Origin of the sequence: Roseovarius tolerans (assembly GCF_900109855.1) — a bacterium.
Taxonomy (GTDB): domain Bacteria; phylum Pseudomonadota; class Alphaproteobacteria; order Rhodobacterales; family Rhodobacteraceae; genus Roseovarius; species Roseovarius tolerans.
In genome coordinates this window covers 1-55107 of sequence record NZ_FOBO01000005.1, presented here as the reverse complement: position 1 = coordinate 55107, position 55107 = coordinate 1, and the positions used below count along the sequence as shown (strand labels likewise).

General features: G+C 64.5%; 57 protein-coding genes. 26 read left to right on the top strand and 31 right to left on the bottom strand.

The features are described from left to right. Positions 1–65 precede the first annotated feature (65 nt). Together BMX04_RS06295 and BMX04_RS06290 are read right to left on the bottom strand one after the other, a co-directional pair. The gene (locus tag BMX04_RS06295) at positions 66–557 is read right to left on the bottom strand and encodes a pyridoxamine 5'-phosphate oxidase family protein (RefSeq protein WP_074785486.1); all 492 of its coding nucleotides are present in this window, start codon (positions 555–557) and stop codon (positions 66–68) included. After that, the gene (locus BMX04_RS06290; RefSeq protein ID WP_050663227.1) at positions 557–757 is read right to left on the bottom strand and encodes a CsbD family protein; all 201 of its coding nucleotides are present in this window, start codon (positions 755–757) and stop codon (positions 557–559) included. The genes BMX04_RS06295 and BMX04_RS06290 overlap by 1 nt, the downstream gene beginning before the upstream one ends. 109 nt (positions 758–866) lie before the next feature. Here BMX04_RS06290 and BMX04_RS06285 point away from each other — a divergent pair, with 109 nt between their 5' ends. Beyond that, complete coding sequence (locus BMX04_RS06285; RefSeq protein ID WP_074785485.1) at positions 867–1955, top strand: AI-2E family transporter; 1089 nt, start codon at positions 867–869, stop codon at positions 1953–1955. Positions 1956–1959: 4 nt separating this feature from the next. Here BMX04_RS06285 and BMX04_RS06280 read toward each other — a convergent pair whose 3' ends face one another. From BMX04_RS06280 to BMX04_RS06270, 3 genes are all read right to left on the bottom strand, one after another. Next, entirely contained in the window at positions 1960–3552 is a 1593-nt protein-coding gene (locus BMX04_RS06280; RefSeq protein WP_083398106.1) for a phospholipase D family protein, read from the bottom strand. Positions 3553–3811: 259 nt separating this feature from the next. Then, positions 3812–4813 (bottom strand): YihY/virulence factor BrkB family protein, encoded by a 1002-nt coding sequence (locus tag BMX04_RS06275; RefSeq protein ID WP_074785484.1) that lies wholly within the window; start codon positions 4811–4813, stop codon positions 3812–3814. A gap of 9 nt (positions 4814–4822) precedes the next feature. Continuing rightward, entirely contained in the window at positions 4823–5002 is a 180-nt protein-coding gene (locus BMX04_RS06270; RefSeq protein WP_050663196.1) for a PLDc N-terminal domain-containing protein, read from the bottom strand. A gap of 238 nt (positions 5003–5240) precedes the next feature. Here BMX04_RS06270 and BMX04_RS06265 point away from each other — a divergent pair, with 238 nt between their 5' ends. Beyond that, the gene (locus BMX04_RS06265; protein WP_074785483.1) at positions 5241–6344 is read left to right on the top strand and encodes a PRC-barrel domain-containing protein; all 1104 of its coding nucleotides are present in this window, start codon (positions 5241–5243) and stop codon (positions 6342–6344) included. An 88-nt stretch (positions 6345–6432) separates the two neighbouring features. On the opposite strand, the gene BMX04_RS06260 is transcribed toward BMX04_RS06265, so the two are convergent. The 5 genes from BMX04_RS06260 to BMX04_RS06240 all read right to left on the bottom strand — a co-directional run bounded on the left by BMX04_RS06260 (position 6433) and on the right by BMX04_RS06240 (position 10505). Continuing rightward, positions 6433–7197 carry a TIGR02186 family protein gene (locus tag BMX04_RS06260; protein ID WP_050663194.1) on the bottom strand — a complete coding sequence of 255 codons (765 nt, stop codon included), beginning with the start codon at positions 7195–7197 and terminating at the stop codon, positions 6433–6435. Beyond that, positions 7197–8111: a sulfite exporter TauE/SafE family protein gene (locus BMX04_RS06255; RefSeq protein WP_074785482.1), complete on the bottom strand. Its 915-nt coding sequence runs from the start codon at positions 8109–8111 to the stop codon at positions 7197–7199. Before BMX04_RS06255 ends, BMX04_RS06260 begins: the two co-directional genes overlap by 1 nt. 153 nt (positions 8112–8264) lie before the next feature. After that, positions 8265–9581, bottom strand: coding sequence for an MATE family efflux transporter (locus BMX04_RS06250; RefSeq protein WP_074785481.1), 1317 nt, complete (start codon positions 9579–9581; stop codon positions 8265–8267). Beyond that, positions 9574–10083 carry a PaaI family thioesterase gene (locus BMX04_RS06245; protein ID WP_074785480.1) on the bottom strand — a complete coding sequence of 170 codons (510 nt, stop codon included), beginning with the start codon at positions 10081–10083 and terminating at the stop codon, positions 9574–9576. The genes BMX04_RS06250 and BMX04_RS06245 overlap by 8 nt, the downstream gene beginning before the upstream one ends. Beyond that, positions 10083–10505 (bottom strand): PaaI family thioesterase, encoded by a 423-nt coding sequence (locus BMX04_RS06240; protein ID WP_050663190.1) that lies wholly within the window; start codon positions 10503–10505, stop codon positions 10083–10085. Before BMX04_RS06240 ends, BMX04_RS06245 begins: the two co-directional genes overlap by 1 nt. A gap of 117 nt (positions 10506–10622) precedes the next feature. On the opposite strand from BMX04_RS06240, the gene BMX04_RS06235 reads away from it, so the two are divergent. From BMX04_RS06235 to BMX04_RS06200, 8 genes are all read left to right on the top strand, one after another. Next, a complete protein-coding gene (locus BMX04_RS06235; RefSeq protein WP_074785479.1) occupies positions 10623–10991 on the top strand; it encodes a MerR family transcriptional regulator in 369 nt (122 codons plus the stop codon). A gap of 173 nt (positions 10992–11164) precedes the next feature. After that, entirely contained in the window at positions 11165–11566 is a 402-nt protein-coding gene (locus BMX04_RS06230) for a MerR family transcriptional regulator (RefSeq protein ID WP_050663189.1), read from the top strand. A gap of 36 nt (positions 11567–11602) precedes the next feature. Continuing rightward, the gene (locus tag BMX04_RS06225) at positions 11603–13381 is read left to right on the top strand and encodes an acyl-CoA dehydrogenase C-terminal domain-containing protein (RefSeq protein ID WP_074785478.1); all 1779 of its coding nucleotides are present in this window, start codon (positions 11603–11605) and stop codon (positions 13379–13381) included. A 43-nt stretch (positions 13382–13424) separates the two neighbouring features. Next, positions 13425–13637 (top strand): hypothetical protein, encoded by a 213-nt coding sequence (locus BMX04_RS06220; RefSeq protein WP_050663187.1) that lies wholly within the window; start codon positions 13425–13427, stop codon positions 13635–13637. A 25-nt stretch (positions 13638–13662) separates the two neighbouring features. Then, positions 13663–14796: an acyl-CoA dehydrogenase family protein gene (locus BMX04_RS06215; protein WP_074785477.1), complete on the top strand. Its 1134-nt coding sequence runs from the start codon at positions 13663–13665 to the stop codon at positions 14794–14796. A 268-nt stretch (positions 14797–15064) separates the two neighbouring features. Further along, complete coding sequence (locus tag BMX04_RS06210; protein ID WP_074785476.1) at positions 15065–15700, top strand: glutathione S-transferase family protein; 636 nt, start codon at positions 15065–15067, stop codon at positions 15698–15700. 14 nt (positions 15701–15714) lie between these two features. Next, complete coding sequence (locus BMX04_RS06205; RefSeq protein WP_074785475.1) at positions 15715–16926, top strand: acetyl-CoA C-acetyltransferase; 1212 nt, start codon at positions 15715–15717, stop codon at positions 16924–16926. A 15-nt stretch (positions 16927–16941) separates the two neighbouring features. After that, entirely contained in the window at positions 16942–19137 is a 2196-nt protein-coding gene (locus BMX04_RS06200; protein WP_074785474.1) for a 3-hydroxyacyl-CoA dehydrogenase NAD-binding domain-containing protein, read from the top strand. A 100-nt stretch (positions 19138–19237) separates the two neighbouring features. On the opposite strand, the gene BMX04_RS06195 is transcribed toward BMX04_RS06200, so the two are convergent. Continuing rightward, positions 19238–19888, bottom strand: coding sequence for a carbonic anhydrase (locus BMX04_RS06195; RefSeq protein ID WP_074785473.1), 651 nt, complete (start codon positions 19886–19888; stop codon positions 19238–19240). A gap of 164 nt (positions 19889–20052) precedes the next feature. Here BMX04_RS06195 and BMX04_RS06190 point away from each other — a divergent pair, with 164 nt between their 5' ends. The 5 genes from BMX04_RS06190 (at position 20053) to BMX04_RS06170 (ending at position 25213) form a co-directional block, all read left to right on the top strand. Further along, entirely contained in the window at positions 20053–20433 is a 381-nt protein-coding gene (locus BMX04_RS06190; RefSeq protein ID WP_074785472.1) for a hypothetical protein, read from the top strand. An 80-nt stretch (positions 20434–20513) separates the two neighbouring features. Further along, a complete protein-coding gene (locus tag BMX04_RS06185; protein ID WP_074785471.1) occupies positions 20514–21893 on the top strand; it encodes a leucyl aminopeptidase family protein in 1380 nt (459 codons plus the stop codon). Next, positions 21890–22639, top strand: a complete 750-nt coding sequence (locus BMX04_RS06180) for a C40 family peptidase (RefSeq protein WP_074785470.1) — start codon at positions 21890–21892, stop codon at positions 22637–22639. Before BMX04_RS06185 ends, BMX04_RS06180 begins: the two co-directional genes overlap by 4 nt. After that, positions 22636–23604 carry an agmatinase gene (speB, locus tag BMX04_RS06175; RefSeq protein WP_074785469.1) on the top strand — a complete coding sequence of 323 codons (969 nt, stop codon included), beginning with the start codon at positions 22636–22638 and terminating at the stop codon, positions 23602–23604. Before BMX04_RS06180 ends, speB begins: the two co-directional genes overlap by 4 nt. Before the next feature lie 394 nt (positions 23605–23998). Next, on the top strand, positions 23999–25213 hold the full coding sequence (locus tag BMX04_RS06170; protein WP_139194509.1) for an autotransporter outer membrane beta-barrel domain-containing protein: 1215 nt from the start codon (positions 23999–24001) through the stop codon (positions 25211–25213). Positions 25214–25276: 63 nt separating this feature from the next. Here BMX04_RS06170 and BMX04_RS06165 read toward each other — a convergent pair whose 3' ends face one another. After that, the gene (locus BMX04_RS06165; protein ID WP_074785467.1) at positions 25277–25564 is read right to left on the bottom strand and encodes an accessory factor UbiK family protein; all 288 of its coding nucleotides are present in this window, start codon (positions 25562–25564) and stop codon (positions 25277–25279) included. A 100-nt stretch (positions 25565–25664) separates the two neighbouring features. Here BMX04_RS06165 and lgt point away from each other — a divergent pair, with 100 nt between their 5' ends. Genes lgt through pgeF form a run of 3 tightly spaced genes read left to right on the top strand, consistent with a single transcriptional unit; the run spans position 25665 to position 28365 of the window. After that, positions 25665–26555 (top strand): prolipoprotein diacylglyceryl transferase, encoded by an 891-nt coding sequence (gene lgt / locus BMX04_RS06160; protein ID WP_074785466.1) that lies wholly within the window; start codon positions 25665–25667, stop codon positions 26553–26555. Next, positions 26552–27613: a class I SAM-dependent methyltransferase gene (locus tag BMX04_RS06155; RefSeq protein WP_074785465.1), complete on the top strand. Its 1062-nt coding sequence runs from the start codon at positions 26552–26554 to the stop codon at positions 27611–27613. The genes lgt and BMX04_RS06155 overlap by 4 nt, the downstream gene beginning before the upstream one ends. Next, on the top strand, positions 27610–28365 hold the full coding sequence (gene pgeF, locus BMX04_RS06150; RefSeq protein ID WP_074785464.1) for a peptidoglycan editing factor PgeF: 756 nt from the start codon (positions 27610–27612) through the stop codon (positions 28363–28365). Before BMX04_RS06155 ends, pgeF begins: the two co-directional genes overlap by 4 nt. A gap of 39 nt (positions 28366–28404) precedes the next feature. Here the strand turns inward: pgeF and lpdA are convergent, their stop codons facing one another. From lpdA to mdh, 9 genes are all read right to left on the bottom strand, one after another. Then, positions 28405–29793, bottom strand: coding sequence for a dihydrolipoyl dehydrogenase (gene lpdA / locus BMX04_RS06145; protein ID WP_074785463.1), 1389 nt, complete (start codon positions 29791–29793; stop codon positions 28405–28407). 135 nt (positions 29794–29928) lie between these two features. Continuing rightward, entirely contained in the window at positions 29929–30324 is a 396-nt protein-coding gene (locus BMX04_RS06140) for an MAPEG family protein (protein WP_074785462.1), read from the bottom strand. After that, positions 30321–30554, bottom strand: a complete 234-nt coding sequence (locus BMX04_RS06135; protein WP_050663161.1) for a hypothetical protein — start codon at positions 30552–30554, stop codon at positions 30321–30323. The genes BMX04_RS06140 and BMX04_RS06135 overlap by 4 nt, the downstream gene beginning before the upstream one ends. Beyond that, complete coding sequence (locus BMX04_RS06130) at positions 30551–30757, bottom strand: hypothetical protein (protein WP_074785461.1); 207 nt, start codon at positions 30755–30757, stop codon at positions 30551–30553. The genes BMX04_RS06135 and BMX04_RS06130 overlap by 4 nt, the downstream gene beginning before the upstream one ends. An 82-nt stretch (positions 30758–30839) precedes the next feature. Next, a complete protein-coding gene (gene odhB, locus BMX04_RS06125; protein WP_074785460.1) occupies positions 30840–32384 on the bottom strand; it encodes a 2-oxoglutarate dehydrogenase complex dihydrolipoyllysine-residue succinyltransferase in 1545 nt (514 codons plus the stop codon). A gap of 3 nt (positions 32385–32387) precedes the next feature. Then, positions 32388–35348 carry a 2-oxoglutarate dehydrogenase E1 component gene (locus tag BMX04_RS06120; protein WP_074785459.1) on the bottom strand — a complete coding sequence of 987 codons (2961 nt, stop codon included), beginning with the start codon at positions 35346–35348 and terminating at the stop codon, positions 32388–32390. Between the two features lie 190 nt (positions 35349–35538). Continuing rightward, positions 35539–36420: a succinate--CoA ligase subunit alpha gene (sucD, locus tag BMX04_RS06115; protein WP_050663157.1), complete on the bottom strand. Its 882-nt coding sequence runs from the start codon at positions 36418–36420 to the stop codon at positions 35539–35541. Positions 36421–36479: 59 nt separating this feature from the next. Next, entirely contained in the window at positions 36480–37673 is a 1194-nt protein-coding gene (sucC, locus tag BMX04_RS06110) for an ADP-forming succinate--CoA ligase subunit beta (protein WP_074785458.1), read from the bottom strand. A gap of 223 nt (positions 37674–37896) precedes the next feature. Next, positions 37897–38859, bottom strand: coding sequence for a malate dehydrogenase (gene mdh / locus BMX04_RS06105; protein WP_074785457.1), 963 nt, complete (start codon positions 38857–38859; stop codon positions 37897–37899). A 156-nt stretch (positions 38860–39015) separates the two neighbouring features. Here mdh and BMX04_RS06100 point away from each other — a divergent pair, with 156 nt between their 5' ends. Continuing rightward, entirely contained in the window at positions 39016–39759 is a 744-nt protein-coding gene (locus BMX04_RS06100) for a sulfite exporter TauE/SafE family protein (RefSeq protein ID WP_074785456.1), read from the top strand. Positions 39760–39764: 5 nt separating this feature from the next. On the opposite strand, the gene BMX04_RS06095 is transcribed toward BMX04_RS06100, so the two are convergent. Next, positions 39765–40070 carry a hypothetical protein gene (locus BMX04_RS06095; RefSeq protein ID WP_074785455.1) on the bottom strand — a complete coding sequence of 102 codons (306 nt, stop codon included), beginning with the start codon at positions 40068–40070 and terminating at the stop codon, positions 39765–39767. Positions 40071–40277: 207 nt separating this feature from the next. Between BMX04_RS06095 and BMX04_RS06090 the strand changes: the two genes are divergently transcribed. The 4 genes from BMX04_RS06090 to BMX04_RS06075 are packed head-to-tail and all read left to right on the top strand — an operon-like array spanning position 40278 to position 42929. Next, positions 40278–41138, top strand: a complete 861-nt coding sequence (locus BMX04_RS06090) for an HpcH/HpaI aldolase/citrate lyase family protein (protein ID WP_050663150.1) — start codon at positions 40278–40280, stop codon at positions 41136–41138. A gap of 6 nt (positions 41139–41144) precedes the next feature. Next, positions 41145–41690, top strand: a complete 546-nt coding sequence (locus BMX04_RS06085; RefSeq protein ID WP_050663149.1) for an NnrU family protein — start codon at positions 41145–41147, stop codon at positions 41688–41690. A gap of 4 nt (positions 41691–41694) precedes the next feature. After that, positions 41695–41898, top strand: a complete 204-nt coding sequence (locus tag BMX04_RS06080) for a DUF1737 domain-containing protein (RefSeq protein ID WP_050663148.1) — start codon at positions 41695–41697, stop codon at positions 41896–41898. Between the two features lie 2 nt (positions 41899–41900). Next, complete coding sequence (locus BMX04_RS06075) at positions 41901–42929, top strand: MaoC family dehydratase (RefSeq protein ID WP_074785454.1); 1029 nt, start codon at positions 41901–41903, stop codon at positions 42927–42929. Positions 42930–43058: 129 nt separating this feature from the next. On the opposite strand, the gene BMX04_RS06070 is transcribed toward BMX04_RS06075, so the two are convergent. From BMX04_RS06070 to BMX04_RS06060, 3 genes are read right to left on the bottom strand one after another with little or no spacing between them, the layout of a single operon-like run. After that, positions 43059–43799 carry a lysophospholipid acyltransferase family protein gene (locus BMX04_RS06070; RefSeq protein ID WP_139194508.1) on the bottom strand — a complete coding sequence of 247 codons (741 nt, stop codon included), beginning with the start codon at positions 43797–43799 and terminating at the stop codon, positions 43059–43061. Continuing rightward, positions 43796–44701 carry a cell division protein FtsX gene (locus BMX04_RS06065; protein WP_074785452.1) on the bottom strand — a complete coding sequence of 302 codons (906 nt, stop codon included), beginning with the start codon at positions 44699–44701 and terminating at the stop codon, positions 43796–43798. The genes BMX04_RS06070 and BMX04_RS06065 overlap by 4 nt, the downstream gene beginning before the upstream one ends. Continuing rightward, positions 44698–45375 (bottom strand): cell division ATP-binding protein FtsE, encoded by a 678-nt coding sequence (locus BMX04_RS06060; RefSeq protein WP_074785618.1) that lies wholly within the window; start codon positions 45373–45375, stop codon positions 44698–44700. The genes BMX04_RS06065 and BMX04_RS06060 overlap by 4 nt, the downstream gene beginning before the upstream one ends. Positions 45376–45547: 172 nt before the next feature. Between BMX04_RS06060 and BMX04_RS06055 the strand changes: the two genes are divergently transcribed. After that, positions 45548–46510 (top strand): zinc-ribbon domain-containing protein, encoded by a 963-nt coding sequence (locus BMX04_RS06055; RefSeq protein ID WP_074785617.1) that lies wholly within the window; start codon positions 45548–45550, stop codon positions 46508–46510. A gap of 464 nt (positions 46511–46974) precedes the next feature. Then, positions 46975–47913 carry an ABC transporter substrate-binding protein gene (locus BMX04_RS06050; RefSeq protein ID WP_074785451.1) on the top strand — a complete coding sequence of 313 codons (939 nt, stop codon included), beginning with the start codon at positions 46975–46977 and terminating at the stop codon, positions 47911–47913. A 357-nt stretch (positions 47914–48270) separates the two neighbouring features. Here BMX04_RS06050 and BMX04_RS06045 read toward each other — a convergent pair whose 3' ends face one another. Genes BMX04_RS06045 through argH form a run of 5 tightly spaced genes read right to left on the bottom strand, consistent with a single transcriptional unit; the run spans position 48271 to position 54117 of the window. Then, positions 48271–50889: a TIGR02302 family protein gene (locus BMX04_RS06045; RefSeq protein ID WP_074785450.1), complete on the bottom strand. Its 2619-nt coding sequence runs from the start codon at positions 50887–50889 to the stop codon at positions 48271–48273. 37 nt (positions 50890–50926) lie between these two features. After that, a complete protein-coding gene (lysA, locus tag BMX04_RS06040; RefSeq protein WP_074785449.1) occupies positions 50927–52192 on the bottom strand; it encodes a diaminopimelate decarboxylase in 1266 nt (421 codons plus the stop codon). A 49-nt stretch (positions 52193–52241) separates the two neighbouring features. Beyond that, positions 52242–52550, bottom strand: a complete 309-nt coding sequence (locus BMX04_RS06035; RefSeq protein WP_074785448.1) for a DUF2834 domain-containing protein — start codon at positions 52548–52550, stop codon at positions 52242–52244. Beyond that, positions 52547–52729, bottom strand: coding sequence for an argininosuccinate lyase (locus BMX04_RS06030; protein WP_074785447.1), 183 nt, complete (start codon positions 52727–52729; stop codon positions 52547–52549). The genes BMX04_RS06035 and BMX04_RS06030 overlap by 4 nt, the downstream gene beginning before the upstream one ends. Then, entirely contained in the window at positions 52726–54117 is a 1392-nt protein-coding gene (gene argH / locus BMX04_RS06025) for an argininosuccinate lyase (RefSeq protein WP_074785446.1), read from the bottom strand. The genes BMX04_RS06030 and argH overlap by 4 nt, the downstream gene beginning before the upstream one ends. Before the next feature lie 24 nt (positions 54118–54141). Between argH and BMX04_RS06020 the strand changes: the two genes are divergently transcribed. Further along, positions 54142–54708 carry a TlpA family protein disulfide reductase gene (locus tag BMX04_RS06020; RefSeq protein WP_074785445.1) on the top strand — a complete coding sequence of 189 codons (567 nt, stop codon included), beginning with the start codon at positions 54142–54144 and terminating at the stop codon, positions 54706–54708. Positions 54709–54779: 71 nt separating this feature from the next. Here the strand turns inward: BMX04_RS06020 and BMX04_RS06015 are convergent. Then, positions 54780–55107: transposase (locus BMX04_RS06015; RefSeq protein WP_139194507.1), on the bottom strand; the 328-nt coding region annotated here is incomplete at its 5' end.

The window sequence follows — 55107 nt, the reverse complement described above, 5'->3', positions numbered from 1 at the left end:
GACAGCCAAACGCCCGAGCGGGCGAATGGTTCCGTCATGGTCGTGCGCTCAGCGCGTGAAACCTCTCAGGGCAGGGTCACCACGTCATGCGTGCCAAGATCGGGCCGAGACTTGGCCCCGAAGGCCGCGCGGGCGATTTCAGCGGCGAATTGCGTGCCGCTTGCCTCAACCGTCCAGATTTCCGCCTCTTCCGGCGTCAACTCCAGCAGCACGGCGCTCGAATCTTCCGGCCCACCCTCGAAGAAGGCGGAGGCAAAGACACTCCAAAGCTCGTTGAGCTTGTCGCGATCACGGCTCACCGTGATGGGGCCGCTGAGGCAGGCGTAAAAGCGTTCATCCGGGCTCTGGATCGTGAAATAGGCGCGACCGCTCTCGGCCCCGGTCTGCGCCAGCTGATTGTCCGAGGCACACAGAAACCAGACCGTGTTGCGCGCCGCATCGGCATGGGGGGTCATCGGCCGCATGTGCAGCCCTGCCCCCTCGATGCCCATCATGCCGGCGGTTTGATCGTCCAGCCGTTTCCAGAGGTCTTGCTTGAGGTCGGTTTGATCGGTCATCACGACACTCTCCGGCACCAGTCGTCAATCTCTTCTTCGGCCTCCTTCTTGGTGCGGCCGTATTTCTCCTGAATGAGGCCCACGAGCTTTTCGCGCTCGCCCGCGACGCGCTCCAGGTCCTGATCGCTCAATTTTGCCCATTCGACGCGGGCATTGCCCTTGAGTTTGTTCCATTTGCCTTGGATTTGTTCCCAGTTCATGACGCACTCCTTTCGGTTGCGATGGTCTGTCGGGGCAACGCGGCCAAGCGGCGCTTTGTTCCGCGCAAAAAGGCAGGGAACATTCCCGCGCGGCGCGCGTTGGCTTTGCATGCTCAGTCCTCATTCCACTGGTGATCCGATCGTGCGGGTGGCCGTCATCGTGATCGCAGTGACGCTCGGCTTCGGGACGTTGAAACTCGGTGCCGACATTTTCGCGCCCATGGTTCTGGGGGTCGTGACCGGCGTCATCCTCGCACCGATGACGGATGTCTTCGAGCGGTGGGGGCTGCCTGCCGGGCTGGCCTCGGCGATCATGCTTGTCCTCGGGGTCTCCGTGATCGCCGTGATGGGGATACTGGTGGAGCCGCTGATCTGGCGCGTTGTCGAGCATCTGCCGACCATCAAATGGGAACTGCGCGCCATCATCGGCGAATTTCGCGGCCTCGTCCGGGGGCTCGACGCGGTCAACCGCGAGGTCGAGGAGGCGCTCGGCACGCAATCTCCGAGTGATGGCAGCGAAGAGAGCGGGCCCGACCCGATGCCGACCCTCACCAGCACGCTGTTTCTTGCCCCGGTGGTGCTGGCGCAGGTGCTGATCTTCGGCGGGACGCTGTTCTTCTTTCTGCTCACGCGCAAGGGCATCTATCAATGGCTGGCGCATTGGATCGGCACCTCGCGGGACACTGCGATCATTCAGCGCCGCTTTGCCACCGCCGAGCGGCTGGTGGCGCGCTATTTCCTGACGATCTCGATCGTCAATGCCGGGCTTGGCATTGCGCTCGGCACGGCGCTTGCCCTGATCGGCATGCCCGCGCCGATCATCTGGGGGATGGGGGCCGCGCTGTTGAATTTCATACTCTATGCCGGGCCGATGGTCGTGGTGGGGGCGCTGTTGCTTGCGGGTCTGATCGTGTTTGACGGGCTGATGATCCTTGCACCGGCGGCGATCTTTCTGATGCTCAACATGATCGAGGCGCAGTTTGTCACGCCCTCGATGGTAGGCAGGCACATCTCGGTCAACCCGCTGCTGATCTTCGTGTCGCTGGTGATCTGGCTGTGGATCTGGGGGCCGATCGGCGGGATCGTCGCGATCCCGGTTCTGGTGATGGTCTTGGTGATGCTGGACATCTTCGAGGTCGACAGCGAGATCGGTGCTGAAACCGCGATGTCGCAGGGCACCGCAGACGACAGCGCCTGATCGTTCAGACGACCTCGTCCGGCATGCCCGGGATCGGCGCGGCGATATCACGTGCCACGTCCGAATCGTAGCGCACCAGAAAGCCCTGCCGCTTGCTGGGCGGCAACGCGCTATTGCTCTCCACAAGGCGCTGCCAGTGCCCAAACGCAGCTTGCGGATCAAGATAGGCGGCATCTGATTGCGGCGGCAGCCAGTGCCCCATCACGCGACGGCGCAACTCCTCGACATGGGCGGTCTGATCGAGGTAGATCCCGGCCTCGCTATCCCAGCGCATGCTGCGACCGTTGAGATTGGCCGAGGACAAGATCGCCCCGAAATCATCAAAGATCGAAACCTTGGAATGCACGTAGACCAGCGGCGCGTTTTCCAGCGCGTCGCGCCCTTCGCTCTCAGTCTTACGCGGCTGCACCGGCGAGGCCACCAGAAACCGATCCGAGCCGAACGCGCGTTGCAACCGCGTCAGGCAGCGCACCTGCTGGTATTCGCCGTAGCGCAGATCGAGACCCTGATTGCTGTCAAAGGCGGCGTCCTCGGGGGCGGCGGGCAGGATCACGATCAGTCGCAGACCGGGACATTCGCGGGCGCGCCGCGCAAGCGCGCGCGCCAAAGGCATATGTCGCAGAAACTGCGTCTCCAGGTAGATCAGGTGGCGCGCCCGGCCGATCGCCTCGATATGGCGGGTCTCGATTTCGCGCAACACGGTTCGGGGCGCAAGGCGGAGCGGCATCCCGCGACGGCGGCGCGACAAGGTGCGCAGAAAACCGGGCGCGGCGGGAGGCGGCGCTGCGCGCCCCGCGACACTGTCGAGGAAACTCTCCAGATGGGCCTGAGCGGCCTGGGCCACGGGCCCCGTTGCAATGGCCTGTATGTCATGCCACGTGCGTTCGGCGGCGCGGCGGTGACGCTTGGTATCGTAGCGCCGCTCGTTCAGGTCGAGCCCGCCGATATACAGCGTCTCGCGGTCGAAAACGGCCATCTTCTGGTGATGCGTTGCCGGAAAGAGATCAACCGGGCGGAGCGGAAAGCAAAGTTTGCCGTCACCATTCTCGTAACAGATTTTCTGCAAGCGGGGGGTTTCGACCCTGAAGCGCTGGCGTTCCGGATCACTCATCTCGTGCCAGGTCCGGGCCAGTTGGTTCATCTTGTGGCGCACGAGGGGATAGAGGATCAGCCGCGGCACCAATCCGGTCCGCGCATCATGCAGCGCGAGGGTGAAGTCGAGCCGCCCGCAATCGCGTGTCAGTTCGCGCACCGCTGCGATCTGGCGCAGCGTGCGCCAGGCCAGCTGGTGCAGTTCCGGCGCAGCCACTGGATCGAAGTCGGAGGTCACCAGACGCACCGCGACACCGCGATCGAGCGTGTGGATCATAAGGTCCATCCAGGTGGTGCCGATCTTGAGCGCCTCGGGCGAGCGCAGTCGCGTGGAAAGGTCGATGACACGGAAACTGGCGATGATCTCGGATTTGGCCGTCAGAAAGGCCCGCTCGAACGCAGGGTATGCCTCTTCGGCGGTGACCAGCACATCGAATTTTTCGACGCTCGCTGCGCTGGCGGGCTCCGGGTCGGCGTCTGGTTTGGTTTGCGATGTTTTTTCCATGATCTCGCTACAACGTGTTGTTTGCCTCCTGCACGTCCAGAACTCATTTCTCGCGCGGGCGGGTCGACCCTGTTTTGAAAAAGCCCCCGCCCTGCTGGGGACGGGGGCCAGGCACCCGATGGTATCGGCGGGTGGCCCAGGCTCATCGGGAATGGGGACAGGGATGAACCTGGACAAACCAGCGTATGTGGCGCTGGCTTCAGTCAACCAACCGCTTGGGGCGGGAAAAGTTCCCAATTCTCAGGTTTGTTTGACGACCTCAGTGCTTCTGGGCATGCGGTGCGCGGTCTGGTACTGGATGCAATTCACCATCGCTGTCGGCGATGTGATCGGCGACGACGGCCTGTCGCTCACCGGCGGGCCGGGGCGCGCCGATCGTGGTATCGCACCCCGTCTCAAGCTCGATCTCGGCATTGAGCAGCGCCCCGAGAAGCACGACATAGGCGCTAAGATAGAACCACAGGAGCAACGCGATTACCGCCCCGATCGAGCCGTAGACCTCGTTCAGGGAGCCGAAATTGCGCAGGTAGATCGAAAACGCGACCGAGCCCGCCGCCCAGGTGACAAGCGAGAACAGAGCACCCGGGCTGATCCAGGCCACCCGCGCGCCGCGCCGGTTCGGCCCGTGCCGATAGAGCAACCCGATGGAAAACAGCACCACGCCCAGCAGGATCACCCATTTCAGCGCGCTGATCAGTGCCTCCACCCCGAACGGCAGCACCATCACCGAGAGCACGATCGGCACCAGAATGACGGCGGCAAAGGCAATGATCGCCACCCCGATCAGCAACAGCGTGAGCCCGATGGCCACGAGGTAGCGCCAGAGCGGGTTGCGGCGGTGCTCTTCGCGGTAGACGGCATTGAGCCCGCGTATGAGGGCCGCCACGCCATTGCGCGCGGTCCAGACCGCCAGCAGAAGCGAGATGATGCTGGTCAGTTGCAGCGTCGAGTCGTTCGAGCGGATCAGCGCATCGATCTGACCCTCGACGATGCCATAGGCGGCTTCGGGCAGGAGTTGCTGCGCCATGCCAAGCTGGCTGGCGATGGTCTGCGGATCGGCGACGATCCCCCAGATCGCGATCAGCGCGGCAATCGCGGGAAAGATCGACAGCATGGTATAGAATGCCACGCCCGCAGAGATCAGACCCAGATTGCGGCTGTCGGATTCGCCCATGACCCGGCGCAGGACACGCCACCAGGCGCGCCCGCTCAAATCCCGGGGGCGTGTCGCGTCGCGTGTTTCGGTCGCTGCGTCACTCATGGCGGTGCCCTAGACCGAGCGCGGCCCGGCGATGAGCCAGATGAGGAAGCCCAGAAGCGGCAGCAGAAGGACCAGCAGGACCCAGAGCACCTTCTTGCCGGTGCTTTCGGCCGATCCGATCACGGATACGATCGCCCAGACGTCGAGGATCAATAGGATGATCCCGCCAATTCCTGTCACTTCCAGCATGTGGTCTCCTTTTCCGTGTTCCGCTTGCCCGCGCGTCCTGTCGGCAGGACGTCTCTGAACGGGCGCGCCCGCGTCACTCGCGCCCTTGTGAAACGCAACAGGTGTCGGTCTGGTTCCCGCGAAAAATATGGAAAATTTTTGGCTGCGGATGAAACAACCGACGCACCCCGAGGGTTGTGATCCCGAGGCGCCGGAATGCATTGGCGCCGACGGAATACAACTCGGAAGGAGTATGACCATGAAACGTTTTCTCGCAACCACAGCCATCGTGGCCCTCGCAGCAGCGCCGGTTATGGCCGACACGAACGCGGACAAGGAAAGCGACATGAAGGCGAGTGAGTCCGCCGAAATGTCCCAAAGCCAGTCTGACAAGGCCGCGAAATCCAACGCAAGCGCCAAGGTCGGCGACAAGACCATCCACGCCGCCGACATGATCGGCGAGCCGGTCTATATCCGCAGTGAAGACGCGTCGGATGAAGAGATCGCCGACAGCGTGAGCCAACCTGCTGACAACTGGGAGCGTGTGGGCGAAATCGGTGACCTCATCCTCACGAAGGATGGCGGTATCGACTCCGTGACGCTTGACGCCGGTGGCTTTCTCGGGATCGGTGAGAAGCATGTCAGCACCAGTATGAATGAGTTGAAGTTCGTCTCGTCCGAAGGTGGTGACAACGCCGAATCCGAATCGGGAGCCGCGCAGCATTTCTATGTCGTGTTCACTGGCGACCGCAGCGCGCTTGAAGACCGTGACGAGGTCGATGAGCAAAGCGAACGCGATAGCGGCAACAGCTTCTGGAGCGACGAGTCCGACAAGCAGCAGTCCAAAGACAAGATGGACGGTCAGGCCAGCAACGAGAACACTGGCAACGCCAGCAGCGAGCAGGCCAGCAACGAGAGCACTGGCAACGCCAGCAGCGAACAGGCCAGCAATGAGAGCACTGGCGACACCACCAGCGAGCAGGCCAGCAATAACGCCTCCGAGCAGGGCACGCAGACCGCGTCTGACGAGTCGGACATGTCCGGTCAGGCCAGCGGGTCGGCCGAGCTGAACACCGATCAGCGTAACGCGCTGACTGCGGATGATCTGCAGGGTCTCTCGGTCTATGGCTCCAACGACGAAAGCATCGGCGAGATTTCGGAACTCGTCCTGAGCGACAACGGCGACATCTCGCAGGTCGTCATTGATGTCGGCGGCTTTCTCGGGCTTGGCGAAAAGCCGGTCGCCCTTCCGTTCGAGGAGGTCACGCTGCGCGAGGGTGGCGATGATATGACCGACACCCTGCGTGCCACGGTCGCACATAGCAGCGAAGATCTCGAAGGCATGAACGAGTGGGAAGGGTAACCCCCTTTAACCCCAGTCTCGTCTTCAGGCCGGGCTCTACGGAGCCCGGCCTTTTTCATGTCTGAAAGCCGGGCCTCGTGGGCCGAACTCAGCCACGCCGCATGATCTGGAATGCTGCGGATGCGCCCCAACCGGCGGCAATCGCTATGGCCAGCGACATCAGCCCGTAGAGCATCGGCTGTTCGCGCGACATGGTAAAGAGCCAGCGTTCCAGCCCCACCTTTCGCACGTCGATCACGGTCTGATACTGCGATACCACACGGCCCTCGCGGGTCAGGAAGATGCGGGTCTGATAAGCGCCTTCGGTCAGGTTGGCGGGCAGGCTGATCGCGGTGCGGAACAGCGTCTGTTCATCCAGAACCACCGCGCTTTCGCGCATCTGATAGGCGTTCTGGTCGCGCTTGATGCGAATGAGCGCATCGGTGAAATTCCCGACATCGACATTGGGGGCCATGCTCGCGGCCCCGACCGAGCGGATCGCGCGCGGGATCGAGATGCGGTGACGCAGATCCTCGGTATTGGACAGCACCTTGTCGAGCGGGCCGGTGGTGGCCACGGCGTAGAAACTGGGCGCGGCATCGAGATCGACCATGTCAGTATTGATCCAGATGCCGAACTGCCGGTCCTTGCGGCGCACCTGCACCGGCAATGACGGCCCGGAGACGGTGATCACCACATCGAGCGTCGTTTCGGGGATCGGGGCCTCGCGCTTGACCGCGCCGAAGATCAGGATTTCCGATCCGTCGAAGGTCGCGGTGATCGCCACCTTGTCGCTGGACAGGCCCAGCACCACCTCTTCGGCGCGCAACGGCGCGGCGGCGAGGATCAGCAGGGCAGCCAGACGCCAGAGCATCAATGCCCCCCCGCCGCGCCGAGCGAGTAAAGCTCGGACGGCTGCAACAGCAGGTCGAGCGCCAGTTTGCCACAGACCACCAGCACCATCATCGCCAGCAGGATGCGCAGCTGTTCGGCCTTCATCTTGGTGCCGATCGAGGTGCCGATCTGCGCGCCGATCACGCCGCCCACCAGCAACAGCACGGCAAGCGCGATATCCACGGTGAAGTTCGTTGTGGCGTGCAGCATGGTGGTAAAGGCGGTGACGAAAATGATCTGGAAGAGCGAGGTTCCCACCACCACCTTGGTCGGCATGCCAAGGAGGTAGATCATCGCAGGCACCATGATGAACCCGCCGCCGACACCCATGATCGCCGCGAGAATACCGACGCTGACGCCCACGAGAAGCGGCGGGATCACCGAGATATAGAGGCCCGAGGTGCGGAACCGCATCTTGAACGGCAGGCCATGCACCCAGCCGTGTTTCTTGCGCTTGGGGGCTGCGCCGCGCCGGGTGTTGCGAATGGCGCGCAGGCTCTCGAAGAACATCATGCCGCCGACGACGCCAAGGAAGACGACGTAGCACAGCTTGACCAGCAGATCGACCTGGCCCATGGATTTCAGGTAGTTGAACAGCACCACGCCCAAGGCGGCCCCGAAGAGGCCACCGATCAGCAGCACCGTACCCATTCGGAGATCCACCGTCTTTCGCCTGAGATGGGCCAGAACCCCCGAGAACGACGAGGCGACGATCTGGTTGGCCTCGGTTGCGACGGCGACGGCGGGCGGGATGCCAATGAAGAACAGCAGCGGCGTCATCAAAAAGCCGCCGCCGACCCCAAACATGCCCGACAGCACACCCACAAGCCCGCCCAACCCCAGAAGCAGGAAGGCGTTGACCGAAACCTCGGCTATGGGGAGGTAGATTTGCATGGTATCCCTTAGCCTCATCCCCGCTTTCATTGCAAGGGAGAGCGCCTTGCGAAACGCCGCAGGCCCGATCAATTCTTGTTATCTGGACTTAACTTTCGTGATCTTCGAATGTTGGTCCGGCATTCAGGAGTTTGCGGAGGACCGAGCCTTAGGCTAGCCAACAGCACGCTCCAGCGCAGGATAGCGCAGGCCGAGGGTTACGCCGCGCGCGACAAAGCTGACCAGAAGCGCCAGCCACAGCCCGTGATTGCCGAGCGACGGCACCAGCGCCGCCGCTGCCGCCACATAGACCACGAGGCTGAGCGCCATCATGTTGCGCATGTCGCGCGAGCGGGTGGCACCAATGAACACCCCGTCGAGCATATAGGCGGCAAGCCCCAGGATCGGGGCGGCGGCCATGTAGATCAGATAGCTGCGCGCCTCGGCCTGCACCTCGGGCACTTTGGCCATGAGATCAATGATCGCGCCGCCGAAGGTCGCAAAACCGACGGCCAGCGCGATACAGACCACCAGCCCCCAAAAGCTGGTCATCAGCGCCCCACGCCGCAGCAGGGCCACTGCGCGGGCACCATACGCCTGCCCCACCAGCGCCTCGGCGGCGAAGGCAAAGCCGTCGAGCGCATGGGCGGTGATGTTGAGGAACTGGAGTAGCACCTGATTGGCCGCCAGCGTCACATCGCCGAAATCCGCGCCCAGAAACAGGAACGAGATGAAGATGATCTGCAGCATCAGCGAGCGCAGCAGGATATCGGTATTCACCATGGCCATGTTGCGCAGACGCGCGCGATCAAAGACGCGCGGCCAGTCGCGCCAGGCGGGCACGCCGAAGGCATCGCGGCAAAACCAGAAGCCGAGCGCCAGCCCGCCCCATTCGGCGATCACCGTGGCCTGCGCCACGCCGGTCACGCCCATATCGAGCCATAGCACCAACCACAGGTCGAGCCCGATATTGACGCCGTTCATCAGCACCTGGATCATCAGCACCGCGCGCGTGCGCTCCTGCGCAATCAGCCAGCCGGTCATCCCGAAAAGCGCGATCATCGCAGGCGCGGACCAGACGCGAATGGCCATGTAGTCGCGCGCGAGAGCCTCGACCTCGGCACTGGCGGGGGAGATCTGGAAGGCGGCCCAGAAGATCGGGACTTGCAGGGCGATCACCATAAGGCCCCCGGCAAAGCCGATCATCAGCGCGCGGGTGAGCAGGGCCGCAACCTCGCCGGTTTGCCCTGCCCCATGCGCCTGACTGGTCAGCCCCGTGGTGCCCATCCGCAGAAAGCCGAAGATCCAGTAGAGCCCCGTGAGGATTACCGCGCCGATGCCGACCGCGCCGATGGGCGCGGCGAGCCCGATCTGCCCCACCACGCCGGTATCCACCGCGCCCAGAATGGGCACCGTCGCGTTGGAAATGACGATCGGCAGGGCGATCTTGAGGACGCGGGCATGGGTGACCGCGCGGGCAGTCTCACTCATCGCGGCGCGGCATCAGGAAATGGCCGGTGGCCTGCGCGAAGGGGCGCGAGCGGTTGTCCTGCCACGCCTCGACATGCACGCTGGCATAGCGACGCCCCGAGCGGTTGACCTGCGCGCGGGCATAGGCATCGCGCGGCAGGCCCGAACGCAGGTAATCGACGGTGAAATCAATCGTCTTGGGCAGGCGCGGCAGGCGGCCCTCCGTCAGTGTTTCCACGTCGGTCTTGCCGCTCTCGATCTCTTCCCACAAATGGCCCCAACTGAGCCCGATGATCGAGGTGATTTCGAGAAACGCGGCCGTCGCCCCGCCATGCAGCGCAGGCAGCAGCGGATTGCCGATCAGCTTTTCGTCAAACGGCATCACGGCGGTCAGCTCGTCGCCGCGGCGCTCGAACTGCACGCCGAGAAAGCGGATGTAGGGCACGCCCTCGACCAGCGCCTTCAATGCGGCATCGCGGCGCTGCTTGACCACCTGCACGGGTTCGGGACGGGCGCGCGCCATCAGCCGCCCTCCACGGTGAAGGTGCCGGTGGCGGTGGCGACGGGGCGGGCGCTGTCGTCGTCCATCGCACGGGCGCGCACGAAGGCCACCGAACGGGTGATGTGATAGCACTCGGCCTCGGCCCGGATCGCCTGTCCCGGCGTGGCCGGGCGCATGTAGTCGATGCGCAGGTCGATGGTGGCTGTGCCGCCGGGCGACGCGGGATGACTCATTGCCGCCGCCCCGCAGCAGGTATCCATCAGCGCCGAGACCGCGCCGCCGTGAATCACCCCCGTCTCCGGATCCCCGATCAGGCGGTCGTCATAATCCATTTCGATCTCCGCGCGACCCTCGCCCATGCCGATGAGGCGCAGGCCAAGCGCGCGGGCATGCGGCAGCGCCTGCATGAACTGCTGCGCGATCCGGTTCTTCTCGTCATCCATGGGCATCCCCGCTGCGATCTCGCGCCCTTTATGGGACGCAACGGGCCGCGGCTGCAAGAGCGACGGTTGCACGGCACGCGCCTTGGCCCTAACCTGACCCTGCAGGAGGGCCGGACGATGGTGGAGAACAGACTGTCCTTCAAGGAGATGTGCGCGAAATACGACGTCACGCCGCGAACGTTGCGGTATTACGAGTATATCGAGCTTTTGCAGCCGGAGCGTGAGGGGCGGTCGCGCTATTACGGGCCGCGCGAATGCGCGCGTATGACGCTGATCCTGCGGGGGCGGAAATTCGGATTTTCGCTCGAGGATATCCGCCAATGGCTGTTGATCTACGAGCATGAGGGCACCGACGCGCAGATGCGCAGCTGGATCGACCTTGCCGACCGACAGCTTGCCGAACTCGCCGAACAGCGCCGCCAGATCGACGAGGCGATGGCCGAGTTGCGCCAGCTGCGCGATCAGACCGAGGCGAATCTCGACTGAGATTAGGCTGACGCGGGGGCAAGAAAATGTCCCGATATATCCCTTTACCTTGCCTTATCTTACGTCAATTTGAAAGTGACGTGACGTAGCGGTTACGTAAAGCCGCGCGACTGTTGTAACCATAGGGCACCCGACGCAGATATTCGCTAGATGCTCTGCGACGAGGCGATGCAATGACTGATGACGTGATGACTATCCGGCAGATGTGCGAGGCGTTCGACGTCACCCCACGCACCCTGCGATTTTACGAGGCCAAGGAACTGCTCTCGCCCATTCGGCAAGGACAGCGCCGCCTCTTCACCCGGCGCGACCGCGCGCGGCTGAAACTGATCCTGCGCGGTAAGCGCTTCGGGTTCAGCCTCGAGGAACTGCGCCAGTTGCTCGATCTCTACGACAAGGGGGATCAGCAGCACACCCAGATCGCCCGCGCCTATGAGGTGGCAAAGGCGCGTCTGGCCGAGATGGAAACGCAGCGCGACGAGCTGGAGGCCGCAATCTCCGAGTTGCGCGAACAGATGACATGGGGCGAGCGCATGCTGGCCTCGCTCAAGGACAACCGCGACGCCGCCGAGTGATACCGGCACGGCCATTCTTTAGGGAGAGAGAACCAGATGCCAAGCTACACCGCACCGACCCGCGACATGCAATTCATCCTGCATGACGTGCTGAATGTGTCAGAGCAGGACACGCCGGGCTATGCCGAACTCGACCGCGAGTTCACCAGCGCGGTTCTGGGAGAGGCCGGCAAGATTTCCTCGGAGGTCCTGTCGCCACTGAACCCGGTGGGCGATAGCGAGGGCTGCGTGCTGGAAAACGGCGTGGTGCGCACGCCCAAGGGCTTCAAAGCGGCGTTCGATCAGGTGCGCGAAGGCGGCTGGACCGCGCTTGATCTGCCCGAAGAGTATGGCGGTCAGAACATGCCTTACGTGCTGGGCACCGCCGTGGGCGAGATGTTCTCGGGCGCCAATCAGGCGTTTACCATGTATCAGGGCCTGACCCATGGCGCGGCCTCCGCGATCCTCGTGCATGGCTCGGACCAGCAGAAAGAGACCTATCTGCCCAAGATGTTCTCTTGCGAGTGGACCGGCACCATGAACCTCACGGAGCCGCATTGCGGCACCGATCTGGGCCTCATGCGGACCAAGGCCGAACCGCAGGATGATGGCAGCTATCTGCTGACGGGGCAGAAGATCTTCATCTCCTCGGGCGAGCATGACATGGCCGACAACATCGTCCATCTGGTGCTGGCCAAGATCCCGGGCGGGCCCGAGGGCATCAAGGGCGTGTCGCTCTTCATCGTGCCGAAATTCATCGTCAAGGACGACGGCAGCCTCGGTGACCGCAACGGCGTCACCTGCGGCAAGATCGAAGAGAAAATGGGGATCCACGGCAACTCGACCTGCGTGATGAACTATGATGGCGCCACCGGTTGGCTCTTGGGCGAAGAGCACAAGGGCATGCGCGCCATGTTCACCATGATGAACGAGGCCCGGATCGGCGTCGGCATGCAGGGGCTGGCACAGGCCGAGGTCGCCTATCAGAACGCGCTCGCCTATGCCAAGGACCGGCTTCAGGGCCGCGCGGTGACCGGCACGGAAAACCCCGACGGCCCCGCCGATCCGCTGATCGTGCATCCCGATATCCGCCGCTCGCTGATGGATCAGAAATCGTTCATCGAGGGCGCGCGCGCCTTCATGCTCTGGGGCGCGGAACTCATCGACCGCTCGCATCGCGGCGAGGACGCCGCCGCAGAGGGGCTGATTTCGCTGATGACCCCCGTCATCAAGGGCTTTATCACCGATGAAGGCTATGACATGACCGTGCTGGCGCAGCAGGTCTACGGCGGGCATGGCTATATCGAGGAATGGGGCATGTCGCAATTCACCCGCGACGCCCGCATCGCCATGATCTACGAAGGCGCCAACGGCGTTCAGGCCCTCGATCTGGTGGGCCGCAAGCTGGCGCAGGACAGCGGCAAGCACGTGATGGCCTTCTTCGAGATGATCAAGACCTTCCTCAAGGAGAACGAGGGCGACGAGGCGCTGAAGAAAGACTTCCTCGACCCACTCAAGGCGGCGTCTAAGGATCTTCAGGCCTCGGCGATGTTCTTCATGCAGAACGGCATGAAGAACCCCAACGCAGCACTTGCCGGATCCTATGACTTCATGCACCTTTTCGGCCATGTCTGCCTCGGGCTGATGTGGGCGCGGATGGCCAAGGCGTCCCATGCGGCGCTGGAGGCGGGCACCACGGATGAGGCGTTCTACAAGACCAAGCTGGCGACGGGCCGTTTCTACATGAAGCGCCGCCTGCCCGCGACCGCGCTGCATCTGGCGCGCATCGAGAGCGGTGCGGAACCGGTGATGGAGCTTGACGCCGAGGCGTTCTGAAAAAGGGGTGGGGTTGAACCCCACCCGACGGGAGGAGGAACCGATGCCGAAACGCTTTCGCCTGACGCGCCGCTTCAATGCCGCGATGACCGAGGACGGTTATCGCCGGTTGCGCAAATTCAGCCAGGAGGCGGGGCTCGACGAGGGCGAGGCGCTGTCATTTCTGTTCGAGAATTTCGACAGCGTGATCGATGAGGACACGTTTGCGCATCGGCTCAGGATCTTCAATTCGGAGCTCGACGCGCGCAAACGCTGACCATTCAGGGACGGGAGGCCCGGCGATGACATGGATGACGGACGAGCACCGGATGCTCGGTGAGATGACGGCCAAGTTCATCACTGATGAATGGCGCCCGCATTACGAGCGCTGGCGCAAGGCGGGCATCATGGACCGCGAGACATGGAACCAGGCGGGCGAATTGGGCTTGCTCTGCCCTTCGATCCCCGAGGAGTACGGTGGCGCGGGCGGTGATTTCGGACATGAGGCAGTGATCTGTCTGGAGCAGAGCCGCGCCAATCTGGCAAGCTGGGGCAACCCCATTCATTCCGGCATCGTCGCGCATTACATCCTTGCCTATGGCAGCGAGGAGCAAAAGCAGACCTGGCTGCCGAAAATGGTCTCGGGCGAGATGGTCGGTGCGCTCGCCATGTCCGAACCGGCCGCCGGATCGGATGTGCAGGGGATCAAGACCCGTGCGGTGCGCGACGGCAACGCCTATCGCCTGTCGGGGCAAAAGACGTTCATTACCAACGGGCAGCATGCCGACCTGATCATCGTCGCCGCCAAGACCGACCCCAAGGAGGGCGCGAAAGGCACCTCGCTCGTGGTGGTCGAGACCGAGGGCGCGTCGGGCTTTGCACGCGGGCGCAATCTGGAAAAGGTCGGGCTGCATGCGGGCGACACGTCGGAATTGTTCTTCGACAATGTCGAGATCCCGCCCGAGAACATCCTGGGCGGCGAGGAGGGGCGCGGCTTTTATCAGATGATGGAGCAACTGCCGCAGGAACGGCTGATCATCGCCTGCGGCGCGCAGGGCGCGATGGAGGGCGGGGTGGAGCGCACGATTTCCTACTGCAAAGAGCGTAAGGCCTTCGGCGGACCGATCCTGCAATTCCAGAACACCCGCTTCAAGCTGGCGGAATGCCAGACCAAGACCGCCGTCTGCCGCGCCTTCATGGATGAATGTATCAGTGAGCACATGCGCGGGGAGTTGAGCGTCGAAAAAGCGGCGATGGCGAAGTATTGGCTGACCGATGCGCAGGGCGAGGTGCTCGATGACTGCCTGCAACTGCATGGCGGCTATGGCTACATGCAGGAATACGACATCGCCGAAATGTGGGCCGATGCCCGCGTGCAGCGCATCTATGGCGGCACCAACGAGATCATGAAAGAGCTGATCGCGAGGGCGCTGTGAGGGTCCGGACGGTGGCACATAGGGCAAATGCCGGATGCCTCCGGCGGGAGTATTTCGGGCAAAATGAATGGGACAGGTCCACCCTGTCCGATGCGCGGGCCGATTGGCATCAGACACCGGAACAGGGCTTCACCTTGCGCGGTCATCGGCTCTCCAGCCTGTCCCGCGCCTTCGATCAAAGCGCATTAACGTTAATGCTCGGTGAATCCCCACAGGCTTCACCTTTCCAAAAATACTCAAATCCAACACCGCAACCGGGAGCCACGCCATGACGATCAAACTCCACTGCTTCGGCGAGAGCGGCAATGCCTACAAGGCGGCGTTGGCGCTGGAACTGGCAGGTCTCGACTGGGCGCCTGTCTTTGTCGATTTCTTCGGCGGCGAGACGCGGCAGGCGGATTTCCGTCACATCAACGTGATGGGCGAGGTGCCGGTGCTGGTGGATGGCGACGTCACCTTGACGCAATCGGGCGTCATGCAGATGTATATCACCGAGAAGACAGGAAAATTCGGCGGAGAGACGCCTGAGGAGGCGCGCGAGGTGATGCGCTGGATGTTCTGGGACAATCACAAGCTCAGCTCTCAGGCCGGGATGACGCGGTTCCTGATGAATTTTCTTCCCGAGGAGAAACGCCCGGCGGAGGTTATCGGCTTCATGCAGGGGCGGCTCAAGGCGGCCTATGCTGCGCTCGACGCGCATCTGGCGGGACGTGACTGGATCGTGGGCAAGGCTCTAACCAATGCCGATCTGAGTTGCTGCGGCTACCTCTTCTACCCTGAGCCTTTCGGTTTCGACCGCAAGGACTGGCCCGAGATCGACCGGTGGCTCTCGAACATCGAGGGCCTGCCCGGCTGGAAACACGCCTATGACCTGATGCCCGGCAGCCCTGCTGACCGCGCGTGAAAAAGGAGACCGAGATGACAGATGCCTATATCTACGACGCCGTGCGCAGCCCGCGTGGCAAGGGCCGCAAGGATGGCGCGCTGCACGAGGTAACCGCCGCGCGGCTCTCGGCGGATATGCTCAACGCGATCAGGGAGCGCAGCGGGCTTGAGGGTCACGCCGTCGAGGATGTGATCTGGGGCAATGCCACGCAGGTGATGGAGCAGGGCGGCTGCCTTGCACGTACCGCAGTGCTGGCCTCGGATCTGGACGAGCGCATTCCCGGCCTCTCGATCAACCGCTTCTGCGCCAGCGGAATGGAGGCCGTGAACCTTGCCGCCAACCAGGTCCGCGCGGGGGCCGGGGACGGCTATATCGCGGGCGGGGTCGAGATGATGGGCCGCGTCGCCATGGGCAGCGACGGGGCGGCGATTGCCGTCGACCCCAGCATCGCCATGGACAGCTATTTTGTGCCGCAGGGGATTTCGGCGGATATCATCGCCACCGAATACGGGTTCAGCCGCGACGATGCCGACGCGCTCGCCGTTGAATCGCAACGCCGCGCCGCCGCCGCGTGGGAGGACCGCCGGTTTGACCGCTCGATTGTCGAGATCAAGGATCAGAATGGCCTCTCGATCCTCGGTCATGACGAATACATGCGCCCGGGCACCGACATGCAATCGCTCGGAGCCTTGAAGCCCAGTTTCAAGGATATGGGCGAGGTGATGCCGGGCTTTGATGCCGTGGCCAAGCTGAAATACCCGCACCTTGAGGCGATCAACCACATCCACCATGCCGGTAACTCGTCCGGTATCGTCGACGGGGCGGCGGGCGTACTCGTGGGCAGTAAGGCGTTCGGCGAGAAATGGGGGCTCACCCCCCGCGCGCGCATCCGCCAGACCACCAAGATCGGCACCGATCCGACGATCATGCTGACCGGCCCGGTGCCCGCCACCGAAAAGGCGCTGAAAGACAGCGGCATGGCAATTTCGGATATCGACCTTTTCGAAGTGAACGAGGCGTTTTCCGCCGTTGTCCTGCGCTTCATGCAGGCCTTTGACGTCGATCACTCCCGCCTCAACGTCAATGGCGGGGCCATCGCCATGGGCCACCCGCTCGGAGCGTCGGGCGCGATCATCATCGGTACGCTGCTCGATGAGCTGGAGCGCAGCGGCAAGGGTGTTGGTCTTGCCACGCTCTGCGTCGCCTCCGGCATGGGTGCCGCCACCATCATCGAACGCGTGTAAGGGGAGACTGCGACAATGACCGATTTCACGATGGAAAAAGGCGCCGATGGCGTCGCGATCATCACCTGGGACGTGCCCGGCAAATCCATGAACGTGATGAACCAACAGGGCTTTCTCAACCTCGAGGCGCTGATCGACGACGCGCTCGCCGATGAGGCCGTCAAGGGCGTGATCCTGACCTCCGGTAAGGACGGATCTTTCGCCGGGGGCATGGATCTCAACATCATAGCCAAGATGCGCGACGACGCGGGCGATGAGCCTGCCAAGGGTCTTTTCGAGGGCGTGATGGGCATGCACGCCATCCTGCGCAAGATCGAACGCGCGGGCATGGACGACAAGAACAAGGGCGGCAAGCCGATCGCCGCCGCCCTGCCCGGCACGGCGCTTGGCATCGGGTTGGAAATCCCGCTCGCATGCCACCGCATCTTTGCTGCCGACAACTCGAAGGCCAAGATCGGCCTGCCCGAGATCATGGTCGGCATCTTCCCCGGCGCGGGCGGCACCACGCGGCTGGTCCGCAAGCTGGGCGCGATGTCGGCCTCGCCGCTCTTGCTCGAAGGCAAGCTGAACGACCCGAAAAAGGCCAAATCCGCCGGGGTCGTGGACGAGGTCGTGCCCGCCGATCAATTGATCGAAAAGGCGCGCGAATGGGTGCTGTCCAGCCCCACCATCGTCAAGCCGTGGGATGAAAAGGGCTACAAGATGCCCGGCGGCGCACCGTACCATCCGGCGGGCTTCATGACCTTCGTCGGGGCCTCGGCCATGGTCAACGGCAAGACCCAAGGCGCGTTTCCGGCGGCCAAGGCGCTACTGTCCGCCGTCTATGAGGGCGCAATGGTGCCGTTTGACACAGCGCTGAAGATCGAGGCGCGCTGGTTTACCAATGTGCTGATGAACCCCTCCTCAAGCGCCATGATCCGCTCGCTCTTCATCAACAAGGAGGCGCTGGAGAAAGGCGCCAACCGTCCCGATGTGCCGGATCAGAAGGTGAAAAAGGTCGGCGTCATGGGCGCGGGCATGATGGGTGCGGGCATTACGCTCGTGTCAGCCATGGCGGGCATGCAGGTTGTGCTGATCGACCAGAAACAAGAGGCCGCCGACAAGGGCAAGGCCTATACCGCCGATTACATGGACAAGGGCATCAAGCGTGGCAAGGCGACCGAAGAGAAAAAGCAGGCCGCGCTCGATCTGATCACCGCCACCACGGATTATGACGCTCTCAAGGGCTGTGATCTGATCATCGAAGCGGTATTCGAAGACCCTGCCGTCAAGGCCGAAGTGACCAAGAACGTGCTCAAGGTCGTGGACAAGGATTGCATCTTCGCCACCAACACCTCGACCCTGCCGATCACGGAACTGGCCAAGGCGTCCGACAGCCCTGAGAATTTCATCGGCATCCACTTCTTCTCGCCGGTCGAGAAGATGATGCTGGTCGAGATCATCAAGGGGGCGAAAACCGGCCCGCGCGCCGTGGCCAAGGCGCTCGATTACGTGCGGCAAATCCGCAAGACGCCCATCGTGGTCAATGACGCGCGGTTCTTCTACTGCAACCGCTGCATCATCCCCTATATCAACGAGGGTATCCGGATGGTGGCCGAGGGCGTGGCGCCTGCGCTCATCGACAACGCGGCGCGGCAGTTGGGCTTCCCGGTCGGGCCGCTGCAACTGGTCGATGAAACCTCGATTGATCTGGGGGCCAAGATCGCCCGCGCGACCAAATCGGCCATGGGCGACGACTATCCCGACGCGGCTGTCGACGAGGTGATCTTTTGGATTGAAGGCGAGGGCCGGCTTGGTCGCAAGGCGGGTGCCGGGTTCTTCGATTACGACGACAAGGGCAAGCGTCTGGGGTATTGGAACGGCCTCGCGCAGAAATACCCCCGCGCCGAGGAGCAGCCCGACCTGCACGAGGTGCAGCATCGGTTGATGTTCGCACAAGTGCTGGAAGCGGTGCGCGCGCTGGAAGAAGGCGTGCTGGAGGATATCCGCGAGGGGGATGTGGGCGCGATCCTGGCCTGGGGCTTTGCGCCCTGGTCCGGCGGGCCGTTCGCCTGGCTCGACATCATCGGCACGCCCTATGCCGCCGAGCGCTGCGACCAACTGACCGAGAAATTCGGGCCGCGCTTTGCCACGCCTGCGCTGCTGCGTGAGATGGCCGACAAGAACCAGGGCTTCTATGCCCGGTTCGGCCAGCAGTCACAGGCCGCATAAAGAAAAAACCCCGCGTGCTCCAACCGGGCGCGCGGGGCTTCTTTTTGGCGAAAATACTCAAAATCCCCGGTCTGCCGCAGGGCAGCACCGGGGATTTTCATCACAGCGGCACGAACTCGCCCTGGCTGGCGCTATATTGTTCCAGCGATCCGCTGCCGATTTCGTGCCAGAGCCCGTGCAGCGTCAACTCGCCCGAGGCCACCGCCGCCTCGACGAAGGGAAAGCTCATCAGGTTTTCCAGCGACACCATCACCGCCTGTTTTTCCAGAGCCTTGAGCTGTGCCGCCTCGTCGCTCATGTCCTTGACCCGCTCGTAGCCGGGCCGCAGGATATCGAGCCAGCGGCCCACGAAACTGGTCTGTTCCTCCAGTTCCGGCGCATGGCCCGCGCACATCTGCTGGCAGCCCTTGACGCCGCCGCAGGCCGAATGGCCGATCACGATCAGATGCGCCACTTTGAGCGCGGTCACCGCGAATTCCACCGCCGCCGAGGTGCCGTGCTGCGCGCCGTCGGTCACGTAGGGCGGCACAAGATTGGCGATGTTGCGGTGAATGAAGAACTCGCCCTGATCCGCGCCGAAGATCGAGGTGACATGAACGCGGCTGTCACAGCACGAAATCACCATCGCGCGCGGATGCTGGCCCTGTTGGGCAAGGTGACGGTACCAGGCCTGATTCTCGGTATAGCTGGTGGCCTTCCAGCCGTGGAAGCGGTGCACCAGATAGGTGGGCAGGGGGCGGGCGTAGTCCATGATCTCTCCGGCGCTAGGGGCGGCTCACGGCTGGATAATAGGTATTCACCTCGAATTCGAGCCATAATCCGCAAGCACGGCAACCATTTGGGAACCTTGGCAGTGCCATTCTCTGCGCAGCCGTGGGGGCTGGAACACGACAAGCGGGTGAGAAGGTGAAGAAAGTGGATCAACTGACGGTGCTGCAACAGCACGAATGCGTGCGGCTCGATGCCGACCGGCTAAAGGCGCTTTACCTGGAACTGGGCGAGACCAGCGCCGAGGACGTGGTCTGCCGCGCGCTCGAGGAACTGGCCGCGCGGCTGGGTCATGCCGAGCGGTTCTATCGCGAGGGGCGGTTCAGTGAAATGCGCAAGAGCAGCCGCAGCCTTATCGCGATCGCCGATCAGATCGGCATGGCCCTTCTGGCACGGGTGGCGGGGGATGTGGCGGGCTGCATCGACGCGGGCGATCACAACGGGCTCTCCGCCACCTTCGCACGGCTTTTGCGGATCGGCGAACGCTCGCTCTGCGAGATATGGGAGGCGCAGGACACGCCCTTTTGAGCAGTGCGATTTGACGGGTTGCAGGCGGCGCAATCGCGGCTAGGCTGGCAGGCATCATCCGTTGCAAGAGGTCCGCCCAAATGAGCCTGACATTCGCCGCCCCCGACACGCCCGCAATCCCGCTGCACGTGCTGGAAGAGGGCGCGCTCGCGGACTGGCTCGACGCGCAGCCCGCGCAGATCGCGGCCTGGGTGCGGGCCATGGGCTTCACCGGCGCGCTTGGTCGCGCGCTGGCCGTGCCGGACGCGGCAGGCGGCATTGCCTTGGCGCTTGCGGGCTATGGCAGCGCCACATCGCGCGCCCGGGCGCGGTTTCATATGGCGGGTGTGGCATCGGCCCTGCCCGAGGGCACCTACCGGCTGGAAGGTTTGCCCCAAGAGGCGGCAGAGACCGAGGCGCTTGGCTGGCTGCTGTCGCATTATGCCTATGAACGCTACCGCGAGCAGAGCCCGGCCAAGGCGCGGCTGGTGGCACCCGACGGCGTCGATGCCGCGCGGCTGGAGGTGATCGCGGCGGGCGAGGCGCTGACCCGCGACCTGATCAATACCCCGGCCAACGATCTTGGCCCCCATGCGCTGGAGGCCGCCTGCATCGCCATCGCCGATCAACAGGGCGCGCGGCTCAGTTGCACGCGCGGCGCGGACCTGCTGGAGCAGAACTTTCCCTTGATCCACACCGTCGGGCGCGCCGCCACGCAGGCCCCGCGCCTGATCGAGATGACATGGGGCGAGAGCGGACCGAACCTGACCCTTGTCGGCAAGGGCGTCTGTTTCGACACGGGCGGGCTCAACCTGAAGCCCGGGTCGTCCATGGGGCTGATGAAGAAGGACATGGGCGGCGCGGCGACGGTTCTGGGGCTGGCGCATATGATCATGGCGCTCGATCTGCCGCTGCGGCTGCGGGTGCTGATCCCGGCGGTGGAAAACGCGGTTGCGGGCAATGCGTTTCGCCCCGGTGACATCCTGACCGCGCGCAACGGGATGACCGTGGAGGTCAACAACACCGATGCCGAGGGGCGGTTGGTGCTGGCCGATGCATTGGCCTACGGGGCGGAAGACAAACCCGATCTGATGATCTCCATGGCCACCCTTACCGGGGCCGCGCGGGTGGCGCTCGGGCCGGATCTCGCGCCCTATTACACCGATGATGCGGGCTTTGCGACGGCGCTGGAACGTGCCGCCGACCACGTTGACGATCCGGTCTGGCGGCTGCCCTTTCACACACCCTACGAGGCGATGATCGAGCCCGGCATCGCCGATCTCGACAACGCGCCCTCGGGTGGGTTTGCAGGCTCGATCACCGCCGCGCTTTTCCTGCGCCGCTTTGCGGGCGGGTTCAATTACAGCCATTTCGACATCTATGGCTGGTGCCCCACCGCCGCCCCGGCGCGGCCCAAGGGCGGCGTCGGCATGGGCGCGCGCGCGCTTCTGGACGCCCTGCCCGAGGTGCTCGATCTGTGACTGCCACGCGTCTCATCGACTGGCCGCTGGTCGATCTGCGGCGCGCCCCGGAGGGTGCGCGCGACCGGCAGTTGCTGATGGGTGAAGCAGTGCAGCTTGTGGGGATCAAGGGCGCATGGGCCGAAGTTGCCGCGCTGCGCGACGGCTATCCCGGCTATATCCCCGAGGCGGCGCTGACCACCGGCACCGTCACTCACCGGGTCAGCGCGCGCGCGACGCATGCCTACAGCGCCCCCGATTTCAAAAGCCCCGAGCGGGTCAGCCTCAGCCACGGCGCGCGGCTTGATGTGCTCTCGGAACAGGGCCGTTTCGCGGAAACCCCGCAAGGCTATGTCCCACGCGCGCATCTGATTCCTCTGGACCAACGCGAGACCGATCCCGTAGGCGTTGCCGAAATCTTGATCGGCACTCCCTATCTTTGGGGCGGTAATTCCGCTTTTGGCATCGACTGTTCGGGACTGGTGCAGGCGGGGTGCGTCGCCTGTGGCCTGCCCTGCCCCGGCGATAGCGGCGATCAGGAGAGTGCCCTGGGCGAAGCGCTGCCCGAGGGTGCCGCCCTGAGACGCGGCGATCTGCTGTTCTGGCGCGGGCATGTGGCCTGGGTCGCAGACCCGGAAACGCTGATCCATGCCAATGTGCACCACATGGCGGTGACCTATGAGCCGGTGCAGGCTGCCATTTCCCGGATCGCGGCGCAGGGCGACGGCCCGGTGACCGCCCGCAAACGACTGAAAGGACTGACATGACCTCCGATCCCTTCTTCCATCCCGTTTCGGGCTTCGAGATGCCGCGCTTTGCCGGGGTGCCGACCTTCATGCGCCTGCCTTACGTGCCCAAGGGGCATGAGCGTTATAGCGACGTGCAGATCGGCCTCATCGGGGTGCCGTGGGATAGCGGGACCACCAACCGGCCCGGCCCGCGCCACGGGCCGCGGCAGTTGCGCGATGCCTCGACCATGATCCGCGCGCAGCACCCGACCTCTGGCATGCGCCCGTTCGAGGCGGTGAATTGCGCCGATCTGGGGGATGTGGGGCCGAACCCGGCGGATATCATCGACAGCATGGCGCGGATCACCGAGTTTTACGACGGAGTGACCGCCGCGGGCATCATGCCGCTGACGGCGGGGGGCGATCACCTGACAACGCTGCCGGTGCTGCGGTCACTGGCGCGGCGTGCGCCCGTCGGCATGATCCACTTCGACAGCCATACCGACCTCTATCATTCGTATTTCGGCGGCACGATGTATACCCACGGCACCCCGTTCCGGCGCGCGGTCGAAGAAGGGCTGCTCGACCCCAAGCGCGTGGTGATGATCGGGCTGCGCGGGACCATGTATGACACCGAGGATCGCGATTTCGCCGCCGCCGAGGGCATCCGCCTGATCCTGATCGAGGAATTCCACGCCCGCGGCCCCGAGGACGTGATGGCCGAGGCGCGCGAGATTGCGGGCGAGGGCGACACCTATGTCAGCTACGACATCGACTTTGTCGATCCGACCTTTGCCCCCGGCACCGGCACGCCGGAGGTCGGCGGGCCGAACAGCTATCAGGCCCTGCAGGTGGTGCGTGGGCTGGAGGGGGTCAGAATCGTCGGCGCCGATCTGGTCGAGGTCTCGCCGCCCTTCGATGCCTCCGGCAACACCGCGTTTCTCGGAGCGTCGATCATGTTCGAACTGCTCTGCGTCATGGCGGGGGTTCGACGCGCGCAATAAGCACATCGCGCCCGGGCCTGTGTTGCGCGTTGGAGACAGATCTTGAGATATGGAAAGCTCCAGTTGTGAGCCCCTCGCTAGCATGTCACACACATGTAATTGTGTTAAAAAGTGAAGAGTTGGGGTGGTACCACCGGAGCGATCGCGGCCTGTGCAGAGAACCCTGCCCCGCGCGCAACAGGCTGGACGAGATATTCAGAGCAGGATCAGGGCTTACCAAAATGAAAAGATTTTTCTTCGCGACCACGACGGCACTTGCACTGGTTGCCGGTTCTGCCGCTTTGGCGCAAAGTTCCATATCAACGGTGACACGACGGGCGCGCCCACGTGGAACAGACCGATAGGTGCCGGGCCGGGCTTGTCGGGCTCTGGCAACGCGACACCGTTTCAGACCGTGAACGTGACGATCACGCAGCCGCTGTCATTCTCAGCAGAGACGACAGTAGCCGGTTTCGACACTTATCTGCACCTCTACCAGACCAGCTTTGCCCCCAATGCGCAGCTGACGAACCTTGTCGCGGGCGACGATGATGGCGGGGCGGGTCTTTTGTCGTTGATCAACGCGGCCAATGACGGGCCCTTCACGCCCGGGCAATATGTCGTCGTGGTCAGCGGCTTCAGCAATGGCTCTTTCGGCACTTATACGCTGGAGATCAACGGGGCGATTCTCGGGTTTACAGGGTCGCTGCTCGACGAGTTGGAAGCGACGGCGGGCACGCTCGCGCGTCTGACCACCCGCCAGAGCTTTGGCAACACGCGTAGCGGCGCGCAGAACAGTTTTGCCACACGTGACCTGCAATCGCCGCTCGGCTTTGGCGGAAATGTCGAAGGCGCGCCGGTCGTATCGTCGCAAAACGGCCAACTGATGGGCAGCCTTTATGTGTGGGGCGAATTCTCGGGCTTTCGTGCGGACCACAAGGGCAGCAATAGCCCGCGCCAATTCCTGAGCACGGGCCTTCAGGTCGGTGCCGACGTCGCGCTCGACGACAATTTCGTCGCGGGCCTTTCTGCCGGATACAACGACCTGGAAGAGCGCAGCACAAACATCGAAACCGAGGGCGATTTCTTCTACGTTCAGCCCTATCTCGGCTATCGCCGCGGGGCATGGTCGGCAGAGGCGTCGCTGATGTACGGCGAAGCCGACTATGACCAGATCAGCATCGGCGGCAAGGGCACGGCAAACAGCGATGTCTGGGCCATCGGCCTGTCGGTCGCGCGCGATCTCGAGATGAGCAATTCGATCACGCTGACCCCGATGGCCTCTGCCCGCTACGGTGAAGAGGATATCACCGGCAAATCCGGAACGCTTGCCGGGGCAGGCTCGACAACGGTCGATTTCAGCGAATACTCGGTCGGCGCACGCTGGACCCGGACCACACAGAACGGAGTGAACTACATCGGTCTGCATGCCAACTACGTTGACAGCAGCGCGCCGCAGGCGCTCGCTGGGGGCGGTTTCGACCCCGAAGGCCTGAGCGGGCGCGTGGAATTCGGCGGCGGCGTTCGAGTGACTGCGAACAGCGACCTGAGCATGGGCTTTCAGATCGGCGGTATCGGCTCGGATCTTCCGGATTACGCCGCGCAGGTGCGTTACGGCATGAATTTCTGAACGCCTGACGCCATCCTAAACAGCACGGGCGGAGACAGCGATGTCTCTGCCCTTTTTTTCATGTCATCCGGGCCATGATCCGTCGCCCGGCAGGCCGCAATCGGCTAAGGACTTGCCCTGTTCCAGTGCGTCGATCCGGGCCTTGAGCGCCTCGTTTTCCTCACGGGCCTTTTGCGCCATGGCGCGAACAGCATCGAATTCCTCACGGGTGACGAAATCGCGATCGGCGAGCCAGCGGTCGATCATCGACTTCATCGCTGTCTCGGCCTCGTCCTTGGCCCCTTGGGCCACGCCCATGGCATTGGTCATCAACTGGCTGATATCGTCGAGCATCTTGTTTCGGGTCTGCATGGCATGTGCCTCCGGCGTTACATCTCATCCCCATATATGGCCCGAGGGCGGTCGATCACAAGGTTGACTTTCCCCGCAGCACAAAGGCACAGAGACACCCATGCAGGCCGTGATCCCCTTCCCCGATATCGCGCCGGAGATCTTCTCGATCTCGCTCTTCGGCATGGAGTTCGCGCTGCGCTGGTATGCGCTGGCCTATATCGTCGGGATCGTCATTGGCTGGCGCATTGTGGTGGCCAGCGTTCGGCGACCAGCGCTCTGGCCCGATAACACCGCGCCGATGGATGCACGCGCGGTCGAGGATCTGCTGACATGGGTGATCCTCGGTGTGATCCTGGGTGGCAGGCTGGGGTATGTACTGTTTTACCAGCCCTCCTACTACCTCGCCAATCCGGGTGAGATCCTCGCTGTCTGGCAGGGCGGCATGGCGTTTCACGGCGGGCTGATGGGGGTCGTGCTGGCGGTGGTGGTGTTCTCGGCGCGGCGCGGCATTCGCTGGCTGTCGGTGGCGGATGTGCTCTGCATGGTGACGCCGGTGGGGCTATTGTTGGGACGAATCGCCAATTTCATCAACGCAGAGCTTTGGGGGCGGCCCACCGACCTGCCTTGGAGCGTGGTCTTTCCAAGTGCCGCGGCACAGGATTGCCCTGACATACTAGGCCTCTGCGCGCGCCACCCCTCGCAGCTTTACGAGGCGGCGCTCGAAGGGCTGATCCTCGGGGCGGTGTTGCTATGGCTGGGCTGGCGGCGCGGCGCGCTGAAAACCCCCGGCACGCTGACCGGCCTGTTCTTTGCAGGCTATGGTGCGGCGCGGTTCCTGGTGGAATTCGTGCGCCAACCCGACGCGCAATTCGTCAGCGAAGGCAATCCGCTGGGTCTGGCGTGGCATGTGGCCGGCTATGGCCTGACCATGGGGCAAATCCTGTCGCTGCCGATGATCGCCTTCGGCATCGGCATGATCCTCTGGGCGCGCAGGACCCGCCCTTCGTGACGGCGCTCGGGCGTCATATCACCGCGCGGATCACCGCCACCGGGCCGATCACGTTGGCCGATTACATGGCGACCTGCCTTATGCATCCCGAGATGGGCTATTACGCCACGCGCGATCCGTTGGGGGCGGCGGGCGATTTCACCACCGCGCCGGAGATCAGCCAGATGTTCGGTGAATTACTGGGGCTGTGCCTGGCGCAGACATGGCTCGATCAGGGGCGGCCCGCGCCCTTTGCCTTGGCTGAACTCGGGCCGGGACGTGGCACGCTGATGGCCGATATCCTGCGCGCCACCAAGGGCGTTCCGGGGTTCCACGCAGGCGCGCAGGTGCATCTGCTAGAGACCTCCCCCACCCTGCGCGAGAAACAGGCAGAGAGCATTCACCATGAGAGCGTGGCATGGCACGACAGGGTCGAGGACTTGCCCAACCTGCCGCTCTTTCTGGTGGCGAACGAGTTTTTCGATGCCCTGCCGATCCGGCAATTCCAGCGGCAGGGCGCAGCCTGGCACGAGCGGGTCGTGGGGCTGCGCGAGGGCGCGCTGACCTTCGGCCTCGGCGGGCCGATAACGCCGCCCGACCTGGCGCATCGGCTGGCGGACACCCAAGACGGCGACATCGTCGAAACCTGCGCCCCGGGCCGCGCCATCGCCCAAGAGATCGGCAGCCGGATTGAGGCGCGCGGCGGTGCTGCACTGATCGTCGATTATGGCGACTGGCGCTCGCTGGGCGATACGTTTCAGGCGGTGCAGGATCATGCGCCGGTCGACCCGCTGGCCGCACCCGGCGAGGCCGACCTGACCGCGCATGTGGATTTCGAGGCGCTGGCCGAGGCTATCCCCTGCGCGCATGCCCGTCTCATCCCGCAGGGCACGCTGCTCTTTCGTCTGGGCATCGAGCCGCGCAAGGAGGCGCTGGCGCGCAATCTGAGCGGCACCGCGCGCGACAGCCACCTGGCGGCATTTCAACGCTTGACCGGCCCCGAGGAAATGGGGAGGCTCTTCAAGGTGCTCGCCCTGCATCCAAAGGCCCTGCCACCCCCGCCCGGATTTGACCCATGACGCTTGAAATCCTGACCTCGGACAGCCTCGCGCCTTTGCGCCACGGGTTCTTTACCCGGCGGGGCGGGGCATCCTCGGGTGTGTTCGCAGGGCTCAATTGCGGGCCGGGATCATCGGATCAATCCGAGATCGTGACGATCAACCGCGCCCGCGTGGCTAAGGCGATGTCGGTGCAGCCTGCGCAGCTCGCGACGGTGCATCAGGTGCATTCGGCGGATGTGGTGACGGTCGATGGCCCGTTGGCCGAGCGACCCCGCGCCGACGCGATGGTGACGGCCACCCCCGGCGTGGCGCTTGGCGTGCTGACGGCGGATTGTCAACCGGTTCTATTCGCCGATACGCGGGCCGGGGTGATCGGTGCCGCGCATGCGGGCTGGCGCGGCGCGCTCGACGGGGTGCTGGAGGCGACGGTCGCGGCGATGGAGGGGCTGGGTGCCGCGTGCAACCGGATCACCGCCGTGATCGGCCCCTCGATCAGCCAGGGGGCCTACGAGGTGGGCCCGGAATTCCTTGAGGATTTCATGGCCGAAGACCCCGCCTATAGCCGGTTTTTCGCCTCAGGAGAAAACGGGCGCTATCAGTTCGATCTGCCCGGTTTCGGCCTGCATTGCCTGCGCCGCGCGGGCGTGGGCGAGGCGGAATGGACGCGGCATTGCACCTATGCCGACCCCGCGCGGTTCTATTCCTACCGCCGCGCCACCCACGCGGGCGAGGCCGATTACGGGCGCTTGATTTCGGTGATCCGGCTTTAGTGGTCGCCCCGCCCTGACGGACGGGGCAAGCGACATCCCTCAGCTGTGGATCGGGCCGTCGCCGCAGGCGAGGGCGGCCTCGCGCACGGCCTCGGAATAGGTAGGGTGCGCGTGGCAGGTGAGGGCGAGATCCTCGGCGCTCGCACCGAACTCCATCGCGACGCAGATCTCGTGGATCAAATCGCCCGCCATCGGCCCGATGATATGCGCGCCCAAGATGCGGTCGGTCTCCTTGTCGGCAAGGATCTTGACGAACCCCTCGCCCGCGAAATTCGCCTTGGCGCGGCCGTTGCCCATGAAGGAGAACTTGCCGACCTTGTAGGCACGTCCTTGATCTTTCAGGCTTTCTTCGGTCTCGCCGACATTCGCGACCTCGGGATGGGTGTAGATCACGCCGGGGATGACGTTGTAATTCACATGGCCATGCTGACCGGCCAGAACGCAGGCGACGGCCATGCCTTCGTCCTCGGCCTTGTGGGCGAGCATGGGCCCTTCGATGGCGTCGCCGATGGCGTAGACGCCCTTGACGGAGGTCTGCCAGTGGTCGTCGGTCTTGATCTGGCCGCGCTTTGTCATCTCGACACCTAGGCTGTCGAGGCCGAGGCCATCGACATAGGGTTTGCGGCCCGTGGCGACGAGGACCACATCGGCGTCAAGCTGATGTTCGGTGTCGTCCTTGCGCAGTTTGTAATTGACCTTGGCCTTGGTCTTGAGCGCGTCGACGGATTGCACGGCGGCGCCCATGACGAATTTAATCCCCTGTTTTTTCAGGATTTTCTGGAAGTTCTTTTGCACTTCGCCATCCATGCCGGGGGTGATCGCGTCGAGATATTCGACCACTGTCACCTCCGAGCCGAGCCGGGCATAGACCGAGCCCATCTCGAGCCCGATGACGCCTGCGCCGATCACCACCATGGTCTTGGGCACCTTGGGCAGTTCCAGCGCGCCAGTGGAGGTGACGACCACCTTTTCGTCGATCTCGACACCCGGCAGGCTGCTGGATTCAGAGCCCGAGGCGATGATGATACTCTTGGCCTCATGGGTGTCGTCACCGACCTTGACGCGGCCCGCCTCGGGGATCGAGCCCCAGCCCTTGAGCCAGTCTATCTTGTTCTTCTTGAACAGAAATTCAATGCCCTTGGTGTTCTGGCCAATGACGTCATGCTTATAGGCGAGCATCTGTTTCCAGTCGACCGAAGGCGACTTGCCCTTGAGGCCCATCTTGGCGAAATTATGCTCGGCCTCATGCAGCATGTGGCTGGCGTGCAGCAGTGCCTTGGAGGGGATGCAGCCGACGTTGAGGCAGGTGCCGCCCAAGGTTTCGCGGCCCTCGACCACGGCGGTTTTCAGGCCCAGCTGGGCGCAGCGGATGGCGCAGACATAGCCGCCGGGGCCGGAGCCGATGATGATCACGTCATAGGATGCCATGGGTCAGAGTCCTTTCATTTTGCGCGTCGGTACCCGCGTCGGTATTCTGTCGGTATTGCGTCGGCGGGGTTTGGGGGCGCTGCCCCCGTCGCGCGCGGCGCGACTCCCCCGGAATATTTTTGGCAAGATGAAGCATCAGACGAGCGCCGCCAAGAGCATGAGCAAGGTGGCGAGGAAGCCCACGGCCCAGATCAGCGAGCGCCATGGGCGCAGGCCGAAATAATAGGCCGGGATATAGGCGACGCGGGCGGCGAGGTAGGTCCAGGCGCAGGCGGCGGTGAAGATGTTGGACTTGTCGCCGAGCGTGACGGTGACGCAGGCGATGGTGAAGAGGATCAGCCCTTCGAAATGATTGCTCAGCGCCCGGCCCAGACGGGCGGTGCCGTCGGACATCTGTTTCGACGGTTCGCGGTCGCGGGCGGACATGGTGTAGCCGGGGCCAAGTTCGAGATTGGCCGGGACCGCGTAGAGCAGGTATTGGACGACCTGCAGGAGCGCGGCGAGGGTGAGGGTGAGGAGTTCGGGGGTCATGTTGTCTCCAACAAATGATGGGCGGAGGGGCCGTGACCGAGACCGGATTCCTTTTCGACCCAGGCCTTTGCGCGCTCGGAGTCGTTCACATCTAAAAGAACCCAATGCGCGCCCGTGCCCTCGCGCCACATCTGAAGCTGGGTGAGCCCGGCATTGGCGCGGTCCTCGGCGCGGGCGTCGTGGGTTTTCTGATCGAAGCTGTCGTAGCGGAGGAGGAGTTGGGTGGTCATTTCATCACTTCAAGTGTTTCTCGCGCCTGCGCAATCGCATCATCCACGGAGCGGCCCTCCTCATGTTCCTCAACGATCCGTTGCAGCACGGCGCGCAGGTGGGCGGCTTCGCCGGGGGCGACGGGGCGGGCGCGGGCGAAGAACTCCGCGTCTAGGTGCGGGTTTTCGTCAATTCCTTCGGGTGGCTTGGCGCGGGCGGTCATGGAGTTTCCCTCCGGTGGGTGTGGTGGTGGGTTTGAAACCCACCCTACGGCCAAGCGGTAGGGTGGGGTTTCGCCCCACCTGTTACAGATCCATCAGCAACCGCCGGGGGTCTTCGAGCGCCTCTTTGACGCGGACGAGGAAGGTCACCGCGCCCTTGCCGTCGACGATGCGGTGGTCGTAGCTGAGGGCGAGGTACATCATCGGCCGCGCCTTGATCTCGCCATTGACGACCATGGGCCGCTGCTGGATCTTGTGCATGCCGAGGATGCCCGACTGCGGCGGGTTGAGGATCGGTGAGGACATCAGCGAGCCGTAGACGCCGCCGTTGGAGATGGTGAACGTGCCGCCCTGCATTTCGGCCATCGAGAGCTTGCCGTCGCGGGCGCGGGCGCCTTTCTCGGCGATGGCCTTTTCGATGGCGGCAAAGCCCATCTGGTCGGCGTCGCGGATCACCGGCACGACGAGGCCGGTGGGGGTGCCCGCCGCGATGCCGATATGCACGAAGTTCTTGTAGACGATATCGGTGCCGTCGATCTCGGCATTGACCTCGGGCACTTCTTTCAGGGCGTGGCAGCAGGCCTTGGTGAAGAAGGACATGAAGCCGAGTTTCACGCCGTGTTTCTTGTTGAACTCGTCCTTGTACTCGTTGCGCAGGGCCATCACCTCGGTCATGTCCACCTCGTTATAGGTGGTGAGCATGGCGGCGGTGTTCTGGCTGTCCTTGAGACGGCGGGCGATGGTCTGGCGCAGGCGGGTCATCTTGACCCGTTCCTCGCGCTCGGCATCCTCGGCCGGGCTGGCCGCGCGCGGCGCCTGTGCCGGGGTCGAGGACGCGGCGGGGGCCTGCGTGGCGGCGGCGGCAGCCTTGGCCACATCGTCCTTCATCACGCGGCCATCGCGGCCCGAGCCCTGCACCTGATCGCGGCTGACGCCCTTTTCGGCCATCGCCTTTTTCGCCGAAGGGGCATCTTCGACATCCTTGCCGGAGGCGGCGGGTTTGTCGTCACCGGCCTCATCGGCGGGCTCGGGGCGTTTTTGCGGCTCGATCGTGCCATCGGCGGAGCCGGAGAGGATGGCAAGCTTGCCACCGGCCTGCACCGTGTCGCCCTCTTGCGCGAGGATTTCGCAAAGCGTGCCTGCGGCGGGGGCGGGCACCTCGACCGAGACCTTGTCGGTCTCGAGCTCACACAGCATCTCGTCCTGTGCCACGCTGTCGCCGACCTTTTTGAACCAGGTCGAGACGGTGGCCTCGGAGACGGATTCGCCAAGCGTGGGGACCATCACGTCGGTGTTGCCCTTGTCGCCATTGCTGCCCGAGGCGGCCTGTGCGGTCTTGGCCTTGTCGTCCTTGGGCTCTTTCGCCGGGGCGGATTTCGACTTGCTGGCTTCGCCCTCGGTGATGGTGGCGAGGAGCGCATCGACGCCCACGGTCTCGCCCTCGGCGGCGACGATCTCGCCCATGGTGCCGGCGGCGGGGCTGGGCACCTCGACGGTCACCTTGTCGGTTTCCAGCTCGCACAGCATCTCATCCGCGGCGACGGGATCGCCGGGCTTCTTGAACCATGTGGCCACGGTCGCCTCGGAGACGGATTCGCCAAGGGTGGGGACACGAACTTCGGTGCTCATCACTTATTTCCCTTCGATGGTCAGCGCGGCATCCACCAGCGCCTCTTGTTGGTCTTTGTGCTGCTTGGCCAGGCCCGTGGCGGGCGAGGCGGCGGCGGCGCGGCCCGCGTATTGGGGCCGCTTGTGCTTGGCCTTGATGCGCGTGAGCACCCATTCGATATTCGGCTCGATGAAGGACCACGCGCCCTGGTTCTTGGGCTCTTCCTGGCACCAGACCATTTCGGCCTGCTTGAAGCGCTCCAGCTCCTTGACCAGGGACATGGCGGGGAACGGGTAGAACTGTTCGACGCGCATCAGGTAGACATCGTCGATGCCGCGCTTGTCGCGTTCCTCGAGCAGGTCGTAATAGACCTTGCCGGAGCACATGACGACGCGGCGGATCTTCTTGTCGGGGGCAAGCTCGGTGTCGGAATTGCCATATTGCGCATCGTCCCAGAGCACCCGGTGGAAGGAGGAGCCGGTGGTGAATTCCTCGGTCCTGGAGACCGCCATCTTGTGCCGCAGCAGCGATTTCGGGGTCATCAGGATGAGCGGCTTGCGGAAGGTGCGGTGCAACTGGCGACGCAGGATGTGGAAGTAGTTCGCGGGCGTGGTGCAGTTCGCCACGATCCAGTTGTCGCCGCCGCACATCGTCAGGAACCGTTCGAGACGGGCGGAGGAGTGTTCGGGCCCCTGCCCTTCGTACCCATGCGGCAGCAGGCAGACGAGGCCGGACATCCGCAGCCATTTCGATTCACCCGAGGAGATGAACTGATCGAACATGATCTGCGCGCCGTTGGCGAAATCGCCGAACTGCGCCTCCCACAGGGTGAGGGCGTTGGGCTCGGCGAGGCTGAAGCCATACTCGAACCCGAGCACGGCGTATTCCGAGAGCATCGAGTCGATGACCTCGTATTGCGCCTGCCCCTCGCGGATGTGGTTGAGCGGGAAGTAGCGGTCTTCGTTGTCCTGATTGATCAGGCCGGAATGGCGCTGGCTGAAGGTGCCGCGCGTGCTGTCCTGCCCCGAGAGGCGCACCGGGTAGCCCTCGGTGAGCAGCGAGCCGAAGGCGATCGCCTCGGCGGTGGCCCAATCGAAGCCGGTGCCGGATTTGAACATCTCGGCCTTGGTTTCGAGCAGGCGCGAGACGGTCTTGTGCAGGGTAAAGCCCTCGGGCGCGGTGGTCAGGGCGCGGCCGATTTCCTTGAAGGTTTCGGGTTTGACCGCGGTTTCGCCGCGCTGGTAATCCTCGTCCTTGCGGTCGAGATGGGACCATTTGCCATCGAGCCAGTCGGCCTTGTTGGGGCGGTAATCCTTGCCCGCCTCGAACTCGTCGGCGAGATGCGACTGGAACGCCGCCTTCATGTCCTCGATCTCGCCCTCGGGGATGAGACCGTCCTTGACCAGACGTTCGGTATAGAGGGCGAGCGTGGTCTTCTGCTGCTTGATCTTCTTGTACATCAGGGGGTTGGTGAACATCGGCTCATCCCCCTCGTTATGGCCGAAGCGGCGGTAGCAGATGATGTCGATCACCACGTCCTTGTGGAACTTCTGGCGGAACTCGGTGGCGACCTTGGCGGCATGCACCACCGCCTCGGGGTCGTCGCCGTTGACGTGGAAGATCGGCGCCTCGACCATCAGCGCGATATCCGTGGGATAGGGCGAGGAGCGGCTGAAATGCGGCGCGGTGGTGAACCCGATCTGGTTGTTGACCACGATATGCATGGTGCCGCCGGTCTTGTGCCCCTTGAGGCCCGAGAGGCCGAAGCCCTCGGCCACGACGCCCTGCCCGGCAAAGGCGGCGTCGCCATGCAGCAGGATGCCCATGACCTTGGTGCGGTCCGCGTTGCCAAGTTGATCCTGCTTGGCGCGGACCTTGCCCAGAACGACGGGGTTCACGGCCTCGAGGTGGCTGGGGTTGGCGGTGAGCGACAGGTGCACCTTGTTGCCGTCAAACTCGCGGTCATGGCTGGCGCCAAGGTGGTATTTCACGTCGCCCGAGCCGTCGACCTCGTCGGGCTTGAAGCTGCCGCCCTGAAACTCGTTGAAAATGGCACGGTAGGGCTTGCCCATCACATTGGCCAGCACCGACAGGCGGCCCCGGTGGGGCATGCCGATCACGATTTCCTCGATGCCGAGATTGCCGCCGCGCTTGATGATCTGCTCCATCGCCGGAATGAGGCTCTCGCCGCCATCGAGACCGAAACGCTTGGTGCCCATGTATTTCACATGCAGGTATTTCTCGAAGCCCTCGGCCTCCACGAGCTTGTTGAGGATCGCCTTGCGCCCGTTGCGGGTAAAGCTGATTTCCTTGTCATAGCCCTCGATCCGCTCCTTGAGCCAGGACGATTGCTCGGGGTCGGAGATGTGCATGTATTGCAGCGCGAAGGTGCCGCAATAGGTGCGTTTGACGATGGCGAGGATCTCGCGCAGGCTCGCGACCTGAAGGCCGAGCACGTTGTCGATGAAGATCGGCCGGTCCATGTCGGACTCGGTGAAGCCGTAGGATTTCGGATCCAGTTCCGGGCGGTGGCCGTGATCGCGCAGGCCGAGCGGGTCAAGCTCTGCGATGAGGTGGCCCCGGATGCGGTAGGCGCGAATGAGCATCAGCGCGCGCACGCTATCGAGCACGGCGCGCTGGATCGCCTCGTCGGTGACCTCGACGCCTTTCTCGGTGGCCTTGGCGGCGATCTTCTTGCCTGCGTCCTTGAGCTCCGCCTCGGCGGGCCATTCGCCGGTCAGCGCGGCGGTGAGGTCATCCGAGGGCATCGGCGGCCAGTCGGCGCGCGCCCAGGAGGGGCCTGCGGCCTCGGCCTTCACGTCGTCATCACCATCGCCGAGCGCGTCGAAAAAGCCGCGCCATGCGTCGTCCACCGCGTTCGGATCGCTGGCATAGCGGGCATAAAGCTGCTCGAGATACTCGGCATTGTGCCCCTGCATGAAGCTGGAAGCGTGGAAAAGATCATTAGGACTCTGGTCCGTCATTTGTGGTCCTCCCGACCGGTCGCGATGAAGCCTCGGGAAAGAGGCCCGTGTGCCGGGCCCCTGTCGCGCTGCTTCGTCTGAAGGGTTGGGGCCGGGCGGGGAAGGCTTTTGCAAAAGCCTTCCCAAGCGGTTTCGAAACCGCTTGGGCGCCGCTTGCAAGCGGCGTTCTGGTCCGCCCGGCCGATTGGCATCAGCCGATCGCCTTGAGCACGGCCTCGCCCAAGCCAGCGGGGCTGTCGGCGACGACGATCCCGGCGGCTTTCATCGCCTCGATCTTGTCGTCGGCTCCGCCCTTGCCGCCTGCTACGATGGCGCCGGCATGGCCCATGCGGCGGCCCGGGGGGGCGGTGCGCCCGGCGATGAAGCCTGCGGTGGGTTTCCAGCGGCCGCGCTTTTTCTCGTCGGCGAGGAACTGTGCGGCGTCTTCTTCCGCCGAGCCGCCGATTTCGCCGATCATGATGATGCTCTCGGTCTCGTCATCGGCGAGGAACCATTCCAGCACGTCGATATGCTCGGTGCCCTTGATCGGGTCGCCGCCGATGCCGACGCAGGTCGATTGCCCGAGGCCCACATCGGTGGTCTGCTTGACCGCCTCGTAGGTCAGCGTGCCCGAGCGCGAGACCACGCCGCAGGAGCCGCGCTTGTGGATATGGCCGGGCATGATGCCGATCTTGCAGGCATCGGGGGTGATGATGCCGGGGCAGTTCGGGCCGATCAGCTTGGAGGTGGAGCCCTCCAGCGCGCGCTTGACGCGCATCATGTCGAGGACCGGGATGCCTTCGGTGATGCAGACGATCAGTTCCATCTCGGCGTCGATCGCTTCGAGGATACTGTCGGCGGCGAAGGGCGGCGGCACGTAGATCACCGAGGCGTTGGCCCCGGTCTCGTGGCGCGCCTCGTGCACCGAGTTGAACACGGGCAGGTCGAGATGCGTCGCCCCACCCTTGCCGGGGGTCACGCCGCCGACCATCTTGGTGCCATAGGCGATGGCCTGTTCAGAGTGGAATGTGCCCTGCGAGCCGGTGAGGCCCTGACAGATCACTTTTGTATTTTCGTCTACGAGGACTGCCATTTTGGCGTTCTCCTGTAATGAATTCGCGGGAGAGGTGGGTTGGCACCCACCCTGCGGGATCAGCCTTTCACAGCCTTCACGATCTTTTCGGCGCCGTCCTTGAGGTCGTCGGCGGCGATCACGTCGAGGCCGGAGGTGGAAATGATCTCCTTGCCCTTCTCGACATTGGTGCCTTCGAGGCGCACCACCAGCGGCACCTTGAGGCCGACCTCTTTCACCGCGGCGATCACGCCCTCGGCGATCACGTCGCAGCGCATGATGCCGCCGAAGATGTTGACGAGGATGCCTTTGACCTGCGGGTCGGAGGTGATGATCTTGAACGCCTCGGTGACCTTTTCCTTGGTCGCCCCGCCGCCCACATCGAGGAAGTTGGCGGGCTCTGCGCCGTAGAGCTTGATGATGTCCATGGTGGCCATCGCGAGACCCGCGCCGTTGACCATGCAGCCAATCTCGCCATCCAGCGCGATATAGTTGAGGTCGTATTTCGAGGCTTCGAGTTCCTTGGAGTCCTCTTCGGTGGTGTCGCGCAACTCGGCGATGTCCGAGTGGCGATACATCGCGTTCGAGTCAAAGCTCATCTTGGCGTCGAGACATTTCAGATCGCCCTTGTCGGTGACGATCAGGGGGTTGATCTCGAGCATCTCCATGTCTTTTTCGATGAACATCTTGTAGAGCGTGCCCATCAGCGCCACGCATTGCTTGATCTGCGCACCGGTGAGGCCGAGGTTGAAGGCGATGCGGCGACCGTGGAACGGCTGATAGCCGGTCGCGGGATCAACCGAGAAGCTGAGGATCTTTTCAGGCGTGGAGGCCGCGACCTCCTCGATATCCATGCCGCCCTCGGTGGAGGCGACGAAGCTGACGCGGGAGGTCACGCGGTCGACCAGCAGGGCGAGATACATTTCGGTCTCGATGCCCGAGCCGTCCTCGATATAGATGCGGTTGACCTGCTTGCCGGGCGCGCCGGTCTGCTTGGTCACGAGGGTGCGGCCGAGCATGCGCTTGGCCTCATCGGCGGCCTCTTCCACGGATTTCGCGAGGCGCACACCGCCTGCGTCACCGGCACCGGACTCCTTGAACTTGCCCTTGCCGCGCCCGCCGGCGTGGATCTGCGCCTTTACCACCCAGAGCGGTCCGTCGAGCGCGCCCGCGGCCGTCTTGGCTTCTTCGGCGCGCAGAACCACGCGGCCATCCGACACCGGGGCGCCGTAGGAGCGAAGCAATGCCTTCGCCTGATACTCATGGATATTCATGAAACTGTCCCGTTTTGCTGCGATCAGGACAGGTATAGACATAGAATCGCACCCGCCTTAAACGGTTTTTTGCGGTTTCAGGTCAATTTGGGTGAAATTCGGCAATTTGTGATCACACGGACAAATCGTGTGATCACAAACGTGATTGCATAAAAATTTATCTGTCAGAAAAGAATCGGGGCTGGATATTGTCCAGCCCCGAACCAGTCGATGCGGTTCGCAATCAGGCGAGCGAGCCGTCGATTTCCTTGCAGGCCGCGACGAGGCCTTTGACCGCGTCGACGGATTTGTCGAACATCTCCTGCTCGTCCTTGTTGAGCGAGATGTTGACGATGCGCTCGATGCCACCCGCGCCGATCACGGTGGGCACGCCGACATACATGCCCTTCACGCCCAGTTCGCCATCGCACCAGGCGGCGCAGGGCAGGACGCGTTTCTGATCCTTGAGATAGGCCTCTGCCATCTCGATCGCCGAGGTGGCGGGGGCGTAGAAGGCCGAGCCGGTCTTGAGCAGGCCGACGATTTCGGCACCGCCGTCACGGGTGCGTTGCAGGATCGCGTCGAGTTTCTCCTGCGTGGTCCAGCCCATCTTGATCAGGTCCGGGAGCGGGATGCCCGCCACGGTAGAATAGCGCACGCAGGGCACCATCGTATCGCCATGCCCGCCCAGAACGAAGGCGCTGACATCCTTCATCGAGACGTTGAACTCGACGCTGAGGAAGTGGCGGAAGCGGGCAGAGTCTAGCACGCCGGCCATGCCACAGACCTTGTTCGCGGGAAGGCCTGAGAACTTCTGCAGGGCCCAGACCATCGCGTCGAGCGGGTTGGTGATGCAGATGACAAAGGCGTCAGGCGCGTTGGCGGCGATGCCCTCGCCCACCGATTTCATGACCTTGAGGTTGATGCCCAGAAGGTCATCGCGGCTCATGCCCGGCTTGCGCGGGACACCGGCGGTGACGATACAGACATCCGCGCCCGCGATATCCTCGTAGGATTGCGTGCCCTTGAGGGCTGCGTCGAATCCTTCGGAGGGGCCGGATTCCGCGATGTCGAGCGCCTTGCCCTCGGGGGTGCCTTCGGCGATGTCGAAAAGCACGATATCGCCCAGTTCCTTGAGCGCGGCGAGATGGGCGAGGGTGCCGCCGATCTGTCCGGCGCCGATCAGCGCAATCTTGGGTCTGGCCATTGGATAGTCTCCATCGGTTGAAAAGTTGCGCTTGGGCGTAGTCGGATTTTTGGCTTCATGCAAGGGTGCTGCACTGCGGCAAATGCGGGGGCCGGGCTGTTGTATGCGCGCGCATGCCGCTAAACTGCAGAAAATCGCTGGATTTAGGGGAGGTCCATGGGCTGGGACGTGTTTGCAATCGGGGTGCTGGCAGCGCTGTTCGCGGGTGTGTCGAAGGGTGGATTCGGCTCTGGCGCGGCGTTTGCGGGGGCGGCGATTCTGGCGCTTTTCGTGGAGCCGGGGATGGCCCTCGGGATAATGCTGCCGCTCTTGATGCTGATCGACGTGGCCACCCTGCGGCCCTATTGGCGGCAATGGGGGCGCGAGGAGGCCTGGTTCCTGATCCTCGGCGGGCTGCCGGGCGTGGCGCTTGGTGTGGTGTTCTACCGGGTGGCGGATGCCGATCTGTTGCGGCTGCTGATCGGGGTGATCGCGATCGGGTTCGTGCTCTGGCAGGTGCTGGTGCGAAGCGGCGTGATCCGCGGCGCGCGCCGGGCCTTGCCGGGATGGGCCGGGATGCTGGCGGGGATGGTCGCGGGATTCACCAGTTTCGTGAGCCATGCGGGCGGGCCGCCTGCCGCCGTCTACCTGCTGTCGCGCGGGATCGACAAGACGCGCTATCAGGCGACCACGGTGATCCTGTTCTTCGTGCTGAATATCGCCAAGGCGGTGCCTTATGCGGTGCTGGGTCTGTTCACCGCGCAGACCCTGCTGATCGACCTGGCACTGGCGCCCTTTGCGCTACTCGGGGCGTGGATCGGCGTGCGCGCGCACCGGATCGTGCCGGAGCGGGCGTTTTTCGGCATTACCTATGTGCTGCTGGCGGTGACCGGGTCCAAGCTCATTTTCGATGGGCTGTGACGCGCTCAGGCGTCGCTGCCGGGTTTGGGCAGGGGGGCGGCCATCGCCTCGAACACCCGGCCGCTGGCGATGAGGCAGGTCAGCCCGTCGGGCAAAGTCACGGTGATCGTCCAACTGCCGGAGGTTTGCGAGGCGAACACCTCCATCACCGCGCCCTGCGCACCGAGGCCCATGGACTGCCGCGTTTCGCCGTAAGCGGTGGCGAGGCGGTCGACCACAACCTCGCGCGGGGCGCAGTTGCCGGGTTGCGCCTGCGCGCCGCCCGCGATCAGGGCAAGCACGGCAAGGCCCGGGATCAGTCGTCTCAGCATCGTCTCATCCTTTCTGCGATCGGTCCCTGCCGTCCGGGGACGAGAGTGGCCAAGGAAAGGTGAACACGCGGTTAACGCGGCGGGCAATGCCGAGGACAGGTGCGGGATGCTGCGACGCGGCGAGAAAAGGCTTGAACGTTTCCTCCGAAAAGTGCCATTCCTGCGCAAGAAAATTACAAGCAACAGAATCCAAGAGAGGGCAGACCCATGGACAGCAACGCGCATCCCTATCGTTCGGTGCTCTATATCCCCGGCTCCAAGGAGCGGGCGCTGGAAAAGGCGCGCGAGTTGCCGACCGACGCGATCATCTTTGATCTGGAGGATGCCGTCGCACCCGATGCCAAGGCGGAGGCGCGCGCCACGCTGGTCGAGGCGCTGCGGCAGGGCGGCTATGGCAAGCGGGCCAAGATCGTACGGATCAACGCGCTGACCACTGAATGGGGGCTGGAGGATGCCCGCGCGCTGCGCGATGCGGGCGCCGATGCGATCCTGCTGCCCAAGGTCAACAACCCCTCGGATATCGACAACCTTTCCGAGGTGATCGGTGCCAACCTGCCGGTCTGGACGATGATGGAAACGCCCGCCTGCGTGTTCAACGCGCGCGATATCGCCGCGCATCGTCAGGTGACCGGGCTGGTCGCGGGCACCAATGACCTGACCAAGGATCTGGGCTGTCGGGTGCGGGCCGACCGCCTGCCGCTGATGACGGCGCTGCAACGGATCGTGATGGCGGCGCGCGCGGCGCGGATCGTGGCGGTGGATGGCGTCTACAACCGGTTCCGCGATGGCGACGGGCTCAAGGCGGAATGCGAACAGGGGCGTGATCTGGGATTTGACGGCAAGACGCTGATTCACCCCGCGCAAATCGAGATCGCCAACACCGCATTCGCCCCCAACAATTCCGAGTTAGAGCTAGCCGAACGCCAGATAGCCGCCTATGAAGAAAGCCGGGCCTCGGGGCAGGGCATCGCGGTGGTCGACGGGCAGATCGTGGAGAATCTGCATGTCGTCGCGGCACAGCGCATCCTTGCCCGCGCGCAGGCGATACGAGACATGGCAGCGGAGTAGCAACCAATGACGTACCTCATCCTCGGTCTGATCCTCTGGGTCGCGGCGCATCTCTTCAAACGGGTGGCCCCCGATCTGCGCGCTCGGATGGGCAATGCTGGCAAGGGGCTGGCGGCGGTGGGCATTCTGGCCGGTCTGGTGCTGATGATCTATGGCTACCGGCAGGCGGAGGTCTTCAATGTCTGGTTCCCGCCCGCCTGGACGGTGCATCTGAATAACCTGATGATGTTGGCGGCGGTGTTCGTCTACGGCATGAGCGCCACCAAGGGGCGGCTGCGCGGCGCGATGCGGCATCCGCAGTTGACCGCCGTCAAGATCTGGGCGGTGGCGCATTTGCTGGTCAATGGCGATCTGGCGTCATTGGTGCTTTTCGGCGGGCTGCTGGCCTGGGCGGTGCTGGAAGTGGTGGTGATCAACCTCTCGGAGGAATGGGACCGCCCGCAGCCGGGTGAGGCCAAGAAGGACGTGATCCTCGTTGTCATCACGGTGGTGATGTTCCTTGTCATCACCCTCATCCACAACTGGCTGGGTGTCTGGCCGTTCCCGGGGTAAGCCTATGAAACTTTATCGTTTTCTCTCTGCCGACGACACGTCGGAGTTTTGCCACAAGGTGACGGCGGCGCTGAACGCGGGCTGGGAGCTATACGGCGATCCGACCTATGCGTTTGACGGGGCCAATGGCGTGATGCGCTGCGGGCAGGCCGTGGTGAAGGAGAAGGCGGGCGACTATGCGCCCGGGATGAAGCTGGGAGAGCAGTGACGATGAAGACCAATCCGGGGCGGTTTTTCGAGGATTACGAGGTGGGGCAGGTGATCCGCCACGCGGTGCCGCGCAGCGTGTCGGGGGGCGAACGCGCGCTTTATCATGCGCTTTATCCGGCGCGGCATGCGCTCTATTCCTCGAACGAGTTTGCCCGCGCAAGCGGGTTACCCGACAGCCCGATCGACGACATGGCCGCGTTTCACATCGTGTTCGGCAAGTCGGTGCCGGATATCTCGCTCAATGCCGTGGCCAATCTGGGTTATGCCGAGGCGCGCTGGCTGCGCCCGGTCTATCCCGGCGACACGCTGCGCAGCGAATCCGAGGTGATCGGGCTGAAGCAGAATTCATCCGGCAAGACCGGGGTGGTCTATGTGCGCACCACGGGGTTCAACCAGCATGATCTGCCGGTGATGGAATTCGTGCGCTGGGTGATGGTGCGCAAGCATGATCTGGATGCGCCCGCCCCCGAGGCGGTGGTGCCGCAGACGGCGGCGGTGGTGGACCCGAGCGATCTGGTCATACCCGCAGGGCTCGATTTCAGCCATTACGATTTCGGGCTGGCCGGCGAGCCGCACCGGGTGGGCGATTACGAGATCGGCGAGCAGATCGACCATGTCGACGGCGTGACCATCGAGGAAGCCGAGCACATGATGGCGACGCGGCTGTGGCAGAACACCTCGAAGACGCATTTCGACGCGACGCCGCGCGCCGATGGAAAGCGGTTGATCTATGGCGGGCACGTGATCTCGATGGCGCGGGCGCTGTCGTTCAACGGACTGGCCAATGCGCAGATGATTGGGGCGATCAATGCCGGGTCTCACGCTAACCCCTGTTTCGCGGGCGACACCGTGCGCGCATGGTCAGAGGTGCTGGATCGCGCCGAGGTGGATGCGCCGGGCGTCGGCGCGCTGCGCCTGCGGCTGGTGGCGACCAAGGGCGGCGAGCCGTTCACGCTCAAGGGCGAGGACGGCAAGTATCTGCCGCATGTGCTGCTCGATCTGGATTACTGGGTGCTGATGCCGGTGTGAGGCGGGTTTCGGCCTGGGGCGGGCATTGATTGAAGCACCTGCGCGGAACAAGGCCGAAGGCTGCGGCACGACGATGCGCGGCTCATGGCAACGACCGCTCCAGGCCATTCCACACCGACGCGGCACCGCTCAGCCCGCCTTTTCCGGGTCGAACCCGGCCTCGCGCATGAGCCGGTTGGAGGCGGTCTCGATCTCGTCTTCGAGCCGTTCCATGAACACCTCCTTGCCCAGACCGGCCTCGATACGCGGCAGGAATTCCACCACCGCGAGGCCCGGCTTGCGCAAGATGCCCTTGCGCGGCCAGAACACGCCGACATTGGTGGCCACAGGCACGCAATCCTGACCCAATTCGTGATAGAGCACGCCCGAGCCCACCTTGTAGGGAGCCTTGACCCCTGGTGCGATGCGGGTGCCCTGCGGGTAGATGATCAACTGCCCGGGCTCAAGCCGCCCCTTGCCGACATCGGCGACCATCTGCTTGATGGCGGCGCTGCGCTTGCCCCGGTCCACCGGCACGCAGCCGATGCGCAGCGCGTATTGCCCGATCACCGGCGCATACATTAATTCGCGCTTCATGATGAACTTGCCCGCCGGGACCGACCCGTAGATCAGGATGATGTCGAGGAAACTCTGGTGTTTGGCGACGATCAGCACCTCGTCCTCGGGCGGCGTGCCGCGCACCTCGGTGCGCAGGCCCACCATCCAGCGCGCGGCCCAGCGCACCACGCGGCACCAGGCATGGCAGGCCGCCAGCGCGCCCTTGCGGCTGAGCAGCGCCCAGGGCAGGTAGAGGAGCCCCAGAACCGGCATCATCGCGTAGATGAACACCACGAAAACCAGCGACCGAAGCCATTGAACCGCCTGCATCACGGCATCTCCTCCAGCGTCTTGCGCGCCGCGGCACGGGTCGCGAAGAACGCGACCAGGGCGGCCAGAACCGGCACCAACGGCGGCCAGAGCCAGTGCCAGCCCTGAAACCCGAGCCCGGTCAGAAAGCCGCCCGCCGCATCGGCGCTCGGCAGGGCGAGAATGGCGAGACAGCCCAGCACCATGCCGATGGCGGCCCCACCGAGGGCCCGGAGCGTGAAGCGCCGCACGAAGGCCCGCGCGATATAGCTGTCGCGCGCGCCCACAAGGCGCAGCACCTGTATGACCTGCGCATTGGCGGCAAGGGCGGCGTTGGCCGCCAGCGTGATCATCGCCGCCGTCGCGCCGCCGATCAGTATCAGCGACAGCCAGCCCAGGAGGCGCAGCCGGTCGGCGGCCCGCACCAGCGGCGCGCGCCAGCGCGTGTGATCGTCGAGCACCGCGCCCGGCACTTCGGCCTGCAGGCGCAGGCGCAGCCCCTCGGCATCAACCCCGTCGGCGGTCTCGATCACCTCGATCAGGCGGGGCACCGGCAGTTGGTCGATCGGCAGGTCCGGGCCAAACCATGGCTCGAGCAGGGCGGCCTGCTCGGCATCGTCGAGTGCGCGGGCGCGGGCCACGCCGGTCGTCGTCTCAAGCACGCGCAGCGCGGCGGCGGTCTGCGCCGCCATCTGCGCCTCGGGTGCGGAAATGCGCACCGTCGCGGTGCGCGCCAGCTCGTCCCCCCAGCGTTCGGCCAGACGCCCCGTCGCCAGCGACAGCGCCAGCGCAAACACCGCGAGGAACGCCATCGCCCCCGCACTGAACAGCGTGAGCCATGCGGTGAACCCGGTGGGCGGCACCACCCGGTCCGCCTGCGCATCCCCGATCAGCAGGTCGCCAAGAGCCTTGATATCCAGCTTCACAGATCCGCCCCCGCCAGTTGCAGCCGCCGCGCCGCGATGCGCAGGACCCGCGCCTGCACATGGGCCTTGGCGGCCCGGATAAGGGCCAGATCATGGGTCGCGATCAGGATCGTCTTGCCCATGAGATTAAGCTCGATCAGCAGGCGCAGCAGGCGTTGCGACATCTCCCAGTCGACATTGCCGGTGGGCTCATCGGCGAGGATCACGTCGGGCGACATGATCACCGCGCGCGCCAGCGCCGCGCGCTGCCGCTCGCCGCCCGACAGTTCCGGCGGCCGCGCCTTGGCGCGCTCGCGCAGGCCGACCCAGCCGATCAGCTCCTTGAGATTGGCCCCCTCGGCCAGAAGGTCACGCCCCGACACGCTGAGCGGCAGGGCGATGTTGTCCTCCACGCTGAGGTGATCGAGAAACTGGCAATCCTGATGCACCACGCCGACGCGCCGCCGCACCGTGGCGATATCGTCGCGCCCCATCTCGCGCCGGTCCTGGCCGAACAGGCGCAACTGCCCCGATGTGGGCACCAGCGCGCCGTAACACAGCTTCAGGAGCGTGGTCTTGCCCGCCCCCGACGGCCCGGTCAGGAAATGGAACGACCCGGGACTGAGCGACAGCGACACCTCGCTGAGCAACTCGCCCCCGCCATAGTTGTAGGCCACATCTTCCAGCTCGATCACGGGCTGCCCCTCAATACGCATGTCCTCCCTAAATGCCCCAGAGGCCACACATGTGCAATGATCGAGCGCGTGATTCGCTTTGCTCTTTTCCCAAGGCAAAGAACCGCTTATGCTTTCGATTGAGGACAGGGGGCCGGAGAACGGCGACACGGAACAGGCGACAGGTGGCACCATGAGGCTGACTTGCCCGAATTGCGGGGCGCAATACGAGGTGCCGGAGGCGGTAATCCCGACCTCGGGGCGTGATGTGCAATGCTCCAATTGCGGCGATACCTGGTTTCAGCATCACCCCGACCATGCCCCCGCCGAGGCCGAGGAGCAGCCGGACGAGTACGCCGTCCCGCCTGAGACCGCCACACCCGAGGCAGACCCGGACCCTGCGCCAGAACCGGTAGCGGAGCCAATGATCGAACCGGTGTCCGAACCGGTGGCTGACCGGGCGCCCGAACCGGTGGCTGACCGGGCGCCCGAACCGGTGGCGGAGCCAATGCCCGAACCCGTGGCGGAGCCTGCAGCCGAGGCCGCACCCGAAGAGCCGCCCGCGCAGCGCAGGCTCGATCCGAACGTGTCGGACATCCTGCGCGAAGAGGCCGAGCGCGAGCGTGCCGCCCGTGCCGCCGAGGGGGCGGGCGGGCTTGAGACCCAGCCGGATCTGGGCCTTTCCGATCCCGGCATATCCGAGGATGAGCGCAGCCGTCAGGCCCGCGCCCGGATGGAACGTCTGCGCGGCGGCGGCGAGACGCCCCCGCCCGCGCCCTCCGAAGAGCAGGTCAACGAAAGCCGCGACGACGATATCGACCCGTCCTCGCGGCGCAATCTGCTGCCCGATATCGAAGAGATCAACTCGTCGCTGACCTCGAGCGGGGAGCGCGGCGACACGGCGGCGGCGGCGGCGCTGCCCGAAGAGGTGCCGATGTCCAGCCGGCGCAGCGGCTTTCGGTCGGGGTTCCGGCTGGCGGTGATCACCTTCGTGCTGGCAACCATCGTCTACCTGACGGCATCCAGCATTGCGCAGATGATCCCCGCTGCCGAGGCCCCGCTGGCGCAATATGTCGAGGCGGTGAACGCGGCGCGCACGCAGCTCAACGATCTCGTGTCGCGCGTCATCGCGCAAATCGGTGGCCCGGCGAACTGACCCACGCAGCCGATGTCCGATGTCGTGCATGGGGCGGGCGGATGGCGGGTATTTTGGTATGTTGTTTCCGTTGGAGCTAGCCGCGCAGCGTCGTGCCGCGGTGTGGCGATCCAACATCTGTTTGGCAGTGTTTTATGCCAGCCAAGCCCGAAAAACATCAGAGCGCAGAGCAGGCTGCAGCCAAATCGCCGCGCCGGGGGGCGGCACGGCGATGCGCGGCGGCCTTCGGCCGCGTTTCGCGCAGGTGCGTCAATGAAGGTCCGCCTCAGGCCATCACCACCACCCTCCCTGAATTCGCCCTCCCTTTACGAAAACAGGTGCACTGTCTGACGCGCATGCTATCGTGCGCCCGACTCGGAAAGTGCCTTCACATTACTCGCAAACGCTTTTTAGCACCCTGCTTTCCGGGCCGACCGTTTGACCCATGCGGGCCACGCGCCCGAAAATTGTACCAAGAGCTTGAAATGCAATCCAAAATCCGCGCCATGGCCTTGATCGGCCTGACTCTGCCCGCCGCGACCCATGCCGCCGATCTCGGCGATACCGAAACGGCGATCCGGCTGGCGCTTCTGCCCGAAACCGGCGCACAGATTTCCGCACATGTGGCCGGTGAGGTGCTCGGCGCCATGGGATACACGGTCGAGTATGTCGAGGCCGATCAGATGCGTGTCTTCAGCGACATGCGGCAGGGCCGCATCGACGTCAATGTCGAGGTCTGGGAGGCCCGCGCACCGGGCAATTACCGCGACATGATCCTCGATGGCGACTTGCAGGAGATGGGCGAGTTGGGTGTGACCCTGTCGGAGGGCCTCGCCTATCCCGCGCATATGGACGCGACCTGCCCCGGCCTGCCCGCGTGGGAGGCACTGCGCGATTGCGCCGCCCTGTCGGGTCTCACGGTGGTGGATTATCCCGAAGAGTGGGAAGGCCCTGCCGCCGGGATCATCGAGGCCATGGGCCTGCCCTTCGAGGTGCGGCCCGCCGCGTCCGAGGCCGACCTGTCGCAGACCCTGACCGAGGCCAGCGCCTCGGGCGATCCGGCGCTGGTGATGTTCTGGCGTCCGCATTGGGCGGTGGCAGCGCAGGATCTGCGCTTTGTCACCCTGCCCACGCCCGAGGCCGCCTGTTATGAAACCCCAAGCTGGGGGGCCAACCCGGACCTGCCCGGCGATTGCGGCATTCCCTCGCTCGAGGCAGTGAAGACGGTGATCAAGGGGACCAAGATCAAATGGCCCGCCGCGTGGTACATGCTGGAGGATTTCCAGATCGACACCGAGACGCAGGAGGCGCTGATGGTCGCCGTCGAACAGGAGGGCCGCCCGGTGGCCGAGGTCGCCGCCGAGTGGCGCGCCGCCAATGAGGAGACATGGCAGCCGGTGGTGGATGCGGCGCTGGCGCAGTAGGGGCGCTGGTGGTCTGACGGGGTGGTTTTGGGCTTGGAGATGCCATTGAATGACCCGCAGAAGGTGCCGCGTGATCGCAGGGCCGGGGACTGGCGACGCAACGGCTTTGCCGGGTACTTGATCCCAGCCAAGTCATTCTAAACTCAACACGTTGCGCACCCTATCAAATCGCCAGGCCGCGGGACGGCGTCATGCCGGAGGCATGCCTCTGGCATGACAATCGCGCGGCACCTTCGGTGCGTTTCGCGCGGGTGGTGCGTATGTCGGGTTTAGGCGAAACCAAGCGCCCCTCTCTCACCACTTCAAAGCACCATCAGCCACGGGCGAAGGCCTTTTGCAAAGGCCTTGCCACCCGGATCAGAACCGGTCCAGCAAGCGTTCGAGGTAGTCGAGTTCCACGTCGGGCCGGTCGCCCTCGCCCGAGCGCCGCCGGATCTCATCGAGCAGATCGCGCGCCCGGCGATAGACATCCTCGCCCTGCAACAGGTTGTCCTGCGTGCCCGCGCGCCGTCCCTGCCCGGCCTCGCGGCCCAGCGGGTCGGCCTGCGCCTGTCCCGGCGGGCCGTCCTGTTGGCCCTGCCCGCCGGGGTTCTGCTGTTCCGCCATCGCCTCGCCCATGTTGCGCATGCCCTCGCGCAGCGCCTCCATGGCGTCGGCCTGATCGTCGATGGCCCCGGCCAGATCGTCGTTGCGCAGCGCCTCTTCGGCCCCTTGCATCGAGCGTTCGGCCCGTTCCAGCGACTCGCGCGCGGCCTCTCCGGCCTCGCCGCCCAAGCCCGGCAGACCCTGCCGCTGCCGCTCCAGTTCGCGGCGCAGCGCCTCTTGCCGGTCGGCCAGTTCGCCTTCGGCTCCCTGCCCGCCCTGACCGTCCTCGGCGCGCTCCTGACCTTCGCCGCCCTGGCCCTGCTGCTGGCCGCCCTGACCGCCTTGGCCCGGCTGCCCGTCATGGCTCTGGCCCCGGCCCTCGCCGCCGCTTTGGCCCTCGTTGCCCTGCGACTGGCCGGATTGCGCGCCGGGGTTGAACTGTTCCTGCAGGTCGCGGAACGCCTGATCCGACAGGCCCTGCTGTTCGCGCAGCGTCTCGGCCAGACCCTCCATCGCCTGTTGCCCCGGCGACTGGCCCTGCTGGCCCTGGCCCTGGGTGACCTGCATGTTCTCCATCATCTGCTGGAACTCTTCCAGCGCCTGCTGCGCCTCGGCAAAACGGCCCTGTTCCATCAGTTCCTGAATGCGGTCCATCATGTCCTGCAGATCCTGCTGGTTCATCTGCATCATGTTCTCGGCGCTCTGCTGATCGCCGCTGTTCTCGGGGTCATCACGCTGCGCCTGCTGCATCTTCTGGCGCAGGTAATCCTGCGTGGCGTCGCGCAATTCCTGCATCAGCCGGGCGATCTCCTCTTCGCTGGCATCGTTCTTCATCGCCTCGCTCAGCCGCTCCTGCGCGGCGCGCATCCGCTCCAACGCGTCGCCCACATCGCCATCTTCCAAGAGCACGCCCAGATCCCACAGCGCCTGCGCGATCTCGTCGCGCTCATTGCCGCTAAGCCCGTCGCTGTCGATCCCCGCCTCCAGTTGCCGCAGGATCACCCGCAGCCGCAGATAGGCCTTTTCCGACCGGAACAGCCCCTCGCGCGGCTGGTAGGAGACCGCGCGCAGCACTTGCGCCACGCGGGCTGCATTGTCGCGCGACCACAAAAGATCGCGACGCTGTTCGATCACCGCCGCCGCCATCGGGTTGAAGAAGCGCCGGGCGGGCAGCTTCATCTCGACGAGCTCCGAGAGACCCTCCTGCCCCGCCGCATCCTCGACCCGCAACCTCAGCGTCACCGGCAGATGCGCCCAAGGATGCTCCGAGAGGTTCTCGATCAATGTCTCGGTGAAGTCGCTGCGATCCCCCGCCAGTGGCATCGGCAGATCGAGCCGGATCGCCTCGCGCGGCTCCGGCTCGGCGCTCAGACCATAACGCCGGTCGATGCGGTCCATGTCCAACTCAAAGACAGCGCCCCCGGCCACGACGCCGTAATCGTCGCGTGCCTCAAAAGGCTGGCTCATCTGCCCGTCAAAGGCGGTCTTGGCCTCGCTCTCCAGCACGGCCACGCGCGGCGCGGAATCGGCGATCGCCTCGACCTGCCAGCTGCGGCCACCGGGGCCGTCGATGCGCATCTCGCCATCCTGCGCGATGCTGAATTCCTGTTCCGTCCCGGTCGCGAGCGGCACGTCACCGGCGCGGCCCGATACCGTTTCGCTCAGGCTGAGCGCGCCGACCTCGCCATAAAATCGCAGGGTAATTTCACTGCCCTCGGGCACCTCGATCACACCTGACTGATCGGCCAGATATAGGCTCGGCAAACCGGTATAGGCGGGCGGTTCGATCCAGCCCTCCCATGTCGGGCCCGAGGCGAGCGCGGCGCCGCGACCGGCGCCCGGCACCATCTCGGCCACCGAGCCCGCACGCCAGACAGAGCCGAAAAGCAGCGCCACCACCAGCCCGAGCAACGCCACGTAACGCAGCCCGAACGGGTCCTGCCGCGACAGGCGCAGATCAGGCTCGACCGCCTTCGCCTGCGCCGCGCGGACTGCCATCCGATCCTGATGCGCACGCCAGAGTGCCTGTGATCCGACGTCCTGCGCGCCCACAGCCTGCGTATCGGCCAATGCCGCCAAGGGTCGCCCCGGCAATGTCGCATCGAGGCGGGCCAGCGCCTCCGACCGGGTCGGGAAGTGGAACCGCGACGCACCGCGCAGCGCGAAGACCACCAGCGCAAGACCGCCCAGCATCAGCCCGGTCCACACCGCCTCGACACTCACCATGTCCTGAACGCCCAGCATGACCAGCGCGGCCGCCCCCGCCAACAGGCTCCAGACCGGCCAGAAGGCGCGCACCAGCCGCTCGGCGATCAGCCCGGCCCAGGTCAGCAGCAAGGGCCGCCGCAGCCGCGCCGTCACGTCGTTCAGGGGGTTTCGCGTCTTCGCCATGGGCCGCGCCTCTCCTCGGCCCGACGCGCGCATCGCGTCATAGCCATTCAGGGATGGTATCGCGATTTATCATTTCGTCAAAGGTCGGGCGTGCCCGGATCACGGCAAATTCACGCCCATTGACCAGAACCTCGGGGATCAGGGGGCGGGTATTGTACTCGCTCGACATCACCGCACCATAGGCCCCGGCACTGCGGAACGCCACCAACTCGCCTTCGGCCAAGGGCGGCAGCATGCGGCCGCGCGCAAAGGTGTCGCCCGATTCGCAGACCGGGCCGACCACGTCATAGGGGGTTTGCTCGACGCCCGGCGCGGGTTCCACCACGGGAATGATATCATGATGCGCGTCATACATGGCCGGGCGGATCAGATCGTTCATCGCCGCATCGAGGATCAGGAAATCGCGGCCCTCGCCCTCTTTCACATAGATCACCTCGCTGACCAGAATTCCGGCATTCCCAGCCACCAACCGCCCCGGCTCGATCTCGATCTCGCAGCCCAGATGACCCAATGTCTCGCGAATCAGCGCGCCGTAATCCGTAGGCAGCGGCGGCGCCTCGTTCGAGCGGGTGTAGGGAATGCCCAAACCGCCCCCGAGGTCGAGACGGCGAATGTCATGCCCCTCGGCGCGCAACTCCTCGGTGAGGTCCGCCACCTTCTGATAGGCCTGCCGAAACGGCTCCAACTCGGTCAGTTGGCTGCCGATATGTACGTCGATGCCGATCACCTCGATCCCCGGCAGGGCGGCGGCCTCGGCATAGACGGCGCGGGCGCGCGAGATCGGGATGCCGAACTTGTTCTCGCTCTTGCCGGTGGCGATCTTGGCATGGGTCTTGGCGTCCACATCCGGATTGACCCGCACGGTGATCGGGGCCACGACACCGAGGCTTACCGCCACCTCGCTCAGCGCGCGCATCTCGGGCTCGCTCTCGACGTTGAACTGCCGGATACCGCCCTCCAGCGCCAGACGCATCTCGTCCCGGGTCTTGCCGACGCCGGAAAAGACGATCCGCTCCCCCGGCACGCCCGCCGCAAGGGCGCGCATGTATTCGCCGCCCGAGACCACGTCCATCCCCGCGCCAAGCCCCGCCAGCGTGCGCAGAATGGCCTGATTGCTGGCCGCCTTCATGGCATAGCACACGAGGTGATCCATGCCCTCCAGCGCCTCGTCGAACAGCCGGAAATGCCGCGTCAGGGTCGCGGTGGAATAGCAATAGAACGGCGTGCCCACCGCCTCGGCGATCTCCGCCAGCGGCACATCCTCGGCGTGCAGTACGCCGTCACGATAGAGAAAATGATCCACGCGCTGTCCCGCCCCGCTTCATCTTGCCCAAAATACTCAAATCCGGCCCTTACACCTCTCGCGACGTGCGCAGGAAGAGGTAAAGCGGCAAGCCGCAGCTGACCCCGATGCAGAAGGTCGCAGGAATCGCAATAAGTCCGGCCCAGTGGCGGTGCCGCACCGCCTCGACCAGCACCCAGACGGTGAGCGCCACGGCGGCGATGGTCAGGTCCCACGTCAGCCCGGTCGTACTTTCATTGACATACCAAGCGTCGATCAGCGCCGCGAGACTCCAGTCGTTCGCAGCCATGTAGGACATGAACCAGTACATCGGATGCACCGCGCCCCAGAGCGCCAGTGCGGCAAAGACCCATCTCATAGGCCGACACCGACGCCGACATTCACGCCGCCGACGCGCACGCCGGTGCTGACGCTCGTGTGCACGCCGCCGGTGCCCGCGCTCACCGTGGTGTTGACCGAGGGGCGCACCGGATCGCCATCCGCGCCGCAGCCTGCAAGCGCGATCAGCGCCAGTACTGTCAGAACCGCTCTTGTCATCCCAGACGCTCCTTCCACCGTGCCACCTGCGCGCGCACCTGTTCGGGGGCGGTGCCGCCATAGCTCATCCGTGAGGCCACCGAATTATGCACGCCCAGCACATCATAGACAGACGCGTCGATTTCGCCATGCACTAGCTGCATCTCGTCAAGGCTGAGGTCGGGCAGGTCACAGCCCTTGGCCTCGGCGCGGGCCACGAGGCTGCCGGTGACATGATGCGCCTCGCGAAACGGCATGTCGAGCACGCGGACCAGCCAGTCGGCCAGGTCCGTCGCGGTGGAAAAGCCCGACCCGGCGGCGACCTCCAGATTGTCCTTCTGGGCAGCCATGTCGCGCACCATGCCCTCCATCGCCGCGAGCGCCAGCATCAGGTTGTCGGCGGCATCGAAGACCTGTTCCTTGTCCTCCTGCATATCCTTGGAATAGGCCAGCGGCAGGCCCTTCATCACCATCATCAGCGCCACGTTGGCGCCGAAAATCCGCCCCACCTTGGCGCGAATGAGCTCCGCTGCATCGGGGTTCTTCTTTTGCGGCATGATGCTCGACCCGGTGGAAAACCGGTCCGACAGGGCGACAAAGCGGAACTGCGCCGAGGACCAGATCACCAGTTCCTCGGCAAAGCGGCTGAGATGCATCGCGCAGATGCTGGCCGTGCCGAGAAACTCCAGCGCGAAATCGCGGTCGCTGACGGCATCGAGGGAATTGGCGCAGGGGCGGTCAAAGCCCAACGCCTGCGCCGTCATCTCGCGGTCAATCGGAAAGGACGTTCCGGCCAGCGCCGCCGCGCCCAGGGGGCATTCGTTCATCCGCGCGCGGGCATCGCGCACCCGGCTCAGGTCGCGCCCGAACATCTCGACATAGGCCATCATGTGATGGCCCCAGGTCACCGGCTGCGCGGTCTGAAGGTGGGTGAAACCGGGCATCACCCAATCCGCACCCGCCTCGGCCTGTGCGACCAGCGCGCGCATCAGCGCCACCAGCGCGCCATCGGCGGCGTCCAGTTGATCGCGCACCCAGAGGCGGAAATCGGTGGCCACCTGATCGTTGCGCGAGCGCCCCGTGTGCAGCCGTCCGGCGGCGGGGCCCACGATCTCCTTCAACCGCGCCTCGACATTCATGTGGATGTCTTCGAGGGCGGCGGAAAAGGTGAAATCCCCGCCCTCGATCTCTGACAAGACCGTGAGAAGCCCTTCCCTCATGGCCTCGGCATCACTATCACTGACGATATCCGTGGCGGCCAGCATGGCGGCATGGGCACGCGACCCGGCGATATCCTGCGCCGCCATCCGCTTGTCGAAGGTGATCGAGGCATTAATTGCCTCCATGATCGCATCCGGCCCGGCGGCAAAGCGGCCGCCCCACATCTGGTTCGAGGTCGTGTCAGTCATGTCTTTTGCCCTTCGGAGGGATTTATGAAAACCATTCGTCAGATCGTCCTTTATATGGCCCTCGCGCTCGGTGCAAACGCCGCGCTCGCCGATACCACGGCACTCGAGGCGCTGCGCGAGGGGGACATGAAGAAGCTCATATTCCATTCCGCGCCCAAACCGGCCCCGCAGGTGGAATTCGAGCGTGAGGACGGCTCCACCGCCACGCTCGCCGACTACCTCGGCAAGCATATCGTGCTCAATTTCTGGGCCACATGGTGCGCGCCGTGCCGGGTGGAAATGCCGATGCTGTCGAACCTGCAGACCCAGATGGGCGGCGAGGAGTTCGCCGTCGTCACCATCGCCACGGGTCGCAACCCGCCCCCGGCGATGAAGGCGTTCTTTGACGAGATCGGGGTCGACAACCTGCCGCTCTACCGCGACCCCAAAAGCGCACTCGCGCGTCAGATGGGCGTCTTCGGTCTGCCAATCACGGTGATCCTCGACCCCGAGGGCAATGAGATCGCCCGCCTGCAGGGGGACGCCCATTGGGACAGCGAGAGCGCGATGGCGATTATCGCGGCGTTGGTTGATGGGGGTGGGGGGAGTTGAGGTTGGCTTACTTCTGGCGCGTCGCTATTCGGGGTAATGCTACTGGAAAGCTTCACTAGAGCGGGTTGCGTTCAATCAGTTTCATAGCCTGCGGCCTTGAAGAAGTTGTAGCACTCTTCCTCAGTGAAGAGATCGCAGACATTGCCAACGACCCGCCAAAGGTCATCGTATGTCCGTGCGGCGGCCCGCCGGATCAACGCCTTGAGCTTTGAAAAGGCCATTTCAATGGGGTTCAGATCCGGGCTGTAGGGCGGCAGGAAGAGAAACCATGCACCGACCGAACGCATGGCATCTGCGGCCTTGGGGCTTTTGTGGGATGACAGGTTGTCGAGAATGATCACATCGCCGGCTTGCAAGGTTGGGGCCAATTGGGTCTCGACATAAAGCTCGAACAACTCG

Excerpts from the sequence above, each read along its gene's own strand:
- sucD (WP_050663157.1), bottom strand. The coding sequence starts at position 36,420 with ATGGCAGTCCTCGTAGACGAAAATACAAAAGTGATCTGTCAGGGCCTC.
- BMX04_RS06200 (WP_074785474.1), top strand. The coding sequence starts at position 16,942 with ATGACCGATTTCACGATGGAAAAAGGCGCCGATGGCGTCGCGATCATC.
- BMX04_RS06185 (WP_074785471.1), top strand. The coding sequence starts at position 20,514 with ATGAGCCTGACATTCGCCGCCCCCGACACGCCCGCAATCCCGCTGCAC.
- BMX04_RS06285 (WP_074785485.1), top strand. The coding sequence starts at position 867 with ATGCTCAGTCCTCATTCCACTGGTGATCCGATCGTGCGGGTGGCCGTC.
- BMX04_RS06270 (WP_050663196.1), bottom strand. The coding sequence starts at position 5,002 with ATGCTGGAAGTGACAGGAATTGGCGGGATCATCCTATTGATCCTCGAC.
- BMX04_RS06085 (WP_050663149.1), top strand. The coding sequence starts at position 41,145 with ATGACGTACCTCATCCTCGGTCTGATCCTCTGGGTCGCGGCGCATCTC.
- BMX04_RS06020 (WP_074785445.1), top strand. The coding sequence starts at position 54,142 with ATGAAAACCATTCGTCAGATCGTCCTTTATATGGCCCTCGCGCTCGGT.
- BMX04_RS06245 (WP_074785480.1), bottom strand. The coding sequence starts at position 10,083 with ATGGCGCGCGCCCGTCCCGAACCCGTGCAGGTGGTCAAGCAGCGCCGC.
- BMX04_RS06080 (WP_050663148.1), top strand. The coding sequence starts at position 41,695 with ATGAAACTTTATCGTTTTCTCTCTGCCGACGACACGTCGGAGTTTTGC.
- BMX04_RS06235 (WP_074785479.1), top strand. The coding sequence starts at position 10,623 with ATGGTGGAGAACAGACTGTCCTTCAAGGAGATGTGCGCGAAATACGAC.
- BMX04_RS06220 (WP_050663187.1), top strand. The coding sequence starts at position 13,425 with ATGCCGAAACGCTTTCGCCTGACGCGCCGCTTCAATGCCGCGATGACC.
- sucC (WP_074785458.1), bottom strand. The coding sequence starts at position 37,673 with ATGAATATCCATGAGTATCAGGCGAAGGCATTGCTTCGCTCCTACGGC.
- BMX04_RS06225 (WP_074785478.1), top strand. The coding sequence starts at position 11,603 with ATGCCAAGCTACACCGCACCGACCCGCGACATGCAATTCATCCTGCAT.
- BMX04_RS06195 (WP_074785473.1), bottom strand. The coding sequence starts at position 19,888 with ATGGACTACGCCCGCCCCCTGCCCACCTATCTGGTGCACCGCTTCCAC.
- BMX04_RS06035 (WP_074785448.1), bottom strand. The coding sequence starts at position 52,550 with ATGAGATGGGTCTTTGCCGCACTGGCGCTCTGGGGCGCGGTGCATCCG.
- BMX04_RS06120 (WP_074785459.1), bottom strand. The coding sequence starts at position 35,348 with ATGACGGACCAGAGTCCTAATGATCTTTTCCACGCTTCCAGCTTCATG.
- BMX04_RS06130 (WP_074785461.1), bottom strand. The coding sequence starts at position 30,757 with ATGACCGCCCGCGCCAAGCCACCCGAAGGAATTGACGAAAACCCGCAC.
- BMX04_RS06210 (WP_074785476.1), top strand. The coding sequence starts at position 15,065 with ATGACGATCAAACTCCACTGCTTCGGCGAGAGCGGCAATGCCTACAAG.
- BMX04_RS06140 (WP_074785462.1), bottom strand. The coding sequence starts at position 30,324 with ATGACCCCCGAACTCCTCACCCTCACCCTCGCCGCGCTCCTGCAGGTC.
- lgt (WP_074785466.1), top strand. The coding sequence starts at position 25,665 with ATGCAGGCCGTGATCCCCTTCCCCGATATCGCGCCGGAGATCTTCTCG.
- BMX04_RS06240 (WP_050663190.1), bottom strand. The coding sequence starts at position 10,505 with ATGGATGACGAGAAGAACCGGATCGCGCAGCAGTTCATGCAGGCGCTG.
- odhB (WP_074785460.1), bottom strand. The coding sequence starts at position 32,384 with ATGAGCACCGAAGTTCGTGTCCCCACCCTTGGCGAATCCGTCTCCGAG.
- lpdA (WP_074785463.1), bottom strand. The coding sequence starts at position 29,793 with ATGGCATCCTATGACGTGATCATCATCGGCTCCGGCCCCGGCGGCTAT.
- BMX04_RS06030 (WP_074785447.1), bottom strand. The coding sequence starts at position 52,729 with ATGACAAGAGCGGTTCTGACAGTACTGGCGCTGATCGCGCTTGCAGGC.
- BMX04_RS06255 (WP_074785482.1), bottom strand. The coding sequence starts at position 8,111 with ATGCAAATCTACCTCCCCATAGCCGAGGTTTCGGTCAACGCCTTCCTG.
- BMX04_RS06135 (WP_050663161.1), bottom strand. The coding sequence starts at position 30,554 with ATGACCACCCAACTCCTCCTCCGCTACGACAGCTTCGATCAGAAAACC.
- BMX04_RS06090 (WP_050663150.1), top strand. The coding sequence starts at position 40,278 with ATGGACAGCAACGCGCATCCCTATCGTTCGGTGCTCTATATCCCCGGC.
- BMX04_RS06295 (WP_074785486.1), bottom strand. The coding sequence starts at position 557 with ATGACCGATCAAACCGACCTCAAGCAAGACCTCTGGAAACGGCTGGAC.
- BMX04_RS06290 (WP_050663227.1), bottom strand. The coding sequence starts at position 757 with ATGAACTGGGAACAAATCCAAGGCAAATGGAACAAACTCAAGGGCAAT.
- BMX04_RS06230 (WP_050663189.1), top strand. The coding sequence starts at position 11,165 with ATGACTGATGACGTGATGACTATCCGGCAGATGTGCGAGGCGTTCGAC.
- pgeF (WP_074785464.1), top strand. The coding sequence starts at position 27,610 with ATGACGCTTGAAATCCTGACCTCGGACAGCCTCGCGCCTTTGCGCCAC.
- BMX04_RS06050 (WP_074785451.1), top strand. The coding sequence starts at position 46,975 with ATGCAATCCAAAATCCGCGCCATGGCCTTGATCGGCCTGACTCTGCCC.
- BMX04_RS06260 (WP_050663194.1), bottom strand. The coding sequence starts at position 7,197 with ATGCTCTGGCGTCTGGCTGCCCTGCTGATCCTCGCCGCCGCGCCGTTG.
- BMX04_RS06250 (WP_074785481.1), bottom strand. The coding sequence starts at position 9,581 with ATGAGTGAGACTGCCCGCGCGGTCACCCATGCCCGCGTCCTCAAGATC.
- BMX04_RS06075 (WP_074785454.1), top strand. The coding sequence starts at position 41,901 with ATGAAGACCAATCCGGGGCGGTTTTTCGAGGATTACGAGGTGGGGCAG.
- BMX04_RS06205 (WP_074785475.1), top strand. The coding sequence starts at position 15,715 with ATGACAGATGCCTATATCTACGACGCCGTGCGCAGCCCGCGTGGCAAG.
- BMX04_RS06280 (WP_083398106.1), bottom strand. The coding sequence starts at position 3,552 with ATGGAAAAAACATCGCAAACCAAACCAGACGCCGACCCGGAGCCCGCC.
- speB (WP_074785469.1), top strand. The coding sequence starts at position 22,636 with ATGACCTCCGATCCCTTCTTCCATCCCGTTTCGGGCTTCGAGATGCCG.
- BMX04_RS06055 (WP_074785617.1), top strand. The coding sequence starts at position 45,548 with ATGAGGCTGACTTGCCCGAATTGCGGGGCGCAATACGAGGTGCCGGAG.
- BMX04_RS06165 (WP_074785467.1), bottom strand. The coding sequence starts at position 25,564 with ATGCAGACCCGAAACAAGATGCTCGACGATATCAGCCAGTTGATGACC.
- mdh (WP_074785457.1), bottom strand. The coding sequence starts at position 38,859 with ATGGCCAGACCCAAGATTGCGCTGATCGGCGCCGGACAGATCGGCGGC.
- argH (WP_074785446.1), bottom strand. The coding sequence starts at position 54,117 with ATGACTGACACGACCTCGAACCAGATGTGGGGCGGCCGCTTTGCCGCC.
- BMX04_RS06275 (WP_074785484.1), bottom strand. The coding sequence starts at position 4,813 with ATGAGTGACGCAGCGACCGAAACACGCGACGCGACACGCCCCCGGGAT.
- BMX04_RS06215 (WP_074785477.1), top strand. The coding sequence starts at position 13,663 with ATGACATGGATGACGGACGAGCACCGGATGCTCGGTGAGATGACGGCC.
- BMX04_RS06045 (WP_074785450.1), bottom strand. The coding sequence starts at position 50,889 with ATGGCGAAGACGCGAAACCCCCTGAACGACGTGACGGCGCGGCTGCGG.
- BMX04_RS06265 (WP_074785483.1), top strand. The coding sequence starts at position 5,241 with ATGAAACGTTTTCTCGCAACCACAGCCATCGTGGCCCTCGCAGCAGCG.
- BMX04_RS06100 (WP_074785456.1), top strand. The coding sequence starts at position 39,016 with ATGGGCTGGGACGTGTTTGCAATCGGGGTGCTGGCAGCGCTGTTCGCG.
- BMX04_RS06095 (WP_074785455.1), bottom strand. The coding sequence starts at position 40,070 with ATGCTGAGACGACTGATCCCGGGCCTTGCCGTGCTTGCCCTGATCGCG.